The sequence below is a fragment of the Streptomyces sp. 4F14 genome, assembly GCF_048159485.1.
Classification (GTDB): Bacteria; Actinomycetota; Actinomycetes; order Streptomycetales; family Streptomycetaceae; genus Streptomyces.
Genome location: NZ_JBLRVY010000006.1, coordinates 112,202 through 169,872, shown reverse-complemented (window position 1 = coordinate 169,872; position 57,671 = coordinate 112,202). Strand labels below are relative to the sequence as shown.

Annotated in this window: 48 protein-coding genes (2 of these 48 running past the window's edge); 32 read left to right on the top strand and 16 right to left on the bottom strand. The window is 71.1% G+C overall.

The window, feature by feature from the left end:
- The 4 genes from ACLZOT_RS12155 to ACLZOT_RS12140 form a co-directional block, all read left to right on the top strand.
- Nucleotides 1–399, top strand: partial view of a maleylacetate reductase gene (locus ACLZOT_RS12155; protein WP_416969060.1) — the final stretch only. The gene continues 648 nt to the left of window position 1, outside the view; 399 of the gene's 1,047 nt are visible here — the last part of the coding sequence; its start codon lies off the left edge, out of view; it ends in the stop codon at nt 397–399.
- Nucleotides 400–533: 134 nt separating this feature from the next.
- Entirely contained in the window at nt 534–1,448 is a 915-nt protein-coding gene (locus ACLZOT_RS12150) for a YceI family protein (RefSeq protein ID WP_416968830.1), read from the top strand.
- Nucleotides 1,449–1,564: 116 nt separating this feature from the next.
- Nucleotides 1,565–3,202 carry a helix-turn-helix domain-containing protein gene (locus ACLZOT_RS12145; protein WP_416968829.1) on the top strand — a complete coding sequence of 546 codons (1,638 nt, stop codon included), beginning with the start codon at nt 1,565–1,567 and terminating at the stop codon, nt 3,200–3,202.
- A gap of 221 nt (nt 3,203–3,423) precedes the next feature.
- Nucleotides 3,424–5,457 carry a discoidin domain-containing protein gene (locus tag ACLZOT_RS12140; protein ID WP_416969059.1) on the top strand — a complete coding sequence of 678 codons (2,034 nt, stop codon included), beginning with the start codon at nt 3,424–3,426 and terminating at the stop codon, nt 5,455–5,457.
- Between the two features lie 78 nt (nt 5,458–5,535).
- On the opposite strand, the gene ACLZOT_RS12135 is transcribed toward ACLZOT_RS12140, so the two are convergent.
- Nucleotides 5,536–9,183, bottom strand: a complete 3,648-nt coding sequence (locus ACLZOT_RS12135) for an SdrD B-like domain-containing protein (RefSeq protein ID WP_416968828.1) — start codon at nt 9,181–9,183, stop codon at nt 5,536–5,538.
- Nucleotides 9,184–9,338: 155 nt separating this feature from the next.
- Between ACLZOT_RS12135 and ACLZOT_RS12130 the strand changes: the two genes are divergently transcribed.
- Nucleotides 9,339–9,599 carry a hypothetical protein gene (locus ACLZOT_RS12130; protein ID WP_416968827.1) on the top strand — a complete coding sequence of 87 codons (261 nt, stop codon included), beginning with the start codon at nt 9,339–9,341 and terminating at the stop codon, nt 9,597–9,599.
- A gap of 214 nt (nt 9,600–9,813) precedes the next feature.
- Nucleotides 9,814–12,084: a M4 family metallopeptidase gene (locus ACLZOT_RS12125; RefSeq protein ID WP_416968826.1), complete on the top strand. Its 2,271-nt coding sequence runs from the start codon at nt 9,814–9,816 to the stop codon at nt 12,082–12,084.
- Nucleotides 12,085–12,148: 64 nt separating this feature from the next.
- Here ACLZOT_RS12125 and ACLZOT_RS12120 read toward each other — a convergent pair whose 3' ends face one another.
- Nucleotides 12,149–13,075, bottom strand: coding sequence for a GNAT family N-acetyltransferase (locus tag ACLZOT_RS12120; RefSeq protein ID WP_416968825.1), 927 nt, complete (start codon nt 13,073–13,075; stop codon nt 12,149–12,151).
- Nucleotides 13,076–13,371: 296 nt separating this feature from the next.
- On the opposite strand from ACLZOT_RS12120, the gene ACLZOT_RS12115 reads away from it, so the two are divergent.
- On the top strand, nt 13,372–13,896 hold the full coding sequence (locus tag ACLZOT_RS12115; RefSeq protein WP_416968824.1) for a hypothetical protein: 525 nt from the start codon (nt 13,372–13,374) through the stop codon (nt 13,894–13,896).
- 29 nt (nt 13,897–13,925) lie between these two features.
- Here ACLZOT_RS12115 and ACLZOT_RS12110 read toward each other — a convergent pair whose 3' ends face one another.
- Nucleotides 13,926–15,026: a DUF6745 domain-containing protein gene (locus tag ACLZOT_RS12110; protein ID WP_416968823.1), complete on the bottom strand. Its 1,101-nt coding sequence runs from the start codon at nt 15,024–15,026 to the stop codon at nt 13,926–13,928.
- A gap of 12 nt (nt 15,027–15,038) precedes the next feature.
- Nucleotides 15,039–15,365 carry a hypothetical protein gene (locus ACLZOT_RS12105; protein ID WP_416968822.1) on the bottom strand — a complete coding sequence of 109 codons (327 nt, stop codon included), beginning with the start codon at nt 15,363–15,365 and terminating at the stop codon, nt 15,039–15,041.
- A 175-nt stretch (nt 15,366–15,540) separates the two neighbouring features.
- On the opposite strand from ACLZOT_RS12105, the gene ACLZOT_RS12100 reads away from it, so the two are divergent.
- Genes ACLZOT_RS12100 through ACLZOT_RS12080 form a run of 5 tightly spaced genes read left to right on the top strand, consistent with a single transcriptional unit; the run spans nt 15,541 to nt 20,680 of the window.
- Nucleotides 15,541–16,497: an STM4015 family protein gene (locus ACLZOT_RS12100; RefSeq protein WP_416968821.1), complete on the top strand. Its 957-nt coding sequence runs from the start codon at nt 15,541–15,543 to the stop codon at nt 16,495–16,497.
- A 5-nt stretch (nt 16,498–16,502) separates the two neighbouring features.
- Complete coding sequence (locus ACLZOT_RS12095; protein WP_416968820.1) at nt 16,503–17,690, top strand: STM4014 family protein; 1,188 nt, start codon at nt 16,503–16,505, stop codon at nt 17,688–17,690.
- A gap of 25 nt (nt 17,691–17,715) precedes the next feature.
- Nucleotides 17,716–18,528, top strand: a complete 813-nt coding sequence (locus ACLZOT_RS12090; RefSeq protein ID WP_416969058.1) for an STM4013/SEN3800 family hydrolase — start codon at nt 17,716–17,718, stop codon at nt 18,526–18,528.
- Nucleotides 18,525–19,820 (top strand): STM4012 family radical SAM protein, encoded by a 1,296-nt coding sequence (locus ACLZOT_RS12085; RefSeq protein ID WP_416968819.1) that lies wholly within the window; start codon nt 18,525–18,527, stop codon nt 19,818–19,820. Before ACLZOT_RS12090 ends, ACLZOT_RS12085 begins: the two co-directional genes overlap by 4 nt.
- Before the next feature lie 8 nt (nt 19,821–19,828).
- The gene (locus ACLZOT_RS12080) at nt 19,829–20,680 is read left to right on the top strand and encodes an STM4011 family radical SAM protein (RefSeq protein WP_416968818.1); all 852 of its coding nucleotides are present in this window, start codon (nt 19,829–19,831) and stop codon (nt 20,678–20,680) included.
- On the opposite strand, the gene ACLZOT_RS12075 is transcribed toward ACLZOT_RS12080, so the two are convergent.
- From ACLZOT_RS12075 to ACLZOT_RS12060, 4 genes are read right to left on the bottom strand one after another with little or no spacing between them, the layout of a single operon-like run.
- On the bottom strand, nt 20,663–23,716 hold the full coding sequence (locus ACLZOT_RS12075) for an alpha-mannosidase (protein WP_416968817.1): 3,054 nt from the start codon (nt 23,714–23,716) through the stop codon (nt 20,663–20,665). The genes ACLZOT_RS12080 and ACLZOT_RS12075 overlap by 18 nt on opposite strands.
- Before the next feature lie 50 nt (nt 23,717–23,766).
- Nucleotides 23,767–24,657, bottom strand: a complete 891-nt coding sequence (locus ACLZOT_RS12070) for a carbohydrate ABC transporter permease (RefSeq protein ID WP_416968816.1) — start codon at nt 24,655–24,657, stop codon at nt 23,767–23,769.
- Nucleotides 24,657–25,580 (bottom strand): carbohydrate ABC transporter permease, encoded by a 924-nt coding sequence (locus tag ACLZOT_RS12065; RefSeq protein ID WP_416968815.1) that lies wholly within the window; start codon nt 25,578–25,580, stop codon nt 24,657–24,659. The genes ACLZOT_RS12070 and ACLZOT_RS12065 overlap by 1 nt, the downstream gene beginning before the upstream one ends.
- Nucleotides 25,577–26,956, bottom strand: coding sequence for an extracellular solute-binding protein (locus ACLZOT_RS12060; RefSeq protein ID WP_416968814.1), 1,380 nt, complete (start codon nt 26,954–26,956; stop codon nt 25,577–25,579). Before ACLZOT_RS12060 ends, ACLZOT_RS12065 begins: the two co-directional genes overlap by 4 nt.
- Before the next feature lie 252 nt (nt 26,957–27,208).
- On the opposite strand from ACLZOT_RS12060, the gene ACLZOT_RS12055 reads away from it, so the two are divergent.
- On the top strand, nt 27,209–28,510 hold the full coding sequence (locus ACLZOT_RS12055; protein WP_416968813.1) for an ROK family transcriptional regulator: 1,302 nt from the start codon (nt 27,209–27,211) through the stop codon (nt 28,508–28,510).
- Nucleotides 28,511–28,622: 112 nt separating this feature from the next.
- Nucleotides 28,623–28,814 (top strand): hypothetical protein, encoded by a 192-nt coding sequence (locus tag ACLZOT_RS12050; RefSeq protein ID WP_010356198.1) that lies wholly within the window; start codon nt 28,623–28,625, stop codon nt 28,812–28,814.
- A 203-nt stretch (nt 28,815–29,017) separates the two neighbouring features.
- On the opposite strand, the gene ACLZOT_RS12045 is transcribed toward ACLZOT_RS12050, so the two are convergent.
- Nucleotides 29,018–31,777 carry a LuxR C-terminal-related transcriptional regulator gene (locus tag ACLZOT_RS12045; protein WP_416968812.1) on the bottom strand — a complete coding sequence of 920 codons (2,760 nt, stop codon included), beginning with the start codon at nt 31,775–31,777 and terminating at the stop codon, nt 29,018–29,020.
- 230 nt (nt 31,778–32,007) lie between these two features.
- Between ACLZOT_RS12045 and ACLZOT_RS12040 the strand changes: the two genes are divergently transcribed.
- Nucleotides 32,008–34,713: an AAA family ATPase gene (locus ACLZOT_RS12040; RefSeq protein WP_416968811.1), complete on the top strand. Its 2,706-nt coding sequence runs from the start codon at nt 32,008–32,010 to the stop codon at nt 34,711–34,713.
- Nucleotides 34,714–34,937: 224 nt separating this feature from the next.
- Here ACLZOT_RS12040 and ACLZOT_RS12035 read toward each other — a convergent pair whose 3' ends face one another.
- Nucleotides 34,938–35,855: a nucleotidyl transferase AbiEii/AbiGii toxin family protein gene (locus ACLZOT_RS12035; RefSeq protein ID WP_416968810.1), complete on the bottom strand. Its 918-nt coding sequence runs from the start codon at nt 35,853–35,855 to the stop codon at nt 34,938–34,940.
- A 178-nt stretch (nt 35,856–36,033) separates the two neighbouring features.
- On the opposite strand from ACLZOT_RS12035, the gene ACLZOT_RS12030 reads away from it, so the two are divergent.
- Complete coding sequence (locus ACLZOT_RS12030; RefSeq protein WP_416968809.1) at nt 36,034–37,080, top strand: glycoside hydrolase family 5 protein; 1,047 nt, start codon at nt 36,034–36,036, stop codon at nt 37,078–37,080.
- A 173-nt stretch (nt 37,081–37,253) separates the two neighbouring features.
- The gene (locus ACLZOT_RS12025; RefSeq protein WP_416968808.1) at nt 37,254–37,442 is read left to right on the top strand and encodes a hypothetical protein; all 189 of its coding nucleotides are present in this window, start codon (nt 37,254–37,256) and stop codon (nt 37,440–37,442) included.
- On the opposite strand, the gene ACLZOT_RS12020 is transcribed toward ACLZOT_RS12025, so the two are convergent.
- Nucleotides 37,439–37,804, bottom strand: a complete 366-nt coding sequence (locus tag ACLZOT_RS12020) for a hypothetical protein (protein WP_416968807.1) — start codon at nt 37,802–37,804, stop codon at nt 37,439–37,441. The genes ACLZOT_RS12025 and ACLZOT_RS12020 overlap by 4 nt on opposite strands.
- A gap of 148 nt (nt 37,805–37,952) precedes the next feature.
- Here ACLZOT_RS12020 and ACLZOT_RS12015 point away from each other — a divergent pair, with 148 nt between their 5' ends.
- The 4 genes from ACLZOT_RS12015 to ACLZOT_RS12000 are packed head-to-tail and all read left to right on the top strand — an operon-like array spanning nt 37,953 to nt 39,751.
- Nucleotides 37,953–38,306 carry a hypothetical protein gene (locus ACLZOT_RS12015; protein WP_416968806.1) on the top strand — a complete coding sequence of 118 codons (354 nt, stop codon included), beginning with the start codon at nt 37,953–37,955 and terminating at the stop codon, nt 38,304–38,306.
- Nucleotides 38,303–39,106, top strand: coding sequence for a hypothetical protein (locus ACLZOT_RS12010; protein WP_416968805.1), 804 nt, complete (start codon nt 38,303–38,305; stop codon nt 39,104–39,106). The genes ACLZOT_RS12015 and ACLZOT_RS12010 overlap by 4 nt, the downstream gene beginning before the upstream one ends.
- Nucleotides 39,103–39,318, top strand: a complete 216-nt coding sequence (locus ACLZOT_RS12005; RefSeq protein WP_416968804.1) for a hypothetical protein — start codon at nt 39,103–39,105, stop codon at nt 39,316–39,318. The genes ACLZOT_RS12010 and ACLZOT_RS12005 overlap by 4 nt, the downstream gene beginning before the upstream one ends.
- Before the next feature lie 43 nt (nt 39,319–39,361).
- The gene (locus ACLZOT_RS12000) at nt 39,362–39,751 is read left to right on the top strand and encodes a roadblock/LC7 domain-containing protein (RefSeq protein WP_416968803.1); all 390 of its coding nucleotides are present in this window, start codon (nt 39,362–39,364) and stop codon (nt 39,749–39,751) included.
- A gap of 55 nt (nt 39,752–39,806) precedes the next feature.
- On the opposite strand, the gene ACLZOT_RS11995 is transcribed toward ACLZOT_RS12000, so the two are convergent.
- Entirely contained in the window at nt 39,807–40,013 is a 207-nt protein-coding gene (locus tag ACLZOT_RS11995; RefSeq protein WP_416968802.1) for an antitoxin, read from the bottom strand.
- Between the two features lie 63 nt (nt 40,014–40,076).
- A complete protein-coding gene (locus ACLZOT_RS11990; protein ID WP_416968801.1) occupies nt 40,077–40,424 on the bottom strand; it encodes a hypothetical protein in 348 nt (115 codons plus the stop codon).
- A 124-nt stretch (nt 40,425–40,548) separates the two neighbouring features.
- On the opposite strand from ACLZOT_RS11990, the gene ACLZOT_RS11985 reads away from it, so the two are divergent.
- From ACLZOT_RS11985 to ACLZOT_RS11960, 6 genes are all read left to right on the top strand, one after another.
- Nucleotides 40,549–41,460 (top strand): LysR family transcriptional regulator, encoded by a 912-nt coding sequence (locus ACLZOT_RS11985; RefSeq protein WP_416968800.1) that lies wholly within the window; start codon nt 40,549–40,551, stop codon nt 41,458–41,460.
- A gap of 171 nt (nt 41,461–41,631) precedes the next feature.
- Nucleotides 41,632–42,807 carry an amidohydrolase family protein gene (locus tag ACLZOT_RS11980; RefSeq protein ID WP_416968799.1) on the top strand — a complete coding sequence of 392 codons (1,176 nt, stop codon included), beginning with the start codon at nt 41,632–41,634 and terminating at the stop codon, nt 42,805–42,807.
- A gap of 98 nt (nt 42,808–42,905) precedes the next feature.
- Nucleotides 42,906–43,991 carry an S-(hydroxymethyl)mycothiol dehydrogenase gene (locus ACLZOT_RS11975; protein WP_416968798.1) on the top strand — a complete coding sequence of 362 codons (1,086 nt, stop codon included), beginning with the start codon at nt 42,906–42,908 and terminating at the stop codon, nt 43,989–43,991.
- Between the two features lie 174 nt (nt 43,992–44,165).
- Nucleotides 44,166–44,528 carry a bifunctional 3-phenylpropionate/cinnamic acid dioxygenase ferredoxin subunit gene (locus tag ACLZOT_RS11970; RefSeq protein ID WP_416968797.1) on the top strand — a complete coding sequence of 121 codons (363 nt, stop codon included), beginning with the start codon at nt 44,166–44,168 and terminating at the stop codon, nt 44,526–44,528.
- The gene (locus tag ACLZOT_RS11965; protein WP_416968796.1) at nt 44,525–45,688 is read left to right on the top strand and encodes an NAD(P)/FAD-dependent oxidoreductase; all 1,164 of its coding nucleotides are present in this window, start codon (nt 44,525–44,527) and stop codon (nt 45,686–45,688) included. Before ACLZOT_RS11970 ends, ACLZOT_RS11965 begins: the two co-directional genes overlap by 4 nt.
- Before the next feature lie 35 nt (nt 45,689–45,723).
- Complete coding sequence (locus ACLZOT_RS11960) at nt 45,724–46,851, top strand: aromatic ring-hydroxylating oxygenase subunit alpha (protein ID WP_416968795.1); 1,128 nt, start codon at nt 45,724–45,726, stop codon at nt 46,849–46,851.
- A 17-nt stretch (nt 46,852–46,868) separates the two neighbouring features.
- Here the strand turns inward: ACLZOT_RS11960 and ACLZOT_RS11955 are convergent, their stop codons facing one another.
- Together ACLZOT_RS11955 and ACLZOT_RS11950 are read right to left on the bottom strand one after the other, a co-directional pair.
- Nucleotides 46,869–47,666 (bottom strand): IclR family transcriptional regulator, encoded by a 798-nt coding sequence (locus ACLZOT_RS11955; protein ID WP_416968794.1) that lies wholly within the window; start codon nt 47,664–47,666, stop codon nt 46,869–46,871.
- 236 nt (nt 47,667–47,902) lie between these two features.
- Complete coding sequence (locus tag ACLZOT_RS11950; protein ID WP_416968793.1) at nt 47,903–48,061, bottom strand: hypothetical protein; 159 nt, start codon at nt 48,059–48,061, stop codon at nt 47,903–47,905.
- Nucleotides 48,062–48,572: 511 nt separating this feature from the next.
- Here ACLZOT_RS11950 and ACLZOT_RS11945 point away from each other — a divergent pair.
- The 3 genes from ACLZOT_RS11945 to ACLZOT_RS11935 are packed head-to-tail and all read left to right on the top strand — an operon-like array spanning nt 48,573 to nt 55,047.
- Nucleotides 48,573–52,802, top strand: a complete 4,230-nt coding sequence (locus ACLZOT_RS11945; protein ID WP_416969057.1) for an amino acid adenylation domain-containing protein — start codon at nt 48,573–48,575, stop codon at nt 52,800–52,802.
- A 36-nt stretch (nt 52,803–52,838) separates the two neighbouring features.
- Nucleotides 52,839–53,834, top strand: coding sequence for an aldo/keto reductase family protein (locus tag ACLZOT_RS11940; RefSeq protein ID WP_416968792.1), 996 nt, complete (start codon nt 52,839–52,841; stop codon nt 53,832–53,834).
- 55 nt (nt 53,835–53,889) lie between these two features.
- Nucleotides 53,890–55,047, top strand: a complete 1,158-nt coding sequence (locus tag ACLZOT_RS11935; protein WP_416968791.1) for an aromatic ring-hydroxylating oxygenase subunit alpha — start codon at nt 53,890–53,892, stop codon at nt 55,045–55,047.
- Between the two features lie 63 nt (nt 55,048–55,110).
- Here the strand turns inward: ACLZOT_RS11935 and ACLZOT_RS11930 are convergent, their stop codons facing one another.
- On the bottom strand, nt 55,111–55,431 hold the full coding sequence (locus tag ACLZOT_RS11930) for a DMT family transporter (protein ID WP_416968790.1): 321 nt from the start codon (nt 55,429–55,431) through the stop codon (nt 55,111–55,113).
- Nucleotides 55,432–55,640: 209 nt separating this feature from the next.
- On the opposite strand from ACLZOT_RS11930, the gene ACLZOT_RS11925 reads away from it, so the two are divergent.
- Entirely contained in the window at nt 55,641–57,110 is a 1,470-nt protein-coding gene (locus ACLZOT_RS11925; protein ID WP_416968789.1) for an aldehyde dehydrogenase family protein, read from the top strand.
- Between the two features lie 31 nt (nt 57,111–57,141).
- A protein-coding gene (locus tag ACLZOT_RS11920; RefSeq protein WP_416968788.1) for a quaternary amine ABC transporter ATP-binding protein crosses the window boundary here: on the top strand, nt 57,142–57,671 show its 5' portion. The gene runs 541 nt beyond the window's last position; only the first 530 of its 1,071 coding nucleotides appear in the window; its start codon is at nt 57,142–57,144; its stop codon lies off the right edge, out of view.

Below are 57,671 nucleotides of genomic sequence, written 5' to 3'. Positions count from 1 at the left end.
GCCTGGCTGTGCGGGTCGGTGCTGGGGGCGACCGCCATGGGCCTGCATCACCGGCTGGCGCACGTGCTCGGCGGGAGCTTCGGCCTGCCGCACGCCGAGACGCACACGGTGCTGCTGCCGTACGTCCTCGCCTACAACTCCTCCGCCGCACCGGACGCGTTGAGACGGCTGGGACGGGCGCTGGGGTCGCAGGACCCGGTGGGGGCGCTGCGGGAGCTGTGCGGCCGGCTCGGGGCACCCGGATCGCTGGGTGAACTCGGGCTGACCGAGGGGGACTTGGGGCGCGCGGCGGAGCTGGCCGCGGGGACGGCCGTATCCCATCCGCGCGAGGTCACGGCGGACGGCGTACGGGGGGTGCTGCGCGACGCGTTCGAGGGGCGGGAGCCACAAGGGCGGTGAGGCGGGACCGAGGGGCCAGGGGACCCCTCGACAGCCGTACAGGCGACCGGCGTTCGCCGGTTCACGCCCGCCCGACCGCGAGTCCCCGACCGGACTCGCGGACCATATTCAGGAACTCAGGAAGGTGACACAACATGGCCCTCGGACTGCTCCGGCGCCGACGGGACAAGAGCGCGGCGGCCGACACCGCCGGGCTGCGGCTGGCCCTGCCCGCGGGCGCGGGCTCGGTCGGGTGGACGGTCGTCGACCCCGTGGACCAGCCCATGGGCGCGGTCGAGGTGACGATCACCGCGCTCGACACGCACCAGGTGGCGGCGCGCGGCATCACGGACCCGTACGGGTTCTTCGTCGCCGTCCTGCCTCCCGGCCGCTACAGCATGCTGGCCATCGCGGAAGGGCTGAACCCGCACCGGGAGACCGTCGACGTCGTCGGCGGCCACAGCCCCGCGCCCGGCCTGGTCCGGCTCCAGCCGGCCCGCCAGCTCCCGCTGCCGCCGCCCGGCGGCTGGGCGTTCGACCCGCCGCACACCGCGATCCGCTTCATCGCCAAACACGTCGGCATGGCCCACGTCCACGGCCGCTTCGAACGGTTCGAGGGCGCGATACGCGTCGCCCCGGACATGAGCGACTCCAGCGTCCACGTCCGCATCCACGCCGACAGCATCAACACGGGCAACAACACCCGTGACAACCACCTGCGTTCGGCGGACTTCCTGGACGTCGAGCGCTATCCGTACGTCGACTTCCAGAGCACCCGCTTCGGCTACCGGGGCGGCACCAAGTGGACCCTCCAGGGCACCCTCACGATGCACGGCGTGAGCCGCTCCGTCTCCCTCGACACGACCTACCTCGGCACGGTCAACGGCGGCTACGGCGAGGAACTGCGCTGCGCCGCCCTCGCCACGGCGGAACTCCACCGCGAGGACTACACCCTCAACTGGCGCTCCATGCTGGCCCGGGGCATCGCGGTGGTCGGCCCCACGGTCCAGCTGGAGCTGGACGTCCAGGCGATGTACCGCTCACCGGACATGCCGACTCCTCCGGAGTGACGGGCACGTGGTGGGCTCGCCCGGCACAGGGCGGGCCCACCACGCACGGGTCCGCCGGCCCTCTGCGGCAGTACTATTCGTTGCCTCTTCAACCGTCCCGATACGGTGAGGGAGCCATGACGACCGCAGAGCACCTCCCGCCCCTGATCCGACTCCGCCATGCCCGGGAACGCTTCCTGGCGGGCGGCCCCCTGCCCGAGGGGCTCCCGGAGGAGGTCGTCTCGGCCTGGCGCCGGGCCCGTTTTCACGGGGTGCGGCAGGACGAGGCGGGGGAGGAGCCGCAGGCCGTGGCCGCCGCGCCGGTGCTGGAGGCGGCCCGGCCCGTGCTGGAGCGGCTGGCCGGCGCGCTGGACGGACGTACGGCGCTGGTACTCACGGACGCGCGCCTGCGGGTGCTGTGGACCGGCGGCGTCCATCCGGCCGCGCGGGCGCGCGCGGATCTGTCGGAGGAGCGCGTGGGGCCCAACAGCGCCGCCCTCGCCCTGCGTACGGGCCGCCGCGCCGAGGTCCACGGCCCCGAACACTTCCTGGACGACTGGCAGGACACGTCCGCCGTCAGCGCGCCCGTCCGCGTACCGGGCGCCATCCGTCCGGCCGGCACGGTCACCGTCACCACGCCCCTGTGCGAGGGCTGCCGGGCCCGGCTCCCCGGCGTCGACCGGGCCTCGGCCCACTTCCGCGCGGGCCACCTCCCCGGCGCCCTGGCGGAAGCGGCGGCCGCCGCGATAGAGGCCGAACTCCTCGCCCGATCCGCCGCCCCCGAACGCCTCCTCCTCGACGCCTACCTCGCCGCCCGTACCGGCGACCGCCCGGTGGCGGCGTTCGGCGGGCACAGCCGGCTGGTCGACGACCTGGCCGCCCGCGCCCTCACCCCCGAGGACCTGCACCGCCTGGAGCGGGCCGCCCTCAAGGACCCCGAGGCCCGGCACCTCACCCTGGCCGGAAGGAGCGTCGACCTCACCCCCGTACGACAGGGCGAGGCGACCGTCGGCGTGGTCGCCGTCCTGCACCCGGCCCCCGTCCGGGGCGGCACCGAACCCTGCCGCACCCGCCCCCCGCTGCTCGTCACCGGCGAACGGGGCACCGGCAAGACCGCCCTCGCCCGCGAACTCGCCCCGCACGCACGGACGGTGGACGCGGCGGAAGGCGAACTCGGCGACATCATGAAAGACCTGACGCAAGGTCACCCCCTGATCCTCCGCCACGCCGAACGCCTGGCCCCACCGGACACCGCCACCCTCAACTCCCTCCTGGACGCCCACCCCACGGCCCCGCTGTACGTCACCTACACCCCCGGCACCCCGCCCGGCCCCTGTCTCCAGCGCCTCCTGGACGTCCTGGCGGCCCGCACGATCACCCTCCCCGCGCTGCGCGAACGCCCGGAGGACATAGCGGAGTTGCTGAAGACCCTCGCCCCGAAACCCCCAGCGGGACACCCCCCGCTGACCTGGTCCCTGGACGCCCTGCGCGCGCTGGAACGCCACCCCTGGCCGGGCAACCTCACCGAACTCGCGCACGTCGTCCACGCGTTGGCGCAGGGCCGCCGCCTCACGGGCCCGGTCCGCAAGGCCGAACTCCCCGACGCCGTCAGGGAAGGCCCCGCCCACCGCCCCCTCAGCCCGATGGAGGACGCCGAACGCACGGCGATCCTCCAGGCGTTGAAACGGCACGGCGGGAACAAGGCGCGCACCGCCTCGGCGCTCGGCATCGGGCGGGCAACTCTCTACAGGAAGCTGAGGAGTTACCGAGGGTAGCTGGCGAACTCCCGGTGCCCGGAAGCGATTCCGACCGGTCGGTCTTTCCCGAGTCTTGACTCGGCGGTAACTCCACCCCGATCCTCATCCATGAAGATCTTGCGACGGTCATGACAATCCCATGGACTCCCGTGGAACTCCCGTGGAACGGCGAGGGGAACGCCGCACACCCCGGCTCATCGACCGCGCGCCCCCGCCGACCCGAGGGACCGCCCATGACCATGGCCAGACGCAGACGCGTCACCCTGCTCACCCTCCTGCTCTTCCTCCTCACCACTGCCCTGGTCCCGACCCCGAGTTCGGCCGCCACGGACTGGTGGACCCCGACGGCCCGCCCCACCCTGGACGCGCAGGTCAACGTCACCGGTGAGCCGTTCACCGGTACCAACGCGGCCGGAGAGGTGCGCGGCTTCGTCGACGCCCACAACCACCTCTTCTCCAACGAGGCGTTCGGCGGCCGGCTGATCTGCGGCAAGGTCTTCTCCGAGGCGGGCGTCGCCGACGCCCTCAAGGACTGCCCCGAGCACTACCCGGACGGCACCCTCGCGATCTTCGACTACATCACCCACGGCGGCGACGGCAAGCACGACCCCACCGGCTGGCCCACCTTCAAGGACTGGCCCGCCTACGACTCGATGACCCACCAGGCCAACTACTACGCCTGGATCGAGCGCGCCTGGCGCGGCGGCCAGCGCGTCCTGGTCAACGACCTCGTCACCAACGGCGTGATCTGCTCGGTCTACTTCTTCAAGGACCGCTCCTGCGACGAGATGACGTCGATCCGCCTCCAGGCGAAGCTGACGTACGACCTCCAGGCGTACATCGACAAGCAGTACGGCGGCACCGGCAAGGGCTGGTTCCGCATCGTCACCGACAGCGAGCAGGCCCGCAAGGTCATCGAACAGGGCAAGCTGGCCGTCATCCTGGGCGTCGAGACGTCCGAACCGTTCGGCTGCAAGCAGGTCCTCGACATCGCCCAGTGCTCGAAGGCCGACATCGACAAGGGCCTCGACGAGCTGTACGCGCTCGGCGTGCGCTCCATGTTCCTGTGCCACAAGTTCGACAACGCCCTGTGCGGCGTCCGCTTCGACGAGGGCGGCCTCGGCACCGCCATCAACGTCGGCCAGTTCCTGTCCACCGGCACCTTCTGGCAGACCGAGAAGTGCACCACCGCGATGCACGACAACCCCATCGGCGGCGCCGCCTCCACCGCCGAGCAGGAGCTGCCGGACGGCGTCGAGGTGCCCGACTACGTGGCCGACGCCCAGTGCAACAAACGGGGGTTGACCGAACTCGGCGAGTACGCCGTACGCGGCATGATGCAGCGCAAGATGATGCTGGAGATCGACCACATGAGCGTCAAGGCCACCGGCCGGGTGCTCGACATGTTCGAGGCCGCGTCCTACCCCGGTGTCCTGTCCTCGCACAGCTGGATGGACCTCAACTGGACCGAGCGCGTCTACTCGCTGGGCGGTTTCGTCGCCCAGTACATGCACGGCTCCGAGGAGTTCGTGAAGGAGGCCGCCCGCACGGACGCGCTGCGCGAGAAGTACGGCGTCGGCTACGGCTACGGCACCGACTTCAACGGCGTCGGCTCGCACCCCGGTCCGCGCGGGGAGACGGCGACGAAGGTGACGTACCCCTTCACCAGCGTCGACGGCGGCTCCGTCATCGACCGGCAGACCAGCGGGCAGCGCACCTTCGACATCAACACCGACGGCGCCGCGCACGCCGGGATGATCCCCGACTGGATCGAGGACATCCGCAAGGCCGGCGGCCAGGACGCGGTCGGCGACCTGTTCCGGGGCGCCGAGTCCTACCTCGGCACCTGGGGCGCCACCGAGGACCACCGGGCGGGCGTCAACCTCGCCCGGACCGGCACCGCGAGCGCCAGCACCTCGGAGTCCAACCCGTTCACCAGCTACCAGCCCGGCCGGGCGAACGACGGCGACAACTCCACGCGCTGGGCCAGCGACTGGAGCGACGCGCAGTCCTGGCAGGTCGACCTCGGTGCCACGCAGTTGGTGGGCCGGGTGACGCTGGACTGGGAGCGGGCGTACGGCAAGGCGTACCGCATCGAGGTCTCCTCGGACGGCACCAACTGGCGTACGGCGTGGTCGACCTCGGCCGGTGACGGCGGCCTCGACACGGCCCGCTTCGCGGCGACCCCGGCGCGGTACGTACGCGTCCAGGGCGTGCAGCGGGGGACCGAGTGGGGGTACTCGCTCCACGAAGTCGGCGTGTACAGCGGTTAGTTGACGAAACGTCAGGGCCGTGCACCCCGCGATGGGGTGCACGGCCCTTGCCGTCGGCCGAAAAGGCCGGCTAGGGGATCAGCACTTCTTCCCCTTGCACGGCTCCCCGCGCGGAATCGGGATCTTGATGACCAACCCGTTGTTCTTCACGGTGAGTTGGTACGTCTTGGTCGTCGGGTTCGACGGCATGTCGTAGCCCTCGGGGACGTCCTTGACGACCGCGTAGTACGTGCCGGGCGGCAGCGGCCCGAAGAAGCACTTGCCGTTGCCCGGCGTCGAGCAGTCACCGACGAGCGTCTTCTTGCCGCCCACGTTCTTCCACAGCTGGACGACCGTACTGCCCAGCGGCGCCCCGGTCTTGGCGTCGACCGTCTGGACCGTCAACCCCAACTCCTTGACCAGACCGGCGTCGAGAGTGAGGTTCGCCCGGTTGCCGGGGCCCAGGGTGACCGGGCCGGAGCAGCCGGTCTTCTGGTTCACGACCGAGTCGTTGCCGACCCCGCCCGCGTTCGGCTTCGTCCACTGGTAGCCGTTCGGCTTGACGAAGCACACCTTGTACGAGCCGTCGGGCAGGTCGTCGAAGAGGTACTTGCCCTGCGCGTCGGTCTTGGTGGTCCTCAGCGTCTTGCCGGTCGTCGGGTCGACGAGCTTCACGGTCACCCCGGGGGCGGGCTTCTCGCCCTTGTCCTGGATCCCGTTGGCGTTGTCGTCGTACCAGACGTAGTCGCCCAGCTTGTTGAGCGGCGTGAGCCCCGCGTCCAGCGTGAGGTCCGTCCGGTTCAGGGGCCCGAGCGTGACCGGCGCCGAGCACCCGGTCTTCGGGTCCACGACCGAGTCGTTGCCGGAGACTCCGGCGTTCTGCTTCGTGAACTGGTAGCCGTCCGGGGCCGTGAAGCAGACCTTGTACGAGCCGTCGGGCAGGTCGTCGAAGAGGTACTTGCCGTCACTGCCGGTCGTCGTGGTCTTGACCGTCTTCCCGGTCGTCGCGTCGATCAGCTCGACCGGGACCCCGGGGGCCGGTTTCTCGCCCGGGTCCTGGATGCCGTTGCCGTTCTCGTCGTACCAGACGTAGTCGCCGACCTTGTTGAGCGGGGTGAGGCCCGCGTCCAGGGTGAGGTCGGAGCGGTTGGCCGGGCCGAGGGTGACCTCGGGGGAGCAGCCGGTCGACGGGTCGACGACCGAGTCGTCACCGGCGGCCCCGGCGTTCTGCTTGGTCCACTGGTAGCCGGCCGGCTTGTCGAAGCAGACCTTGTACTTGCCGTCGGGGAGTTCGTCGAAGAGGTACTTGCCGTCGGTGCCGGTCGTCGTGGTCTTGACGGTCCGACCGGTCGCGGGGTCGATCAGCTTGACGGTGATCCCGGGGGCCGGTTTCTCGCCCGGGTCCTGGATGCCGTTGCCGTTCTCGTCGTACCAGACGTAGTCGCCCAGCTTGTTGAGCGGGGTGAGGCCCGCGTCGACGTCGTGGTTCGTGTAGCCGGGGTCACCGACGGCGACCGTCGTCTTCCCGGCGCTGTCCGGCTTGGAGTTGATGTGGGTGTCGCTGCCCGCGTTCGCCTTGGTGAACTGGAGGTCCTTGGGGGCGGGGGTGCCGGGCAGGCCCGAGGTGTCGGCGTTCGCGTGGTCGAAGGTGACGTCGTACGCCGTGTTCGGCTCCAGGCCCTGCGGGGTGCCGATGTAGTACTCGCCGTTCGCGTCGGTCGTCGCGGTGAGCGTCTTGCCGTCGGGGGCCTTCAGGGTGACGACGACGCCCGGGATCGGCGGCTCGGACGGGTCCTGGATGCCGTCGCCGTTCGTGTCGTACCAGACCCGGTTGCCGATCTGGACCGGCGGCGGGGTGCCGATCAGCTCCAGGTCGGCGAGGCCGTTGCCCTTGCCGAACAGGTTCGAGCGGTCCGCCCAGGTCGACTTGATCATCAGGTTGCCGATGATCGTGCCGCTGTCGTCGGCCCGCTTCCTGGTCGTGGGGACCGAGCCGTCCGCGACCCACTCGCGCACACCCTGCTCGAACGCCTGGTTCGTCCACGGGTCGAACGCCGTCGTCCACAGCTTCTTGCGGTACGGCTGGAGCGCGATCCCGCCCTCGGTGATCTGGTCGTGGTTGGCGTCGGCCAGGACGGTCGTGTCGTCGTAGAACTCGCCGCCGCCCGGACCCTGCTGGTCGTTCGGCATGCTGCCGGTGAACGAGCCGCAGGAGCCGTTGTTCTCCAGGGTGTACGTCGTCCCCGACACGCACGACCGCAGCACGTCACCGGCGGCCACCGAGATGACCTGGGTGGCCGTCGAGCCGTAGGGGTGCGTGAAGTTGCCCTGCATGTCGGCGAAGCGGTCGCGGAAGCCCATCACCAGGTCGCCGTTGTCGGCGATCTCGATGTTGGACAGCATCGGCTGCGGCGCGGAGACGAAGTTGTGCTGCTCCGGGGCGGGAACCCGCTCGTTCCACGCCTCCCAGTCGGCGCTCATCTTGCCGCCGACCACCGTCGTGTCGTCGCAGCGGTACGCCGTGGTCGGCGTGCCCGTGAAGCGGTAGGCGCAGCCTCGGTCGAAGCCCAGTGCGTAGGAGGTCAGTTCGTTGAACGAGCCGCCCTTGAACTCGAAGACGTGCGCGCTCAGCTTCGACGGGTCGCCCCACTCCAGCGTCGGCGTGACGGTCGTCTCGGCGCCACAGACCCCGCCGACCAGCACGCGCTTCCCGCGCACGCCGATGCCGTACGGGTGCCAGTCGCCTTCGCACGAGGACGGCTTCGGGATGGCGTACGAAGCCTGCGCGCCGGGCGTCACACCGTCGCCGGTGCCGCTGATCGGCACGCTGTACAGCTTGGAGTCGTTGAGGTTGACGGCGTACAGCGTCTTGCCGTCCCCGGAGACGTCGACGTCGCCGAGGCCCTCGCGGCCGACCTTGCTGTAGATGGCGTCGTCGCTGAGGTAGCTGTTCGCGGAGTCGTGCGCGGTGAGGGCGCCGGGCAGGGTGGTGAACGTCGTCACCGCCTTGCTGGTGTCGTTGTACCGGTAGATCGCGTTGACGGCGCCCGCCGGGCCGTACTCGGTGTGCCGCTTGACCGACGTGCCCATGAAGACGTTGCCGGAGCGGTCGGTGCCGATACCGAAGACGGCCTGCTGCTGCGTGTTGTCGGTGAGCTGGGTGACCGTGCCGCCGGGTGAGGTGCTTCCGAGGTTGCCGTCGAACTGCATCAGGCCCTGGAAGCCGGTCGCGTCACCCTTGGCCAGCCCCGCCGTGACCAGCGTCGGGGTCTCCGGGTAGTACACGTCCGGCTCCCAGAAGCCGGTGGTGTACGTGACGTCCGTGCCGCCGGAGACGTCCACGAAGCCGGTGTTCGAGCGGATCACGGAGGCGCCCGTGCCGAGGCCCGCGACCGCCGGCTGGTAGGTCGTCGTGTCGGGGTTCTTCACCTCGATCCGGTACTTGCCGCCGGTCAGCGCCGAGGACGCCGGGGTGAAGGCCGCGACGCCGTCCGAGCCGGTCGTCGCGGTCAGCTTCTGCCCCGCGTCGTCCGTCAGCGTGACGGTCACGCCCGCCATCCCGGGCTCCAGGGCGCTGTCGTACGCGCCGTCGGCGTCCACCTCGGTGACGACCCGTACGGTCACCGTGCCGTCGCCGGAGCCCTGGGAAGCCGCTCGGGCGACGGGTGCGCCGGCCGTGCACACGGCCAGCACGAGGCCGACGGCGATCCGCCGCCGGACCCGTCTCCGCAGTGTTTCCTTGCGCATGCTGCTCCTAGTCTCATGGAGAACCACTCACCCCATATAGCCATATAAGGTTCACATATGATCAATTCGGACGGCTTGGGGTCGGGCATCGGAGTGACCGTCACCGGAAGGCCGCCGCAGGGGCGTTGTCAGTGCCGGGTGGCAGGCTGATGACCATGGACGAGACGGAGTTCATGCGGGGCAGGGTCTACGGCGCGGCCCACGAGGACGCGGGCCCCCGGCCGGGCAGGCGTTACGCCGAACTGGTGGGCGGCCCGCTGGACGGCCTGCTGCTGGACGTGACGGAACGGCGGGAGGGGCCGGGGGAAGTGGTGCTGGCCACGGAGATAGGGCGGTACGGCGCGGGCGGGCGGGCGGTGTACGTGGGTGACGGGCGGCGGCTGGAGTGGCGGGGGGATGTTCCCGGGGTGGGGTGAGTCCGAAAACTCGCTCTTGAAAGTCCGAACTCCCAGTAAGCAAGGGTCAGTTCAAGCCGTTGACTTGATGCACTCATGACAATCGATGGCACCCGGTGTCAGTCTTCTGTCTCGCGTTCACCGTTTCTTCACGTACGCATCAGGCGACACCCCCCACCTGCGTTCCGTCCGCCACGGCCTCTCGACCAGGGGCCGACCGCAGAAGGAGAACCCCTTGCCTCGGCGACCCCGCCTTCTCCCCCGGCGCAGACGCGCTGCTCTCCTCGCCCTCACCGCCGCCGGCGCCCTGCTGGCCGTCGGCACCCAGACCGGCGGCGCGACGGCCGCGCCCGACGCCGGGGCCCAGCGCATCAGCGCGACCCCCCGCGCAGGCGCCGCCCAGCTCACCCTGACGCCCGCTCAGCGCACGAGCCTCCTCAAGAGCGCCACCGCCTCGGCCGCGACCACCGCCCGCAGCCTCGCCCTCGGCGGCCAGGAGAAACTCGTCGTCCGCGACGTCATCAAGGACGCCGACGGCACCGTCCACACCCGCTACGAGCGCACCTACGCGGGCCTGCCCGTCCTCGGCGGCGACCTCGTCGTGCACACCGCGACCAGCGGCCGTACGACGACGACCAAGGCGAACGGCGCGACGATCGCCGTGCCCTCGACCACCCCGAAGCTCTCCGCCGCGGCCGCAGCCGGGAAGGCGCTCGGCGCCGCGAAGAACGCCGACGTCGCCAAGGGCGAGACCGAGAAGGCGCCCCGCCTCGTCGTCTGGGCGGGTGACGGCAAGCCCGTCCTCGCCTGGGAGACCACCGTCCACGGCACGCAGGCCGACGGCACCCCGAGCGAGCTGCGCGTCGTCACCGACGCCGCCTCCGGCAAGCAGCTCCTCGCCGAGGAAGAGGTCCACACCGGCACCGGCACCGGCCAGTACAACGGCTCGGTCCCGGTCGGCTCGACCCTGTCCGGCTCGACGTACCAGCTCGTCGACGGCGAGCGCGCCGGACACCGCACCTACGACCTCAACCAGGGCACCTCCGGCACCGGCACCCTCTTCACCGACGCCGACGACGTCTGGGGCAACGGCCTGCCCAGCAACCGGCAGACCGCCGGCGTCGACGTCGCGTTCGGCGCGGCGGCCACCTGGGACTACTACAAAGAGGTCTTCGGCCGCAACGGCATACGCAACGACGGCGTCGCCGCCTACAGCCGCGCCCACTACGGCAGCTCCTACGTCAACGCGTTCTGGCAGGACTCCTGCTTCTGCATGACGTACGGCGACGGCTCCGGCAACAACAACCCGCTCACCTCGCTCGACGTCGCCGCCCACGAGATGACCCACGGCGTCACCGCGGCCACCGCCAACCTCACCTACTCCGGTGAGTCCGGCGGCCTCAACGAGGCGACCTCCGACATCTTCGCCGCCGCCGTCGAGTTCTACGAGAACCTCCCGGCCGACCCCGGTGACTACCTCGTCGGCGAGAAGATCAACATCAACGGCGACGGCACCCCGCTGCGCTACATGGACAAGCCCTCCAAGGACGGCTCCTCCTACGACAACTGGAGCTCCTCCCTCGGCGGCGTCGACGTCCACTACTCCTCGGGCCCGGCCAACCACTTCTTCTACCTGCTGAGCGAGGGCAGCGGCGCCAAGACCATCAACGGCGTCTCCTACGACAGCCCGACCTCCGACGGCAAGCCGGTCACCGGCATCGGCATCCAGAACGCCGCGAAGATCTGGTACCGCGCGCTGACGACGTACATGACGTCCTCCACCAACTACGCGGGCGCGCGCGCCGCCACCCTGTCGGCCGCCACCGACCTCTTCGGCGCCTACAGCCCGACCTACCTGGCCGTCGCCGACGCCTGGGCCGGCATCAACGTCGGCAGCCGGATCGCCCTCGGCGTCAACGTCGCGCCGATCTCCGCGCAGGTATCCGGCGTCGGGCAGGCCGTCTCCCTCCAGGTCGACGCCTACACCACCAACACCGGCTCCGCGCTCACCTACGAGGCCACCGGGCTGCCCGACGGGCTCTCCATCAGCCCCTCCGGCCTGATCTCCGGCACCCCGACGACCCTCGGGACCAGCGACGTCACCGTCAAGGTCACCGACGCGACCGGCGCCTCCGTCTCCCAGACGTTCAGCTGGCGCATCGCCAACATCTACGCCAGCTCCACTCGCGTCGACATCCCCGACAACGGGGCCGCCGTCGAGTCGCCCGTCACCATCACCGGCCGCACCGGCAACGCCTCCGCGACCACCGAGGTGTACGTCAACATCGTCCACACCTACCGGGGTGACCTGACCGTCGACCTCGTCGCACCCGACGGCACGGTCTACTCCCTGCTCAACCGCGCGGGCGGCTCCGCGGACAACGTCGACCAGACGTTCACCGTCAACGCCTCCTCCGAGACGATCAACGGAACCTGGAAGCTGCGGGTCCAGGACCGGGCGTCGATCGACACCGGCTACATCCAGCGGTGGCAGATCACGCCGTGACGCTCTTGATGTGGCTGTCTTGATGTGACTGCGCCCGGCCCTTTCTCGGAGGGGCCGGGCGTTGTCACGTCAGGGTGACCTCCCACGTGTCCACCGCGAAGTGCACCGTCATCCCGTGCCGCGCGTACAGCGCGGGGGCGCCGGTCGTGTTGTCGGTGTCCACGCCGAGGCCCACCGTCTCCCGGCCCAGGCCCGCGAACGTCGCGAACGCGTGCCGCAGCAGCAGCCCCGCGAGCCCCTGCCCGCGCGCCGCGCGCAGGACCCCGATACTGCGGATCCAGCCCATCGCCGCGCGGTCGTTGCGGGCGAGCAGGAACCCGGCGTCGCCCAGCTCGTCGGTGCCGACGATCCACACCAGCGACCAGTCGACCCGCTCGCCGTCGACGTCGTGGAACCACTGCTCGTACGTCCGCGGATGATGGTCGAAGTGCTCGGCGAACGTGTCCTGGTACAGCGCGTGGACGACCCGCCGGTCCTCCTCCGAGCCGCACGCCCGCAGCCGTACGCCGCCGGGCAGCTCGACGGGCTGGTCGCGCCCGGCATCCAGGGGCCGGTGCAGGACGTGGTACCTGCGGACGACGTCCCAGTCGCGAGCCGTCAGCCGCTGCGGGGCGAGCGTGGCGCGGACGGTGAGATAGAGGTGGACGACGGCTCGCTCGGCGCCGTTCGCGCGGGCCCGCTCCAGGGACCGCGCCTCCATCGCGTCCAGGATGCTCACGCCCACGTCCTGGTGCTCGGGCAGGACGTAGTGGTCGAGGTCGATCCGCTCGCCCCCCGACTCGTCCCACAGCAGGCCGTAGGCGACGAGGCGGTCCGCGTCGAAGGCCAGCCAGGTGTCCCGGGCGAGGTCCGTGTCGGGGTGCTTGAGGTCCGCCTCGACCGTGTGCTGGTCCGTCTCGGGGCGGCCGACCTCGATCACGTCGATCGCGTTGAGGAGGGCGGTGATCTCGGGGGCGTCTTCGAGGGTGGCCGGGCGTATGAGGTACGGCATGCTGCCAGGGTCGGCGGGGCGGGGCGGGGGCCGCAAACGAATTTCGGGGCGGTGCGGGGCGCTTCCGCGCGAGGTGGGCCCCGAGATCCCGGCGGCGCCGCACATGAACGTCCGGCGTCCCGAACTCCAAGCCGTGGCAATGGAGTTGCCAGCGCGCTCCCGGGTGCGGGCAAGCCGTCGGGCAAGGCGGGCCGGGTTCGGCAAAGACGTCTATCCGCGTAGACGCCCCGGATGCTGTCATGTGCGCGACCGCCCGGACCGTTGCCGGGCCTTCGCCTTCGCCGGGAGACCCCCACATGTCCCGTACCACCCGCCCCATGCTCACCGCCCTCTCCGCCTTCGCTCTAGCCGCCGCCGGACTGACGGTCACGGCGGGCACCGCCCACGCCCAGTCGTGCAGCCAGTCCTACCTGCCCCTCCCCGACCCGTCCTGCCAGCCCGGGGCGCTCAACCCCGACGTCACGCAGGACACCATCGGCTCGACCATCTGCGTCTCCGGCTGGACGGCGACCGTCCGCCCCTCCAGCTCGTACACGACCGCCCTGAAGAAGAAGCAGATCGTCGAGTACGGCTACACCGACACCAGCACCTCCGACTACGAGGAGGACCACTTCGTCCCCCTCGAACTCGGCGGCGCCCCCAAGGACCCCCTGAACCTGTGGCCCGAGCCCGAGTACGGCGACCAGGACGCCGGTAACAAGGACACCGTCGAGAACAAGCTCAAGAAGGCCGTCTGCGCCGGGCAGGTCAGCCTCTCCGACGCCCAGAACGCGATCGTCACGGACTGGACGACGGCCCTGGCGGACCTCGGCGTGAGCTGACGCGCCCGGGGGTGGTCAGGGCCTCGCGGTCAGGTCTCCTCGGCCGGCGCGTACGCCTCGGCGGACAGTCCGAACGTCCAGGCCACCCCCTCCCGCGCGGTCCGCGTGCGCGGTGGCACCCGCAGCCAGTACACGTTGCGTGAACCGTCCGGCTCCGGCGTCGAGTTGACGACCTCGACCATCACCACCGGCTCGTCGATACCCATCTCGATACGCCACAGGACACCGGTCTCGTCCCGGTGCACCGGCTTCGCGCCCGAGTCGGCGAGATAGCGCTCGTACCCGTAGAACTCCAGCATCACGCGCCGCAGTTCCGCGTTCTCCTCGGCCTGGATGCGCTGCGGGACCAGCGTCCGCAGCTCGTCCAGGAAGTCCGGCGGCACCGGCATGCCCCGCCACGCGCACAACGCGAACCCGTCGGGGAACGCCAGCGCCGGCCCGTCCCCCCGGTCCAGGCGCCCCGCCTCGTCGCGGTGCAGCTCGACAGGCCGCTCGCACACCACGGCGACCCTCTCGAACGCCCACCACCAGCCGGCACTGCGGCACACCTCGGCGAGCCCGTCCAACGGGCCCTCGGCAGCGGGCCGTTCGGCCTCGCGCCCGCGCGCCGGAGGTGCCGTCGCGTCGGCAGCCGACAGCGCCTCGGAGCCGGCCGGCCCCTCGCCCCCGCGCGCCGACGGACTTTCGCCCGCGAACGCCGCCAGCCACGGCGCGTCGTGCTGCCCCAGCATCGCGTCCAGCAGGATCAGCCGGGCCCGGCCCGCCCGCTCTCGGCCGACCTCCTCCAGGACGCCGTCCCGGATACGGTCCACCAGCGACCGGGTCAGCTCCCAGAGCCGCCCGCCGGTCGCGGACCAGTGCGCGGACCAGCCCTCCGGGCCCAACTCGGCGTGCAGCCGCCGCCGTTCCACCGACCACGGCTCACTGCGCACCGCCTCGCGGACCGACGCGCCGGGCTCGGCCAGCGCCTCGACCACCGCCACGCCCTCCAGCGGAGAGCGCGCCCAGACAATCCGCTCCGGCTCGGCCAGCCCCGCCCGCCGGTAGGCGAGCCGTACCCCTGCCTCGGCCCGCGCCCGCTCGGCCGGGACCGCCGCTGCCGCACAGGACCGCCACTCGTTCACGTTCATCCTCGAAACCCCTCAGTCCGCCACGATCCGCACCGACCCGGGCACGTACTCCCGCTGCCGGATCACCCGGTACCACCCCGCCGGGAGCACGATCGTCGCGTGCTCCTCGTGCACCACCCGCCCGCCCTTGGGCACATGCAGCAGCATCGGCCCGAACGGCCCCGGCTCCCGCACGAGATCCCCCGGCCCCACCACCGCGTGGGCATGGCCGGTCACCTCGCCCAGCGCCAGCACCAGCCGCCCCCGCCCGTCCCGCGCCTCGCGCGGCGCCCGCTCCACATGCGCCGGAACGGCCTCCTCGGCGACGGGCACGATCAGCACATCTCCCTGCCGGTACATGGACAACACCCCCTACGACTCGACCGCGGCGCACCTCGCGCCGCCCTCATGACCACGACCGTACGACCCACCACTGACAACGCCCCCCGAACCCGCCCCCGGCACCGCGCTGTCAGAGGCGGTTGGTACAACTTGCGGCAACAGGCCACAACCGCCGCGAGCATGGAGCAGCCGCATGACCGTCCACGAGCACCTGAAGACCTTCCACCGGCTGCCGGTGCACGCGGCACCGCACCCCAAGGACAACAGGCCGCAGCCCGCCGCGGACTCCGTCGCCTGGCGCGTCGCGAGCGACGTCTACGACCACGACCACGAGTGGACGGAAGCCTTCGCCCGCTTCCTCGACACCGTCGACAGCGCACAGGTGAAGGCGATCGTCGTCGGCGCCTGGGAGGAGGCGTACGAGACGGACCCGGCGACCGTCATCGAGGCGATCGTGGCCGCCAAGGACCGCCTCCCGGCACTGCGCGCGCTGTTCCTCGGGGACATGACGTCGGAGGAGTGCGAGATCTCCTGGATCAACCAGACGGACGTCACCCCGCTCCTGACCGCGTTCCCGGAGCTGGCGGAGCTGGGCACGCGCGGCGGACAGGGCCTGAGCCTCGACGCCGTCACGCACCGCGCGCTGCGCCGCCTGACCATGGAGTCCGGCGGCCTGCCCGCCGTCGTGGTGCGCGCGGTCGCCGCCTGCGACCTGCCCGCGCTGGAACACCTCGACCTGTGGCTCGGCACCCCCGACTACGGCGGCGACGCCGAGATCGCCGACCTGGAGCCGATCCTGTCCGGCGCCCGCCTGCCGAGCCTGCGTCACCTCGCCCTGCGCAACAGCGAGATGCAGGACCAGGTCGCCGCCGCCGTCGCCGCAGCCCCCGTCGTCGCCCGCCTGGAGAGCCTCGACCTGTCCATGGGCATCCTCACCGACGACGGCGCCGCCGCCCTCCTCACCGGCCAGCCCCTCACCCACCTCAAGAAGCTCGACCTGCACTACAACTACCTCACCGACCCCCTGCGCGACCGCCTGCGCGCCACCCTGGAACCGGCGGGCGTCGCCCTCGACCTGGACCGCGACGACGCGGAGGACGACGAGGAGGACGACGGCACGGTCTGGCGTTACGTGGCCGTGGGGGAGTGACACCGATGCCGCCCGCCCCCGAGGAGACCCGCCGCGCCCCCGCCGTCACGGTCGTCGGCAACCCCGAGAACCGCCGCGTCACCCTCTTCACCGACGCGGCCCGCGCCGCCGGCCTCCCGGCCCCCCGCGTCCTGGCCTGGGCGGACGTCCTCGCGGCGGGCGGCGCCGAGTTCGCCCCCGAGGAACTCGTCCGCCTCGACTCACCCGGCGAGAACCCCGCCGTGGACCGCGCCCTGCGCGGCACCGACGACCCCACCCGGGTCGAAGGCTCCGCCCGCTGGTACGACACGTTCCTCGCGACCCTGGCCACCCTGCGCGGCGGCGCCCGCCTCGACGACCCGGACGACCTGGCGGTCCTGTTCGACAAACGCCGCTGCCACGCCCGCCTCACACGAGCCGGCGTCCCCGTCCCGTACTCGCCCGGCGCCGACGTCACCGGCTGGGACGACGTCCGCGCCCTGATGCGCGAGCACCGCATGCCGAGGCTCTTCGTGAAGCCCGCGCACGGCTCCTCCGCCTCCGGCGTACTGGCCGTCGAGACGGCGGGCGGCGGGCGGATCCGCGCCACGACGTCCGTCGAACGCGCCCCGGACGGGCGGCTGTTCAACTCCCTCAAGGTCCGCCGCTACGACAGCGAGCGCGAGATCGCCGCGATCGTCGACCGCCTCGCCCCGGACCGCCTCCACCTGGAGCGCTGGTTCCCCAAGGCGTCCCAGCGGGCCCGCGCGGCGGACCTGCGGGTCGTGGTCGTCGCCGGCCGCGCCACCCACGCGGTGGTCCGCACCAGCGGCTCCCCGCTCACCAACCTCCACCTCGGCGGCCGCAGAGGAGACCTCGACGAGGCGCGCACGGCCGTCGAGGAGGCGGGCGCGCGCTGGTCCGACGTCCTCGGCGTCGCCGAGCAGGCCGCCGCCTGCTTCCCGCGCACCCTGTGCGTCGGCGTCGACCTGCTGCCCGCCGTCGGCTGGCGCACGGCCGTCGTCGGCGAGGTCAACGCCTTCGGCGACCTCCTCCCCGGCCTCACGGGCCTGCCCGGCAGCGGCGCGGAGGGGCTCGACACGTACGCGGCGCAGGTGCGCGCAGCACCGGACCACGCCCGGCGCCACGCCGCGAACGCCGGCCCGCACTCCGCCGTGAACTCCGGCCCGGACCACGCCCCGCACCACCCCGCGACCCCCGCGCCGAACCACTGAAGAACCACCCATGCACACGCCTGACATGGCGAGGATCGTCGGCAGCCACGACCTCCTCCTCGTCACCCTCGACACCCTGCGGTACGACGTCGCCGTCGAACTCGCCGCCGAGGGCCGCCTCCCGAACCTCGCCCGCCACCTCCCCGACGGCCGCTGGGAGGAACGGCACGCCCCCGGCAGCTTCACCTACGCCTCCCACCAGGCGATCTTCGCGGGCTTCCTGCCCACCCCGGCCACCCCGGGCCCGCACCCGCGCCTGTTCGCGGCACGCTTCGCGGGCAGCGAGACCACGGCCGACGGCACGTTCGTGTACGACACCCCCGACCTGGTCTCCGGCCTCGCCGAGGAGGGCTACCGCACGGTCTGCATCGGCGGCGTCGGCTTCTTCAACCAGCGCGGCCCGCTCGGCACGGTCCTCCCCGGCCTCTTCCAGGAAGCCCACTGGGAACCGGAGTTCGGCGTCACCTCACCCCACTCCTTCGAGAACCAGGTCACCCGCGCCGAACAGGTCGTCGCCGAACTCCCGCAGGACCAGCGCCTGTTCCTCTTCGTGAACGTCTCCGCCCTGCACCAGCCCAACTGGTTCCACCTCCCCGGCGCGACCCGCGAGGCCGGAGACACCCGCGCCACCCACGCCGCCGCCCTGGAGTACGTCGACCGCCACATCGGCCGCCTCTTCGCCGCCGCGAGCAGCCGCCGCCCCTGCTTCACGATCGTCTGCTCCGACCACGGCACCGCCTACGGCGACGACGGCTACACCGGCCACCGCCTCGGCCATCCCACGGTCTGGACGGTCCCCTACGCCCACTTCACCCTGAACCACGGGGAGTCCGCGTGACCACGAGCCCCTACCAGTCGTACGTCTACGCCTACCCCCACAAGACCGCGTACCGTCCGCTGCCGGACCGCCCGCCCCTCACCGAACTCTGGGCCGGCGAACCCCGAAGCGCCCTCTCCCTCTACTTCCACATCCCGTTCTGCGAGGTCCGCTGCGGCTTCTGCAACCTCTTCACCCGCATCGGCGCCCCCGACGGCCTCACCACCGCCTACCTCGACGCCCTCGAACGCCAGGCGACAGCCGCCCGCGAAGCCCTGGGCCCGGGATCCGAACCCCGGTTCGCCACGGCGGCGTTCGGCGGCGGCACCCCCACCTTCCTCACCGCCGCCGAACTCGACCGCCTCTGCGACCTCGCCGAACTCCGCATGGGTGCCGACCTGAAGAGCATCCCCCTCTCCGTCGAGGCGTCCCCCGCGACCGCCACCGCCGACCGCCTCCAGGTCCTCGCCGACCGGGGCACCACCCGCCTCAGCCTCGGCGTCCAGAGCTTCGACGACACCGAGGCGCGAGCCGCCGTACGCCCGCAGAGACGCGCGGACGTCGAGGCGGCGCTGGGCAGGATCAGGGACGTACCGATCCCGGTCCTCAACGTCGACCTCATCTACGGCATCGACGGCCAGACGGACGCGAGCTGGCTGAACTCCCTCGACGCGGCGCTCGCCTGGGACCCCGAGGAACTGTACCTCTACCCCCTGTACGTCCGGCCGCTCACCGGACTCGACCGGCGCGCGCCCGACGCCCCCGACCCGGAGTGGGACCGACAGCGGCTGCGGCTCTACCGGTTGGGCCGCGATCACCTCGTCGCGCGAGGGTACGTCCAGCACTCGATGCGGATGTTCCGCCGCGCGGACGCCCCGGACCAGGGGGCGGACGACTACGCCTGCCAGACCGACGGGATGGTCGGGCTGGGGTGCGGGGCGCGGTCGTACACCAGGGAGGTGCACTACTCCTTCGACTACGCCGTCGGGATGAGCGAGATACGCGGGATCATCGACGACTACGTGGCCACCGAGGACTTCGCGCACGCGGAGATCGGCTTCCGGATGGGCGACGACGAGCGGCGGCGCCGGTACCTCCTGCAGTCCCTGCTCCAGGCCGAAGGGCTCCCCTCAGCGGGCCAACGCGAGTACTTCGGACCGGAGTTGACGCGCCTGTCCGAGCGCGGCTGGCTCGACGACACGGGCGGCCACCTGAAGCTCACCCCGGAGGGCCTCGCGCACTCCGACGCGATCGGGCCCGAACTCTTCTCCCCGGCGGTGCGCCGGCGCATGGCCGAGTACGAGAGGAAGTAGCCGCACCGATGGACCTCACCCTGCTCTACCGGGGCCCGCTCGCCTCCTGCGACTACGACTGCCCCTACTGCCCGTTCGCCAAGCGCCGCGACACCACAGCCCAACTCCGCGCGGACCGCGCCGCGTTGGCACGCTTCACGGACTGGGCCCAGAGCCAGACCGGCGACCGCCTGAGCATCCTCTTCACCCCCTGGGGCGAGGGCCTGACCCGCTCCTGGTACCGCCGCGCGCTCACCGACCTCTCCCACCTCCCGCACGTCCGCCGCGTCGCCATCCAGACCAACCTGAGCTGCCGCACCGACTGGCTGACAGAAGCCGACCCCGACACCCTCGCCCTGTGGTGCACCTACCACCCCGGCCAGACCCCGTACGACCGCTTCCTCGCGAAGTGCCACGACCTCGCGGCACAGGGGATCCGGTACAGCGTCGGCATCGTCGGCCTCCCCGAACACCTCGCCCACGCACGCCAGTTGCGCGCCGACCTCCCCGCCCGCGTCTACCTGTGGGTGAACGCCGCCGAGGGCCACACCTACGACGACGCCTCCGCCGCCGACTGGACCGCCCTCGACCCGCTCTTCCCGTACAGCCGCCACCCGCACCCCAGCGCCGGACTCCCGTGCCGCACCGGCGAGTCGGTGATCTCGGTCGACGGCGAGGGGACCGTCCGGCGCTGCCACTTCGTCCGCGCCGAACTCGGCAACCTCTACGACGGCTCCTACCGGGCCGCGTTGCGGCCGCGCGCGTGTCCCCTCGCCGTGTGCGACTGCCACATCGGGTACGTGCACCTGGAGACCCTCCCGCTGTACGACGTGTTCGCGGGAGGGGTCCTGGAGCGGATACCGCTAGCGGCCCAGCCGTAGCGTCAGGATCTGGAACGGCCGCAGGGAGAAACGGACTTCGTCGCCGTCACGCTCCACCGACTCGCCCTCCAGCGGGCGTTCGAGCAGGTCGGTCACGAGGGCCGAGGCGAGCGGGAAACCGGCCGTGAGGGTGGCGCGGGCGCGCGTGCCCCGCGACTCGAAGAGACGGACGATCACGTCGCCGCTGCGGTCGTCGGCGAGCTTGACCGCCTCGATGACGACCCCGTCGTCGTCGACCCCGACCAGCGGGGCGACTGTCGCGGAACCGGGGACGACCCGCTCGCGCAGGTTGACCCGGTAGCCCTCGCGCACCGCGTCCGCGACCTGGGCGCCGATCAGCAGGCCGTAGGACAGACGGTGCGTGCCCTGGTCCTGGTCGGGGTCCGGGAAGAGCGCCGCGCGCAGCAGGGTGACGCGGACCGTGGTCGTCGTACCGCCGTCGGCACGGACGTCACGGGTGACGTCGTGGCCGTACGAGGAGTCGTTGACCAGGGCCGCGCCCCAGTCGCGCTCGCCGACGTGCAGATAGCGGTGCGCGCAGATCTCGAACTTGGCCGCGTCCCACGTGGTGTTGGTGTGGGTCGGGCGCTCGACATGGCCGAAGGGGATCTCGGCGGTCGAGTGCGCGGCGCGCACGTCCAGCGGGAACGCGGCCTTGAGGACCTTCTCCCGCTCGTGCCAGTCGACGACCGTGTCGACCGACAGCCGGCGCGAACCGGCGGGCAGGGTCAGCGTCTGCTCGATCCGCGAGTCGCCGAACACCCGGACCACGCGTACGCCGTCCTCGGCCGCCGTGACCGACTCGGCCTCGGTGAGGTCGCGGACGGAGTTGCGGTAGAAGACGTCCAGGTCCCAGGCGTCCCACTGGTTCGGGAAGTCCTGGTGCAGCTGGAGGAGGTTGCCGACCGTGCCGGGGGCGAGGGCCTCGCGGCCGGCTTCGAGGTCGTAGGCGGAGGTGACGAGGCCGCGGGAGTCGACGGTGACGCGAACGATGCCGTTGTCGAGGGTGAAGGTCTGATTATCATCCTGCGCCTTCACCCTGACGGGCGCCTCCGGCCGCCCCTCCCGAGGCACCGCCCCGAACGCCGCCACCCCACCCCGCGCATGCGGAGCGGCATTGAACACCACCGCCCCCTCACCCTCCCCGGCCAGCGCGGCCTGAGAAACCCCGATCAGCCCGTTCAGCTCCTGCGCGACCCGCGCGTACGTCTCCTCGGCCTCCCGGTGCACCCACGCGATCGACGTCCCCGGCAGGATGTCGTGGAACTGGTGCAGCAGCACCGTCTTCCACAGCCGGTCCACCTCTTCGTACGGGTACGGCGTCCCGTGCCGCACCGCCGCCGTCGCCGCCCACAACTCGGCCTCGCGCAACAGGTGTTCGCTGCGCCGGTTGCCCTGCTTGGTGGCCAACTGGCTGGTGAGCGTGCCCCGGTGGAACTCCAGGTACAGCTCGCCGGACCAGACGGGGGCGCCGCCGTTCGCCTCGTACTCGGCGTGCGCCTTGCGGAAGAACTCCAGCGGGCCCGCCAGTTCGACGCGCGGGGCGCCCTCCAGGTCCCGCATGCGCTCGGCGCGGGACAGCATCTCGCGGGTGGGACCGCCGCCGCCGTCGCCGTAGCCGAACGGGATCAGGGAGTGGCTGGCGCGCGCCTTCTCCTGGAAGTTGCGGACGCTGTGGGCGACTTGGGCGCCGGACAGGTCGCCGTTGTAGGAGTCGACGGGCGGGAAGTGGCTGAAGATGCGGGTGCCGTCGATGCCCTCCCACCAGAACGTGTGGTGCGGGAACTTGTTCGTCGTGTTCCAGGAGATCTTCTGCGTGAGGAACCACTTCACCCCGGCCAGCTTCATGATCTGGGGGAGGGCCGCGTTGTAGCCGAAGGTGTCCGGGAGCCACATGTCCTCGGTCTCGACGCCGAACTCGTCGAGGTAGAACCGCTTTCCGTGCACGAACTGCCGCACCAGCGCCTCGCCGCCGCTGATGTTGGTGTCCGGCTCCACCCAGAGGCTGCCGGTCGGGATGAACTGCCCGGTCTTCGCCTTCTCCTGGGCGCGCGCGTACACCTCGGGCCGGTGCTCCTTGAGCCAGGCGAGCTGCTGGGCCTGGGACATGACGAACGTGAACTCGGGGTGGTCGTCCATGAGCTGGGTGACGTTCGAGACCGTGCGGGCCACCTTGCGGACCGTCTCGCGCAGCGGCCACAGCCACGCCGTGTCGATGTGGGCGTGCCCGACGGCGGTGATGTTGTGGGCGCCCGCGTGCGCGGGGGACTCCAGGGCGGGGGCCAGCGCGGCGCGCGCGGCGGGCGCCGTACCGCTGATGTCCTGCAGGTCGACGGCGTCCAGGGCGAGTTCGATCGCGCGCAGGATCTGCCAGCGGCGCGGGTCGTCCGGGGAGAGTTCGTGCATGAGCTGGCCGAGGACGTCCAGGTCCTGGGTGAGTTCGTGGACCTCGCGGTCGACGACGGCCAGGTCCATGCGGCGCAGCCGGTAGACCGGGGCGCCCGGGTCGGCCGCCGGGTCGCCGAGCCAGGGGGCCGGGCCGCCGACCGAGACCGGGACGAACTGCACCTGGTCCTGGCCGGTGTGCATGACGACCGGGTTGGCGGCGGCCTCGATGAAGACCGTGAACTCCTCGCCGCCGACGGCCTGTTCGGTGACCGGCAGCCAGGTGTTGCGCGGGTTGAGGGCCTTCACGGCGGTGCCGTCGGCGCGGTAGACGAGGCCCTCGGCGGAGAAGCCCGCCGAGTGCGTGCCGAACCCGAGGTCGAGGACCGCCTCCACCGGCAGGCCCGCCCACTCGGCCGGTACGGTCCCGGTGACCTTGAACCAGCTCGTCGTCCAGGCGGGCCCCCACGGGTCGCCGACCTTCACCGGCCTGAACGGCGCGGTCAACCCCTCGCCGACCGGCACCGGTTCACCCGGCACGTCCCACGCCTCGACCGACAGGGGGACCGCGCGGGCGTGGACGGCCGGCCGGATGCGTTCCTCCAGCACCCGGCGCAGCCGCTGTTCGGTGACGTCACGGTCGTTGTGCATCTGGATCTCCGTAACAGAAGTGGGGGAAGTCGGCGTTGCCCAGGGTGAGTTCAGCCCTTGAGCGCGCCGCCGAGCGCGAAGCCGCCGCCCAGCTTGCGGGCCAGCAGCAGGTAGAGCATGACGACGGGCAGCGAGTAGATCATCGAGAACGCCGACAACTGCCCGTACTGCGTCTGGTCATGGGCGCTGAGGAACGTGAACACGCTGACGGACGCCGGGAGTTTCTCCGGCGACAGCAGCAGGATGAAGGGGACGAAGAAGTTCCCCCACATGCCGATGAACGTGAAGATGGTGACCACGACGACCCCGGGGCGCATCAGCGGCAGCACCACCCGCCACAGCACCTGCATCGTGTTCGCGCCGTCGATCCGCGCGGCCTCCTCCAGGACGACCGGCACGCCGTCCATGAAGTTCTTCATCAGCCAGATCCCGAACGGCAGCGAGGACGCGGCCAGGAACAGGGTCGTGCCCGGCATCGAGTCGATCAGGTCGACCTGCACGAACATGCTGTAGACGGGGATCATCACGGCGGTGATGGGCAGCCCCGTCGAGAACAGGATCGTGTACAGGAACGGCCGCCGCACCCGCGAGCGGTACCGCGACAGCGGGTACGCGCACAGGATCGACGCCGCGACCGTGATCGCCGTACCGAAACCGCACAGCAGCAGGCTGTTGAGCATCGGGCGGAAGGTCGTGTCGACGTTGAGGACCGCGTCGAAGTTGTCCAGCGTGAAGGAGCCGGGAAGCTTCAGCTGGAAGGTGTTGAGGTCGCTGACGGAGGCGAGGGCCATCCACAGCAGCGGCAGGACGTACAGGACGGACACCGCGAGCAGGACGACGTTCACCGAGAGCTTGCCGAGCCTCAGGCGCCGTCGGGGCGAACTCCCCGCAGCGGGAACCTTGTCGACGGTCGTGGCGGGCGGAGTGGCGAGGGCTGCCATCAGTCGTCCTCCATCTTGAGCAGGCGGATGTACACGACGGAGAACAGGGCGCCGACCACGAGCAGCACCAGCGCGATCGCCGTGCCGTAGCCGATCAGGCTGTTCTGGAACGCCTGTTGGTACATGAAGATCGGCAGGGTCTCGCTCTTGTTGCCGGGACCGCCGCGCGTCATCGTGTAGATCAGCCCGAAGACCGACAGGGTCTGGAGGGTGATCAGCATCAGGTTCGTGAGGATCGTCGGCCTGATCACCGGGAGCGTCACCCGCCACAGCCGCTGCCAGGCGTTCGCGCCGTCCATCTCGGCGGCCTCGGTGAGTTCGGCCGGTACGTCGTTGATGGCGGCGGTGAACACCATCAGCGAGAACGCCGTACCGCGCCACACGTTGGCCAGGCACACCGCCAGGATCGGCATGGTGTACAGCCAGTTCTGCGTGGGCAGGCCGATCGCGTCGAGCAGCGAGTTCAGCGAGCCCTGGTCGAAGAAGAAGGCGTACATCAGATAGCCGGCGACCACCTCGGGCAGCACCCAGGCCGCGATCACGACGCCGCTGATGATCGAGCGGACCGGCTTGCTGGCCTTCTGCATCATCAGCGCCAGCGCGAGGCCCAGCGTGTTCTGCCCGATCACGGCCGAGCCGACGACGAACACCAGGGTCAGCTTCACGGCGTTGAGGAAGTCGTCGTCCTTGAACGCGCGGGTGAAGTTGTCGAAGCCGACGAAGTTCGTGCCGGACGTGCCGGTCAGCTGCATGTCCGTGAACGCGTAGTAGACGCAGTACGCGATCGGACCGGCGAGGAACACCGCGAGCAGGATCACCGCCGGGACGGTCGGCAGCCCGCGCAGCAGCGAGCGGACGACGGGCGAGGGGGCGGCCCCGCGAGAGCGCTTCTCGCGGGGCGCCAGGGGGGAGACGGCGGTCACTTGGTGCCCTCGACCGTGTGGTCACCGCCGACGGCCGACTTGACATCGTTGTCGTACGTGCTTGCGGCCTTGTCGACGGACGCCTGTCCCGTCGTCACAGACTCCATCGCCTTCTGGATCGCCGTCGAGACCTGGTTGTACTCGGGCAGACCGGGGCGGTAGTGGGTGTCGGCGACCAGTCCGGTGAAGAACTTGTTGGTCGGGACGGCCTTCAGGTACTCCGGGTCGGCCGCGACGTCGTTGCGTACCGCGATGGTCGCGTTGAGGACGTTCCACTTCGTGGAGTTGGCCTTCGTCTGGAGCGTCCCCGAGAGGAACTTCCAGGCCAGGTCCGGGTTCTTGGCCTTCGCCGGGACCGACCAGGCCCAGCCGCCGGACATGCTGGTCGCGCCGGGCGCCTGGCCGTTCTGGGTCGGCATCGCGGCCGTACCCATCACCGTGTTCCACTCCTTCCACGGCGTCGGGCTCGTGGAACCCCAGTTGTTCGGCATCCAGGAGCCGTCGATGTCGATCGCCAGCTTGCCCTGGGGGATGAGTTCCGTGCCGACCGTGGTGCCGAAGTTGGCGCCGAGCGCCTGCTCCTTGGCCGGGCCGAGGCCGTCGTTGTAGACGGTGTGCACGAAGTCCAGGGAGTCCTTGAAGCCCTGGCTGCCGACGACCCACTTCTTCTGCGACGCGTCGTACAGCGCGTTGTTCGCGGCCTGCGTGCCGTACAGCAGCATCTCGAAGCCCTGCATCGAGGACGCCTCGCCGCCCGCCTGGCCGGTGTAGAGGTTGAGCGGGGTGACGCCGGGGAGCTTCGCCTTGACCGTCCGCGCGGCCGTCAGGACGTCCGCCCAGGTCTTCGGCTGCCAGGGGACCGCGATGCCGGCCTTCTGGAAGAGCTGCTTGTTGTACCAGATGCCGCGCGTGTCGGTGTTGTCCGGGACGCCGTACACCTTGCCGTCGGCGGCGCCCGTGACCGCGCCCTTCGCCGCCGCCGCGTACTGGGACCAGTCGGCCCACTGCGCGGTGTAGGAGTCGAGGGGCTTGAGGTAGCCGCCCGCGATGTCGGAGTTGATCAGCGCGGTGTCCTCGTAGACCAGGTCGGGGGCGGTCGAGGGGGACCGCATCATGAGCTGGATCTTCGTGTAGTAGTCGTTCTCGGAGGCGGTGACCGGGACCAGCTGGACCTTGGTGCCGGGGTTGGCGGCCTGGAACTCCTTGACGGCCGTGGCGAGGAAGTTCGCCTGGAGCTTGACCGTGCTGTTCAGGTTCTGCCAGTAGACGACCTTGACGGTCTTGGACGAGCTGCCTGACGAACCCGAACCACAGGCGGTGACAGCCAGTGCGGTGGCGGCGGTGAACGCCGCGGCGGTGACGATTCTCGTGCGCACAGTGGTTCCTCCGGAGCGCGAAACCTGGGAGATGACGAGATGTTCTACGGCTCTTTCCGGCCACCTGGGCGAGTGTGCGTGCCGCTCTGACCTGGCCTCGGCGCCACATCACCCGGACCATGCGACCGGATTTGATGGGCGTCAGCTAAATCCAATTGATGGATTAAGTCAATGCTTCCGGCGTGTAAACTTTCGGCCTGCGGCCCGCTCTGGGGGAGCGGCCGGCCGAGGTGAGGGGTGCAGGTGGTACGGGTGACGCAGCAGACGCGGGACCAGGATGTGACAGGCGAGGCGCGCGCGCCGCAGGGGAGCCCGGTGACCACGCCGAGCGGGACGAACCTGCCGCGCGTCGGTGGCTACAACCAGGCGGTCGTCCTCGACGCGGTCCGCACCAGCGGCGAGGTCAGCCGCGTGGAGCTCGCCGCGCTGACCGGCCTCACCAACCAGACCGTCTCCAACGTCGTGCGCAAGCTCCTCGACGCCGGGCTCGTCGCCGAGTCCGGGCAGGCGCCGTCCAACGGGGGCAAGCGGCGCACGCTGCTCTCCCTGCGGGCCGACGGGGCGTACGCGCTCGGTGTCCACCTCGATCCCGACGCCGCCGTCATCGTCGTCGTCGACCTCGCGGGGCAGGTCGTGGGGAGCCGGCGGCTGCGGCTCACCGACCCCTGGGACCCGGACGACCTCGTGGACCGGGTCTCCCGCGGCGCCCTGCGGCTCGTCGAGCGCGCCGGCGTCGACCGGTCACGGCTCCTCGGGCTCGGGATCGCGGCGCCCGGGCCCCTCGACGGGACCACCGGGGCCGTCGTCTCGCCGCCCAACTTTCCCGGGTGGGGGCGGGTGCCGCTCACCGAGATGTTCGCGGCCGCCACCGGGCTGCCGGTCGCCCTCGACAACGACGCGACCGCCGCGGCCATAGGGGAGCGGTGGATCGGGGGCGCCGAGCGGGCCGGGAGCTTCCTCTTCGTCTACCTCGGGACCGGCGTCGGGGCCGGGATCGTCCTCGACAACACCGTCCTGCACGGGGACTCCGGGAACGCCGGGGAGTTCGGGCACATGCCGGTCGAGCCCGGGGACCGGGTCTGCCAGTGCGGCGCCAACGACTGCCTCGGGCCCTATTGCAGCCCCGCCGCGATCGTCGAGGACCTCTTCGAACGGCACGGCTCCGACACCGCCGCCGCCCTCGGCCTCGTCGGCGCGTCCGACTCCGTCCACCTCGACTGGAAGGCCCTGCGCAAGGCCGCCCGCGCCGGCGACGAGGCCGCCCTCGACGTCGTACGCCGCGCCGCCCGCCGCATCGGCCAGGCCGCCCGCGGCGCCACCAGCCTCCTCGACGTCGGCCGCATCGTCCTCGGCGGCGAGGCGCTGCGCGGCATCGAGGGGCTGATGTGCGAGGAGGTCGAGGCAGCGGTCAACCGTACGTCCGTGGCCCGCACGATCCGCTCGATCACCGTGGACCGCAGCCTGATCGGGGAGACGGTGGGAGCGGTGGGCGCGGCGTCGCTGGTGCTGCACGGGAACTACGCACCGGGGTGGAGGCTGTTGCGGGAGGCGTGAGGGGAAGGCGGGCGTTCGCCCACCGTGATCCACCCCGTAGGCTTCAGCACCGTATGCGTCACACCGCCCAGCCGTGTGCACTGGGCCGATCAGGCAGGAAAACAGACTCGACGTGTTCAGTTACACCCCCATCTTCGACCGCCTCGTCGCCGAGCGCGGGGACATACCGGCCCAGGTCCGTGCCGAGGCGGAGGGGATACAGCGCGACTTGGCCCGCATCATCCAGGCCCCGCCGATCGGCGCGGGACCGCTCGGGCGCCGGCCGTACTCTCCTGACGGGGGGTCCGGATCGGCGTTCCTGTGAAGGGAGTTGGGCTGCGGTCGGCCGGACGCGGGGGTGTCTGGCTGGGGGGTCGGCGGGGGCTGAGACTTTCACGGGGGGAACGGGCGGGGCGTACGGAGTGACGGGGCGAGGACGGTGTGCCGGAGACGTGACCTGCCCGTCTCCGGCGGACCGGGGCACGTACGCGGCCCGTCTCCGGTGACCAGTACATGCGCGCGGGCGGATCAGGGCCCCGCCCCGACGCTTCGCCGTCCCCTGGCGGTGGGGTCGGTTCCGGGGCCCTGGCGGTCGAGGTGCTCGTTCAGCCAGAAGGCGGCGAGTTCCGTCCGGGTGCGGCAGCCCGTGCGCCGGAACAGCCGCGCGAGACGCTGTTCCACCGTCTTGGGGCTACAGGCGAGTTCCGCGGCGATCCGCCGGTTGGTCGCCCCGTCACTGACCATGCGTACGAGCCTGATGTCGGCGTCGCTCAGCTGCGCGTCGGCCTTGCGCAGCCGGGGGAGGGGGATGCCGCGCAGGTCCGCGACGCGGTGGACGGCGGTGCGGAAGGGGCCCCCGAGGCCGAGGCGGCGGGCGTCGCGTACGGCCTCGGTGAGCCAGGGCCGGGGATCGTCGGCGAGGTGCGCCAGGCGCAGGCAGCACAGGGCGCCGAGGTGGGCGTCGCCCCGGCGCAGGACCAGCCGGTGGGCCGACAGCGCGCTGTCCGTGTCCTGGTCGGCGAGGGCGCGGGCCATCAGGAGGGCCTCGTGGGTCATCGGCGTGTCCGCCTCCTCGTGCAGCGTCTCCAGCTCCTCCACGACCTCGCGGACCGTGTCCGGCCGTCCATCGAGGGCGGCGAGCGACACGACGCGCAGCAACAGCCGCTCGACCCCCGCGAGTCGCCCGTCCTTCCGCGCCCGCCGCGCGTCCCGCCGGGCCCGCTCCAACGCGGCCTCCCGCTGCCCCGACCAGTACCCGACGGCCAGCCGCACCCGTCCCGCCAGCGGATGGGCGAAAGCGTCCGGGACCAGGTCGAGCCACGCACGGGCGCGTACGACGTCCCCCCGGGCGCAGTGCATCTCCGCGGCCAGCACCCGCGGCAGACACGGGTCGCCGGCCACCGCACGGGTCCGGACCCGCACCTCGATACGGCGGGCAGCCGCGAGCGCGGCGTCCCAGTCGCCCGCGAGATGCTCCCGCACCATCCCCCGGTACCCGGCGGCGACGCTGTCCACCTCCGTGACGTACCGGTCCCCGAGGACAGCGCCGAACGCGCCGGCCAGGTCCCCGTAGGCGGCGGCGTCCCGCAACCGGTCCAGCGTCCCGTCGTCGAGAGCATCCACGGGCAGCCCACGCCGGGCCTGGCCCAACTCGGCACGGCTACCGACGGCGGCTGCGACCAGGCGCAGTTCGACGGGGGAGGGCAACGGGGTGCGGTGCCCTCCGGGCCCGGTCTGCGGGAGGGGGTGAGCGTCCGCCGTCCGGCGGGGCGTGAGGGGGCCGACGCCGTACAGGCCACCGAGGGCGGCGAGTTCGGCGGCGACGGGAAAGAGGTCGATCGGGGTGGCGGGGACCCGGTCGATGTGGTGTTCGTGGAGTGCCGCCCATGCCCGGGTAGCGGCGACGCTCTGCAACTCGGCTGTTTCCCCGACGAGTTGGGCACCCCGCGCATCCAGGACCGCCTCCAGCACCCCGCCGAGCCCCAGCAGCCCCGCATGGTCGCCGTGCCGCAGGCTCAGGGCGCTCGCCTCGTGGAGCGCGTCAGGTGTGCGTGGATCCCCCGGTGGGAGCCGGTCGAGTGCGGCGGCGTAGGCGCGGGCCGCGCGGGGCCAGTCGGTCCTGGCCTCCTCGCGGGCCGCGGCCAGAAGGAGCGGGACGGCGAGGGAGTCGGGGACCAGTGGGCCGGAGGCGGCGACGCGGTCGGCCAGTCTGGGGTAGCCGCGCCCGGTGGCCTCGGCGCCGATGCGGTCGGCCAGAGCCGTGACGTACCGCGCGGAGTTGGCCTGGACGTCCCGCTCGTACGGCAGGTCCCGCAGGGCCGCCGCGAGGGCCGGGACGGCGAAGGAGAGGCGGCCCCGGTCGTCCGTGGTGAGGACCCCGTCCATGATGAGTCGGTCCAGCCGGCGTTCGAGGGCCTGCGCGCCTGCCGGGGACGTCATCCTGAACGCGTCGTCGAGGTGGACGTCGGCGTGGTCCAGCACGCGGGCGGTGACGATCGCGGCCTCGACGATCCCGGGGTACGGAGGCTCGTGGGGGCGCCCGAACCCGAGGAGGAAGGCGTCCTCGGCGGCGAGGCGCAGGTCCGCCCGGGTGAGGCACAGGAGCCCGTCGAGTTCGATCAGGTCCCGGCCGTCCAGGGTGCCGAGGACCGACAGCACGGCGCGCGGGTTGCCCGCGAGGCTGCCCAGGGACCGCGCCACGGCGTCGGCGAGCGCGGGGTCGGCGGGGCGCCCGAACCGCCGGGTGACGTGGAGACCGACGAGCCGGGCGACGTCGTCGGGGCGCAGCGGGGGAAGGCCGAGGACCTCGTCGGCCGCGGCGCGGGCGGACCGGTCCCGGCCGGCCAGCACCACGGGGACGCCGTACGGCCGGAACACCCGCAGCAGCAGCCCCAGCGCGTCGGCGGCCGGCTCGGGCAGGAGGTCGGCGTCGTCGACGACCAGGGCGAGCGGCATCCGGCGGGCCACCGAGGCCAGCGCCTCCGACAGCGCGGACAGACCCTCCATGCCGCCCGCCCGTAACCGGGATCTCGCGGCTCTGGGGATCCCGGCGTGCAGAGTGGCGGGGCCGGTGAGGACCAGGTGACCGCCGGCGGCGGTGAGGACCGCGTCGGCGGGGTCGCGGGGACCGTCGTCCTCGCCCTCCCCGGCGAGCCGTACGACGGTCACGCCGGCCCGGGCCGCCGTACGCCGCGCCTGTTCCAGGACGGTCGTCCGGCCCGCTCCGAAGCCGGCGGTGACGAGCAGGACCCGTGCCGCCTCACCGGTGGTGCCGAGGACGTCGGCCACGGCGCGGATCTCTCCTTCTCTGCCGACGACCGTTTCACGCTGTTCCCGCACAGTGCCACCCCACTCGTTCCGATCACCCCCCGAAGGAAGACGGAGTTGGGCTGCCTTTTGTTCCGTCTCCTCGGGTGAGGATGATCAACTGTTCTGTTCGCGGGGTCAGTCGGCCGACGCGGCTCGGAGACCGGAGGGTGACCGTGGGAACGCAGGACAGGTGGGGCAGACCCGCACGCATGGACCGCGGTGACGGCGGCTTACTCGGCCGCGAACACGAGTCGGCACGGATCGACGGCCTGCTGGACGACCCCGGCGGCCCGCGTCTCGTCCTCGTGCGCGGTGAACAAGGGGTGGGCCGCAGCGCGTTCCTGCGGGCCACCGGCGAGCGGCTGAGGGCGCGCGGGACCGCCGTACACGGTGTGGACTGCGTCCCCGGCGACGCCCGGTGGCCGCTGCTGCTGGCGCTGCGCGTGGTGCTGGCCCTGCGGGAGCACCAGCCCGACCCCGAGGGACGCCGGGCCGCCGAGGCGGCGTCGGCCGTGGACCGGCACGACGAGGCGGCGATGGAGGCCCTGCTGCGCGCCGCGCTGACCTGCCGTACGCCGGTGGCGGTCCTGGTCGACGACGTCCAGTACGCCGATCCCGGCTCCCTGGCCGTCCTGCGCCGCGTCGACGCGCCCGGCGTCCGGATGGTGGCGTCGTGCTCGGGCCTCGCCGGCCCCGCGCCGGACACCGTGGTCCTGCGCCCGCTGGCCCTGCCCGACACCACCGCCCTGGTGGCGCGGTGGCTCGGGGCGCGGCCGGACACCGACCTGGCGCGGCGGGTGGGCGAGTCGACGCGCGGCCTGCCGGGAGCGGTCGAGGCCATGCTCACCGGCTGGACGCGCGGGGACGTGATCCGGATCGCCGACGGCCACGCCTTCGTCCCGTCGAGGGCGACGGAGCCGGTGCTGCCCGACGACGACCGCTTCGTCACGGCGCTGGACCGGCTCGGCGAACCCGCGCGCACGGTCGCCGCCGCGCTGAGCGTCCTGAGCCCGCTCGGCGAGCCGGCCCTGAGGCTCACCGAGCGGTGCACCGGCCTGACCGCCGACGCCGTCCACGACGGTGTCCGCCGCCTGGCCGAGGCGGGCGTCGTCGACGAGGAGCCCGGCCGGCCCTTCCGCCTCCCGCTGACCGCGCACACCGTCCGGGAGCGGATGAGCCCCGTACGCCGCAGCCGGCTGTCCGCCGCCGCGGTCGAGGTCCTCTGGAACGGCACCGGCCCGGACGTCCCCGCCTACCGCGCCGACCGGATCGCGGACGCGGGCAGCCTCGTCGACCGGGAACGCGCGGTGGCCGAACTGACCGCCGCCGCCCGGCAGTCCCGGCGCGGCACCGACGACGGCCGGGTCCTGCGCTGGCTGCGGGCCGCCCGTGACCTCACCGAACACGCCGACGCCCGCGACCTCGTCCTCCAGCAGTACGCCACCACCGCCTACCTCGCCTGCGACTACCCCGCCGCCCGGGCCGCCGCCGAATCCCTCCTGCGCGACCCCGGACCGACACTGAGCGACCTCGACCTCCAGGAGGCGGCCTGCCTGATCGTCGCGGTCGCCGCCAACCAGCGCGACCGGCCCGCGATGGCCCGCCTCGGCACCGCCCACTGGTGGGACGTCCTACCGGTCCCCGACCTGGCCAAGGTGACCGGCCGGGCCCTCGCCCTGTGCCACCTCTCGCAGTGGCGGCGGACCGCGGACCTGCTCCGGACGACCGAGCCGGTCTGGAACACCGGCCCCCGCGCCCGCGCGGCACCCGCCGTCTTCCTCGCCATGGCCGACCTCGGCCTCGGCCGGCCGGAGCCCTACCGGCGCGCACTGGCCTTCGACGAGGCCGCCCAACTCCCGCCGGGGAAGGTGTACTCGCTGGCCGGCGGCATGGTCGACAACCTCCTCACCCGCTACGACCTCGACGCGGTCACCACCCTGCTGACGACCACCGGCCTGACCGTGCCCGTGCTGCCGCCGCTCAGCCGGTTCCTCCACCACCACGCCACGGGCCGCTGGGACGAGGCGCTGGAGTCGGCCCGCCGGCTCCTGGCCGGCCACGAGATCCGGTCCACCCCGGTGGCGGACAGCTCCGTGCTCCCCGCGCGGACGGCGGCGATCCTCCTCGCCCGGGGCCGCGTCACCAGCGCCCTCGACCTGGTGCGGGACGCCCACGGCCCCGACGACACCGCGCCGCACTGCGCCCTGCACGCGGCGGAGGCCGAACTCCTCATGGCCCTCGGCGACATGACCGGCGCGGAACGGACCCTGCGCACCGGCCTGGCCCGCGCCCGGGACCACGACCAGACCTACGGCACCGACGAACTCTGGTCCCTGCTGGCCCGGTTGACCGCGCAGGCCGGACGCGACCGCGAGGCGGCCGACTGCCTACGGCACCTGGCACACCTCGTCCACCGCACCGGCACCGACCGCACCCGCCTCCTGCACCTGCTCGCCACGGCCCGCGTCCTGCGCGCCGAATCCCCCGACACCGCCCACCACCACCTCCGCGAGGCCGTCGACCTCGCCCGCCACCGCGGCCTCCCCTTCGAGACGGCGACCACCCTGCTGACCGCCGCCACCGAGGGCGCGTCCCCGACGACAGCGCTGCACGAGGCGTACGACGTGTTCGGGCGCACCGGCGCCGCCCTGTGGCGCTTCCGCACCAGGACCGCGCTGCGGGACGCCGGTCTCACCGTCCCGGACCGCAGGCAGGCCACCACCGAGAACGACCACCTGCTCACCACGCTCCTCACCGAACAGCTCACCACCCGCCAGATCGCGGCCGTCCTGCACCTCACCGAGGACGCGGCGGCCCGGCGCGTCTCCCGCCTGATCGCCCGCACCGGCACCCGATCCCGCACAGAACTGGTCACCACGTCCCTCACCGTTCGCGCCGGGTCTCCCCGCGCTTAGGGCGCTTCTGACGGATCTCCGCGGCGTCGCGACGCCCGGCACGCACTCTCGCCGCACCGCGCGAAAGCCCCCGTAGCTCCGCTACGAGGACTCCCACGCGGCACACCGAGAGCACGCACCGAACGCCGCTCCTTCTCCCACGGAGATCCATCAGAAGCGCCCTAGGCTTCCGATGGATCCCCGCGGGTGAAGGAGCGGCTGCCGGGGGACGGTGGGAGCGCGGGTCAGTCCCGGGACTCCAACGCCCGCCGCAGCCGCCCCGACCACTCCCGCACCGTGCCCCGCCGAGCGAACTCCCCGGTCCACTCCACGTCCCATCCGGTGACCTCCGCCGGGTCGAACTCCCCGAGGACCCGGCGCAGCAGGCGGCCGGAGAGGTGCGTGCGCGGGGACTCCGCGAGGAGCACCGCGTCGTACAAGTCCTTGCCCTGGGCCCGGCCCTGGGCCGTCGCGTCGGTGTGCAGCCAGCGGAGTTTCCAGGCGAGACAGAGGGCGGGGCTCGCTGTGCGGACGGGGGTCGGCGGGCGGTCGGTGACGCGGGGGACCAGCGTCCAGACCGGCGGCTCGGGGAGGAACTCGTCGCGGGCGAAGTCGAGTTGGACGACTCCCGTACGGGTGCCGGGGTGTTCGAGCCGCCAGGGGACCGAGAGGCGGAGGCCGGGGGTGTCGTACTCGGCGTAGGTCCAGGTGCCGTCGTCCCGCGCCCCGGCGGCGTCCAGGACGACTCCCGCACCCGCGTACGGCCGCTCCCGCACCCGGTCCAGGAGGTCGTGGTACGGCGGGCTCGGGTCGATGTCCTCGGCGTCGAGCCACGACAGGCCCTCCGGCGGCAGGACGAGCCGCTGCCCGCCCGTGCCGAACTCCTCCTCGCGCCACAGGTCGTAGCGTGCCGCCCCCGCGAACGCCTCCGGCCACTGCTGGACGTCCTCGATGTGCCGGGCGTACGGATACGGGTCGAGGGGGTCGACCCCCACCTCGTCCTCCAGGACGATCCAGTCGAGGTCCCCCGGCGGTCGTGCCGCGTCCCCCACCCAGGCCGGCATCGTCATGCTCCCGCGCAGCACCAGCGAGCAGCTCCAGGGGGCCTCCGCGACGAGCGCCAGCACATGGTCGAGGGCGATCCGCCGCTCCCGTTCAGTCACGTACCGGAAGCTAGCAGCGACCACTGACACCGGCCCCGCGGCCGGAGGGTAAGCGCTTTCCGAAATCTCCTCGACTTCCTTGACAACCTCGCGCGCGCCGACCCAGACTCACACCGCGTTGATCACCCCAGGTCCAGCCCGACGCCGAGCCGCGTTCATCCCGTAAGAAGGTACTGCCGTGCCCCTGCGCTCCCGTAACTCCCGGCGCCCCCGCACGCGTTCGCTGATCGCCGCCGCCGTGGCCCTCGCCGGTGTCGCCGCGCTGGGGGCCGGTGTCCCGGCGTCCGCCGCCGACCGGTACGCCGCGCCCGCGCCGAACACCAGCCAGTTCAAGGGCGTCAACTGGGCCGACCCGCGCGACAACTACGCCAACGACGAGGTCCAGCTGTCGGGGCTCTCGCTGTCGGACTCGTACGCGCAGACGTACCACAAGGCGACCCGGATCATCTCCGCGTTCCGGGCCAACCTCGGTGCGAACACCGTCCGGCTGCCGATCAACCCGTACACGGTGAACGGGAGTTACTGGCACTCCTACCGCGCGGTGATCGACGCGGCCACCCGCCAGGGGTTCAAGGTGATCGTCTCCTACTGGGAGGGCTCGGGCACCCAGAAGGACGGGTTCATCGACGACACGGCGACGTACTGGCCGATGTGGAAGACCGTCACCAGCGCGTTCCAGAAGAACAGCCTCGTCTACTTCGAGCCGATGAACGAGCCGCACGGCTACACGCCCACCGAGTGGGCCGACCTCGCGGCGAAGTGGATCGGCACGTTCCCGAAGATCCCGAAGAACCGGATCTTCGTCAGCGGCTCCGGCTACAACGACAGCGTCGTCTCCGTCTGCGCGGACCCCCGCCTCAAGGGTACGTACCTGTCCCTGCACCACTACGGCTTCTGGGGCAACCGCACCTACGACGAGTGGGTGACCGACCTCAAGACCCGCCTCGGCGACTGCGCGTACCGCACGGTGGCCGACGAGTTCGGCGCGACCATGACGAGCGGCCTCGACTACAACGGCTCCAACGCCGGCAACAACGAGATCTCCTTCATCCAGGCCGACACGGACGTCTTCCGCCAGCTCCGCATGGGCTCGGTCTACTGGCCCGGCCTGCGCACGGGCGACACCTACTCCCTCCAGACCCTGACGGGCCCGGCCGCCAACCCCTGGCTCACCACGACGAACAAGTCGGGCGCCGACCGCCTGAAGTGGGCGTGGGGCCGCTAGCCCGGAACACGCACGACACCGAGGGCGGGGCCATGACGGCTCCGCCCTCGCGGCTTTCCGGACGGTGGCACGATCGAGGCCATGTACGTCTACGCGGGCCCGGCCGAACTCGCGGCCCTCGCCCGCCCACAGACCGGCGGGACCCTCATCAACACCCCGCCGGAACTGGAGAGTTGGGCTTCGGCCGGGACACCGGCCGGTGGACGGTGGTCGATGTCACCAACCTGTCCACCGGCTACTGCCCGGACGTCACGTGCTGGCCGGCGGTCGCGCGGGCACTGGAGCGGGCCGGCCTCGGGCATCCCGGAGGGTTCACGCACGCGGTGGTCTTGCGGCGGTGCACCGCCTGCCGGGAGTTCTAGATCTCCAGGACCCCTTCGATCCGCTTCAGCGCGTGGCGGGCCAGTGCCAGGTTGCCGCGGCCGCGGTCCAGGGCGAGGTAGAGGAAGAGGCTGCCGCTGCTGCTGCCGAGGGGGCGGATCAGGTGGTACTGGGCGCCGAGGGTGATGAGGATGTCCTCGACGGAGTCCTCCATGCCGAGGAGTTCGAGGGTGCGGGTCTTGGCGCGGACGACCTCCGTGTTGCCGGCGGCGGCGACCTCCAGGTCGAGACCGGGGCCACCGCCGAGGACGCCGAGCGACATTCCGCTCTCGTAGTCCACGAGAGCGACACCCAGGGCGCCGTCGATCGTCATCGCTTCCTTGAGCGCTGTCTCGATGTTCATATGCTGCCCTTCGCTCTGTTCACTCTGTGCGGTACGGCGATGTGACGACGGGTCAGAAAATGAGCGACGGACGCCCTGTCCTGAACCTTTCGGATTAAACTACTGTGCCTTCAGTTGCTATGTGAAGCAAAAGTGAAGGGGAGTCCCGTTGTCATCAGTCGAAGCCTCCCTGAGTCGCCTCCTGGAACTACCGGGCGTCACAGGTGTCTCGCTCATCGACGCGGTCACGGGACTGACGTACGGCGACGCGGGGGAGAGCGGCTCGGACCCCGTCGAGTGCAGCCGCCTCGCCTCGTCCATCGAGAGCGGCCTCAACTCGGCAGGTGTGCAAGGGGAGTTGGAGAGCATCGTCATCACCGGCAGCCGCCGCCAGCTCGTCGTGGCCACGGTCCCCCGCCAGGGCGACCCCCTGCTGCTGACGGCCGCACTGGAACGCGGTCAGGCCAACCTCGCCCTGGTCCTGCACCACTTGGGCCTGTACGCGGCCGAGGTGACCGCATGACGCCCGCCCTCACCCCGCGCAACCTCCCCGCCCTGCTGGCTGCGTTGCACGACGAGGGCCGCGACGCCGCGGTTGCCGTCTCGGGCACCCCTGGTGGCACGATTCACGTCCGCGCCGGACTCGTCGTCGCCGTGGACACCCCGGGCGCCCCGAGCGCGGAGTCGATCCTCCTCAAGTCGGGCCGCGTGGAGGACGGTTCATGGGCGGCGGCCCGAGCGGCGGGCGGCGACCTCGCCCAACACCTCCAGGAACGCGGCCTGTTGACCCGCCAGGAGTTCGAAGTCGCCTGTACGGCCGCCCTGTTCGACGGCGCCTTCGCGCTCGCCCTGGGCCCCGGCGCCGTCTGGGAGGTCCGCGAACCCGCCCCGGCGGTGGTCACCGCCCGCGCCTTCGCCCCGCACCTGGTCGCCGCCGAGACCACCCGCCGCCTCACCGTCCTCACCGAACTCTGGGGCTCACCCGTCGAGTTGGCCCGCACCAGGATCCGTACGACCGACACGCCCCGCCCCCCGGCGCTCGGCGCCCGCCACACCGCCGTCCTCGACGCGGCGAACGGCCGCCGCACCCCGCGCGACCTCGCCTTCACCCTCGGCCGGGGCACCTACGCCGTCATGCTCGACCTGGCCCGGCTGCGCACCCTTGGTCTGATCCACCACGACGTGACCCCAACGGCCCGCCCCAGCACGGCACTTCGCGTCCCGGGGGCCCACGCCACGGCTTCCCGCCCGCCGGCCGGAAGTGCCCCGCTCCCGACGCGCACGCCGGGGACACACCGCCCTCACCGATCGGATACCGTGTGAACCCGCGCCGGCGCAGGAAGTCCCGACAGCGCTACCTCGCACTCGCCCGGCGGCGCGGACAGGCTCGCCCCGTCGAGGACACCCCGCCGCCACTGCCCGTACGCCGCCCCGGCGCGTCGACCGGCCGCCCCGTCCCCACGGACCTTGAGGAGCACCAGCCTGAGACATCCCTCCTGCACCGCGTCCGGGACCGTCTCGCCGCGCTCCCCTGAACCCCCCGCACGCCCGCACATCCGCTCACAGCAGGGACCGCCGATGTCCGAAGTCCACCAGTCCGAACCGCTCGTCGAGGTGCTCACCGCGCTGCGCGAAGGGGTGATGGGGGTCAGCGAGACGGTGATCTCCACCGTCGACGGCCTTCTGGTCGCCGCCGACGTCGACGCCGTGCACGCGGAGTCGGTGGCGGCGCTCACCGCCGCGAGCTACAGTCTGGCCCGCCGGATGGCCCACGAGGCGGGCGGCACCGGGCTGCGGGACGTCACCACCCGCAGCGCCGACCGGCACGTGGTCGTCCTCGCCGTCAACGACCGCGCGCTGCTGACGGTCGTCGGGGACGACGGCCTCGACCACGCCCGCCTCCAGCGCGAGATCCACCCCACGCTGGAGAGCCTCGCGAAGATCCTGGACGCCGACACGCCCGCCTGAACGCGGCACGCCCCCACCGTCAACCGCTCGGTGGGGGCGCCGGGTTGACGGGCCGTCAGTCCTTCTTCTCGCCCAGCTTCCCGATGTAGTCCTGCGCCTTGTCGACCGCCGTGTCGATCTTGTCGCCGTGCTTGCCGCCGGTCCTGTCGTCGATGAAGTCGCCCGCCTTCTCCAGCCCGGCGGAGATCTTGTCCCCGTGCTCCCCGGCGAGGTCCTCGACCTTGTCCTTGAGACCCTTGAGGTTCTTCAGCCCCTCGAACACCCGTATCTCTCCTCTACAGTCATGTAGTACTGACCCGCTCATGATCGCACCCCGGCCACCCCGTCACCGCACGCTCCAGGCCGTCACCGACTCCAGCGGCACCCGGAAGTACTCACCCAGCGCCGCCGGCAGACTGCTCGACCCGGAGATCAACTGGCAGCCGTGCAGATGCAGGAAGACCGGCGGATAGGCGAGCGGCTCGTCGGCCTCGCGCCGGAACGCCTCGCCGAAGAGCTCGTCCGGCGCGCTGTCGTCGTCGAGGCGGTCGGCGACGGAGACCGCCCAGGAGCGGTGCGCGGTGAGCCGCCCGGTGAGGACCACACCATGGGCGACGACCGTCAGACGCGGACCCGTGCCCTCCATCTCGGTGCGGTTGATCAGATCGATGAGCAGTTCGTCTCGCGCGGCCATGCCCGAACTCTACTGATCCAGAAGCCCTTTGGACGACGCTTCCGATGACACCACCGCTGTGCCCCACCTGGGTGATTTATGCTCGACCGGGACCGGCACGACATCCCCGCGGAGGCACCACCTCGTGGCCCTGGACCTGAACCTTCTCGTGCCGCTGGACGCGCTCCTCAAGGAGCGCAGTGTGACGAAGGCGGCCCAGCGCCTGGGGCTGAGCCAGCCGACCGTCAGCGCAGCGCTCGCCCGGCTGCGCCGCCACTTCGGGGACCAACTGCTGACCCGGGTGGGCAACACGTACGAACTGACACCGCTGGCCGCGCGCCTCGTCGAGCAGACGGCCCAGGCGCTCGGCTCGGTGGACCGGGTCTTCCTCTCCCGCCCCGTCTTCGAACCCACCCACAGCCGCCGCGAGTTCACACTGTCGGCCAGCGACGTGCACGTGGCGACACTGGGCCGGGTCCTCGCCGACCTGCTGCGCGAACGGGCCCCCGGCGTCCGGCTGCGGTTTCGGACCAACACCATGGAGACCGTCGCCCACGCGAAGGACCGGCTGGCCGCCCTGGACGCCGTCGTGCTGCCCCAGGGCCTGCTGTCGGACTTCCCGGTGATGGACCTGTACGAGGACCGGTGGGTGTGCGTGGCCTCCGCCGCCGCGCTCCCGACGCACGGGGAACTCTCCGCCCGCCCCTGGGTGATGCCCTACCACTTCCCGTGGGCGATGGGTTTCTCGCCCGCGCACCGGCTGCAGGCCCAGGGCATCGAACCCCGGGTCGAGATCGCCGTGGAGAACTTCCTGTCCATCCCCGCGCTGCTCACCGGCACCGACCGGGTCGCGGTGGTCTCCGTCCGCGCCCTTTCGCTGTTCCCCGCCGGGCACGGCCTCGGCGTCGTCGAACTCCCGCTGGGGCCGGGCCCGGTGGTGGAGTCGCTGTGGTGGGACGCGCAGCACGACCGCGACCCCGCGCACATCTGGCTGCGCGGCGTCGTCGCCGAAGCCGGCGCCCTCGTCGCGGCGACACCGTGGCCGGAAACGGTATAGACCTGGTCTATACCCGGCATCGGTGATCAAGCGTTCCCACCGGGCCGTCCAAGAACGACAGTTGACCGAAGGGATTCGGCCACTGCCGACGGACAGCGCTTGCCGCCAGGGCCTGCCGGGACAGGGGGGTGGCCGAGTCCCGACCCCCCACCCCTCGGTTCTGGAGATGTTATGCGAGGCGAACTGCTCGCGCTGCGGGCCGGTCACGTCTTCGACGGCGTACGCGCGGCGCCGTCCGGCATGCTGCTCGTCGAGGACGGCGTGATCCTCGACCTGGACCTCCGGGGCTCCGAGCCCCCGCAGGAGGCCACGACGGTCGACTTCGGGCCGGACGCCTGGCTGCTGCCCGGGTTCGTCGACGCCCATGTCCACCTCTGCTGGGACGGCACGAACGACGCCGTCGCCCATGTCGCGGCGGACAGCCGCACCACCCTCTTCGAGATCGCCCGCGCGAACGCGGCCCGCGCCCTGGACGTCGGCGTCACCACCGTCCGTGACCTGGGCGACCGCGACTACGTCACCCTCGACCTGCGCGAGAAACTCGCGTCCGGCGAGATCCCCGAGATCGTCGCGGCGGGCCCGCCGATCACGACGTACGGCGGCCACTGCCACTTCCTGGGCGGCGAGGCCGAAGGCGCCGAAGAACTCCTGGCCGCCGTCCACGAGCGCGCCGAACGCGGCTGCGACGTGGTGAAGGTGATGGCGAGCGGCGGCAACTCCACCCCCGGCTCCAGCCCCCTGGTCCAGCAGTACCACCCCGTCGAACTGAGTCTGGTGATCGCCGAGGCGCGGCGCCTGTGCCTCGCCACGGCCGCGCACGCCCACGCCGCCGACACCCTCGCCGAGATCGCCGGCCTCGGCTTCGACACCCTGGAGCACTTCTCCTTCTTCACCCCGGACGGCGTCGGCGTGCGCCGGGACGTGCTCGACGAGGTCGTCTGGCGCGGTACGTACGTCAGCCCCTCGGTCGGCCTGCTCCCCGGTCACGAGCCGACCCTCCCGGAGGTGGCGAAGCGGTACGCGTCCATCGGGGCGGTCGTCGGCGAGATCATCGCCTCCGGCGCGCGGATCGTCCCGGGCACGGACTCGGGGGTGAGTGCCGCGAAGGCGCACGGCGTGTACCCGTACGCCCTCATGGACCTCGCCCGGTACGGGATGGGCAACCTGGACGTGCTGCGCGCGGCGACCCGGGTCGCCGCCGAGGCGGTGGGGCGGGGGGAGACGAAGGGGAGGCTGCGGCCGGGCGCCGACGCGGACATCATCGTGCTCGGGAGGTCGCCGCTGGCGGACATCTCGGCGGTGACCGAGGTGCGGGCGGTGTACCGGATGGGGGAGCGCGTTCGCTGAACGTCGTCCGTCTTGACCCCGTCAGGCCACTCCCCGATGCTGTGTTGCGTTACATGAGAAGCGTGCCGCAATGAGCAACGTCGATTTCGGGAGTGGCCATGGCTCACCAGGTCCGTGCTGTCGTCGCGAGAGGAAAGGGTGCCCCCGTCTCCCTGGAGACGATCCTCGTGCCCGACCCGGGCCCGGGGGAGGCTCTGGTGAAGGTCGAGGCGTGCGGGGTCTGCCACACGGACCTGCACTACCGCGAGGGCGGCATCAACGACGAGTTCCCCTTCCTCCTCGGGCACGAGGCGGCGGGCGTCGTGGAGTCGGTCGGCGAGGGCGTCACGGACGTCGCGCCGGGTGACTTCGTGATCCTCAACTGGCGTGCCGTGTGCGGCAATTGCCGGGCCTGTCTGCGCGGGCGACCGCAGTACTGCTTCAACACGCACAACGCCCGGCAGAGGATGACCCTCCTCGACGGCACCGAACTCGCCCCGGCCCTCGGCATCGGCGCCTTCGCCGAGAAGACCCTCGTCGCCGCCGGCCAGTGCACCAAGGTCGACCGGGCCGCCTCCCCGGCCGCCGCCGGGCTCCTGGGCTGCGGCGTGATGGCCGGGATCGGCGCCGCCATCAACACCGGGAACGTCGGACGCGGTGACACGGTCGCCGTCATCGGCTGCGGCGGCGTCGGCGCGGCAGCAGTCGTCGGGGCCTCGCTGGCGGGCGCCGCGAAGGTCATCGCCGTCGACATCGACGACGCCAAACTGGAGACGGCGGCGAAACTCGGCGCCACCCACACCGTCAACTCCCGTGGCACGGACGCCGTGACGGCGATCCAGGAGCTCACCGGCGGCTTCGGCGCGGACGTCGTCATCGAGGCCGTGGGGCGGCCGGAGACGTACAAACAGGCCTTCTACGGCCGGGACTTGGCCGGAACCGTCGTCCTCGTCGGCGTCCCCACCCCGGAGATGAAGCTCGAACTCCCGCTCCTGGACGTGTTCGGGCGGGGCGGCTCGCTCAAGTCGTCCTGGTACGGGGACTGTCTGCCCTCGCGGGACTTCCCGATGCTCATCGACCTCTACCTGCAAGGGCGGCTCCCGCTCGACGCGTTCGTCACCGAGACGATTCAGCTCGACGAGGTGGAGAAGGCGTTCGAGCGGATGCACCAGGGGGACGTGCTGCGCTCGGTCGTCATATTCTGACGAACTGTCACATCGCTTGCCGTACGCGCCCGTTCCGCCTGCTCACGCGGGTGGGGCGGGCGCTTCGCGCTGTCCTGGAATCCCCGGCTTTGGACTCCTTGACAACGGTTCTGGGCGCCTCCACACTGGCGTTGCGCTCACCGCAATCCGTTTCGCTATACGCACCGAGGTGTCATGATGATTCCCGCGTGCCGTCTCGCGGACCTGCCGCGAGGCGAGGCATACCGGCTCGACATCGACCCGCCGGTCTCGGTGTTCCACACCGAGGACGGCGAGCTCTACGCCATCGACGACACCTGCACCCACCAGGACGCCTCGCTCGCGGACGGCTGGCTGGAGGGTTGCGAGGTGGAATGTCCGCTGCACGCCTCGACGTTCGACCTGAGGACCGGCGCGGTGGACTCCCCGCCCGCCCGGCTCCCGGTCCGGACCCACGAGGTGGTCGTCGAGGACGGCGTGATCCACGTCAAGCTGTCCACGGCGCCCCCCAACCTGCCGCCCTGCGTGGGCTCCCGGCTCGCCCAGGGGACCGCGTGAGAACGGTCGCCGTGGTCGGGGCCTCCCTCGCCGGTCTCTCGGCGGTCCGTGCCCTGCGCGACCAGGGCTACGAGGGCCGTCTGATCGTCGTCGGCGACGAGGTCCACCGGCCCTACGACCGCCCGCCGCTGTCCAAGGAGTTCCTCGCCGGCACCTACGGCGAGGCCGACCTCGCCCTGGAGACCGACGGGGAGAGCCTCGACGCCGAGTGGCTGCTCGGCTCCCGCGCCACCGGACTCGACCCCGCCGCCCGGGAGTTGAGCCTCGCGGACGGCAGCCGGCTGTCCGCCGACGGCTTCGTGATCGCGACCGGCGCGGCGGCCCGGACGCTCCCCGGCTCCGCGAACCTCGCCGGGGTGCACACCCTGCGCACCCTCGACGACGCCCGCGCCCTCAAGGCCGAACTCGCGGCCGGCGGACGGCTCGTGGTGATCGGCGGCGGGTTCGTCGGCGCCGAGGTCGCCTCCACAGCCCGCTCCCTGGGCCTTACGGCGACAGTCGTCGAAGCCGCCCCCACCCCGCTCGCCGGCCCCCTCGGCGCCGCCATGGGCGCGGTCGTCTCCGGCCTCCACACCGACCACGGCGTACGGCTCCTGTGCGGGGCCGGCGTCAAGGGGCTCAGCGGCGAACGGCGCGTGGACGCCGTCCTGCTGGAGGACGGGCGCAGCCTCCCCGCCGACATCGTCGTCGTCGGCGTGGGCGCCCGGCCCTGCGTGGAGTGGCTCGAAGGCTCGGGCGTCCCCCTCGACAACGGCGTCAAATGCGGCGCCGACGGCCGGACCGGCGTACCCGGTGTGGTCGCGGTCGGCGACTGCGCCAACTGGTACGACCCGCGTACGGGCGGCCACCGCCGCGTCGAGCACTGGACGGGCGCGCTGGAGCGGCCGTCCGCCGCTGTCGGGGCGCTGCTCGCCGGAGACGGGGACGGCGCGACGCCGGGTGTCCCGCGGCCCCCGTACTTCTGGTCCGACCAGTACGGCGTGCGCATCCAGTTCGCCGGACACGCGGCGGGCGCCGACAGCGTCACCGTCGAGGCGGGCGCCGCCGACGACCGTGACGTCCTCGCCGTCTACCGGCGCGGGGACACACCCGTCGCCGTCCTCGGGATGAACCAGCCCCGCCTGTTCACCCGTTGGCGCAAGCAGCTCGCCGCCGCCTGACCCTTCCACGACGACGTAACCCGAGGAGTGCCCCCGTGACCTCGACCGGCCTGCCGGACAGCCTCATCGCCACCCTCCCCGGCTTCTCCTACACCGATCCAGGGGTCTTCGCCCAGGAGCAGGAGCGCATCTTCGAGACCATGTGGTTCTGCGTCGCGCGCGCCGCGGACCTGCCCAAACCGGGGGCGTTCCGCACGGTCGACGTGGGGCGCGAGTCCATCCTCGTCACCCGCGCCCGCGACAGCTCGATCCGCGCCTACTTCAACGTCTGCCGGCACCGCGGCGCCAAGCTGTGCACGGAGGAGGCGGGCGAGGTCAAACGCGCCTTCCAGTGCCCTTACCACGCCTGGACGTACGACCTCACCGGGAAGCTCGTCGCCGCGCCCAACCTCACCAAGATGCCCGACGTCGGCCGCACCGAGTTCGGCCTCGTCGGTGTGCACGTGCGCGAGTGGCTCGGCTACGTGTGGGTGTGCCTCGCCGAGAACCCGCCCTCCTTCGAGGACGACGTGATGGGCGCGGTCGTGGAGCGGCTCGGCGACACCGAGTCCATCGACCGCTACGACATGGCGAACCTGTCGCTCGGCAAGCGGATCGTGTACGACGTCAAGGCCAACTGGAAGCTCATCATCGAGAACTTCATGGAGTGCTACCACTGCGCGACGATCCACCCCGAACTCACGGAGGTCCTCCCGGAGTTCGCCGACGGCTACGCCGCCCAGTACTACGTCGGGCACGGCGCCGAGTTCGGTGACGACGTCCAGGGGTTCACCGTCGACGGCTCCGAGGGCCTCGACCGGATACCCGGGGTCGCCGACGACCAGGACCGCCGCTACTACGCGATCACCGTCAAACCGCAGGTGTTCGTCAACCTCGTGCCCGACCACGTGATCTTCCACCGGATGTACCCGATGGCCGCCGACCGCACGGTCGTCGAGTGCGACTGGCTGTACCTGCCGCACGTCGTCGAGTCCGGCAAGGACGTCAGCCGGTCCGTCGAGCTCTTCCACCGCGTCAACCAGCAGGACTTCGACGCCTGCGAGCGGACCCAGCCCGGCATGCACTCGCGGATGTACGCGAAGGGGGGAGTGCTGGTGCCGAGCGAGCACCACATCGCGGCGTTCCACGACTGGGTGCTGGAGCGGCTGGGGGAGCCGAGGTGAGCCAACAGCCCACGGGCTCAGCCCAGATGCCCCATCCTGCGGCTGATCTCCTCCGCCCCCTTCAGCAGCACCGGCGCGAACTGGTGGAGCCGGTCCTGCGTGAAGCGGTACGCCGGTCCGGAGGCGCTCAGCGCCGCGATCACCTCGCCGTCGCGGCCCCGGACCGGTGCCGCCATCGCGTGCAGCCCGACCTCCAGCTCCTCCAGCGTGTACGCGTATCCGCGCTCCAGCGACTCGGCGAGGTTCTTCTCCAGCTTCGTCCTCGCCGTGATCGTGCGCGAGGTCAGCTTCTTCAGCCCGGCCTCCGCGAGCAGCGCGGCCCGCTCCGTCGCCGGGAGCGCGGCGAGCAGCACCTTGCCGCTGGACGTCGCGTGCAACGGCGTGAGCTGGCCGACCCAGTTGTGCACGGCGACGGCTCCGGGACCCCGTACCTGATACAGGTTGATCGCGTAGTGCTCCTGGAGCACCGCGATGTTGACGGTCTCGCCGATCTCCTCCGCGAGCCGCTCGCAGATCGGCCGCGCCTGCTGGGTGATGTCTATGCGCCCGGTCACCGCGCCCGCGAGCCGGACGATCCCGAAGCCCAGCCGGTACTTGCCGCGTTCACCGGACTGTTCGACCAGCCCGCGCGACTCCAGTGCGCCGAGCAGGCGGAACGCCGTGGACTTGTGAACGTCGATCTCCGCCGCCACCTCGCTGACCCCCGCTTCGCCGCGCTGGGCGAGGATCTCCATGACGCTGATGGCGCGATCGACCGACTGGACCCCGCCGGCCTGGGAAGTGGACGTCTCGGTATCAGGGGTGTAGTTGCTCACAGTGAAACTATACGCGTGGTACGGTACAGAATTTTCGCCCTCGGTAACCTGACCAGGTTCTTTTCTCTGGTGGAGAAAGCGGTCCGGTTCAGTGCAGGGCCGCCGGCTCCGCACGCCGCCGGGGGAGGAAGAGGGTAGCGACGAGGGTGACCGCGAGGGCGGCGGCGGCCCGGCGGCCTTGGCTTTCCCCACGGCCCGCACGGCCTTGAGCGCCTCGGAGGCGTTCTGCCGGTCCGTCAGGACGACCCGCCGCCCATGCCGAGTCCCATGACGAACAGGAACATGACGACGGTCGCCACGGTCAGGGCGAGGCCGAGGAGACCGGGCACCTTCGTGGCGCCCACGGTGCCCTCGCCCGGGACGGAGGAGACGCCGTAGTCGACGTCCTGCGCCAACGGCGCACCGAAACCACCGTCACCCGTAAATCCCCCGCGACCGACCCAGCATTCTCACCCCGCGCGAACCGCTCGGCCGCCTCCGACCACACCTGCTCCCGCCGGTCCTGTTCAGCAGGCGAATACCCGCCCCCCTGCGCATACCTGAGTACACCCACACACCCCGCGTCACCCTGAAGCGAAAACCTCAATCGTGACAAATACCTGCCGAAGTGGGACTCCCGACCTTGATCGACAATATTTGTCCAATGTTGATCTAGGGGAGTCCCGTTGCTCTGTTCACTGTATTTGACGTGCAGTTATGCGTTTCATGTAACGGTGTCGACATCCCGGTCGGGCGGTTTTTCTGGTGCGGTTGGATTTCGCTACCTAGTGGTGCGTGATCGGCGAAGGTAAGATCCCGCCAGATGATCCCCGTGGGGGCCATCCTCCCCCGCGGCGAATCAAGGTTCCCTCTGTAGCCGAATCCTGGTCAACACGAACGGAGGCCCCATCTGTGGGCGTTTCGCGGATGACACTACCGGATCTATTCCAGTTATGCGCCGATGCCTGTCCTGACGCCGTGGCACTGGTCACGGGGAACCGTACATATACGTATGCCGAGTTAAATTCCGGCGCCAATCGACTGGCCCGATCGCTGGTCTCGCGAGGTATCGGCCCCGAGGACTTCGTGGCCATCGCACTGCCGAGGACCGAGGAGATGGTCGTCGCCCTCCTCGCGGTGCTCAAGGCGGGGGCCGCGTACTTCGCCATCGATCCCCAACAGCCTGCTGAGCGAGTCGCGTTCATGGCCGAGGAGGTGCGTCCGAAACTGGTGTTGACCACGACCGGATCGCGCCCACCCGGCCTGGAAGACGCGCATGTTCCGGCCATGACGCTCGACGGTCTGTCGCTGTTCGTGGCCAGCGACGAGTGGGCCGATGGTGACCTGACGGATGACGAGCGCATCGCGCCGCTCGACTCCTCCCACCCGATTTACGTGATCTACACTTCCGGCTCGACCGGCCGGCCCAAGGGGGTCGTGGTCACGCATGGCAACCTGGTCAATCTGCTGACCGACCTGGGTGAGCGCTTCGGCCTGACGTCCGACGACCGGATGCTGGCCACCTCGGTGCTGGGCTTCGACATGTCCGGCGTGGAGTTCTTCCTGCCGCTGGTGCGGGGGGCCGGCCTGGTGCTCGCGCCCTCGGGCGCCAACCGCGAGCCGGCGACCGTGGCCGAGTTGCTGGGGCAGGGCGTGACCATCGCGCAGGGCACGCCGACCTGGTGGGGCATGCTGGTCGAGCAGATCCCGGACAGCCTGCGTGGCCTGCGCATGCTGGTCGGCGGTGAGCCGCTGCCCTCGACCGTCGCCATGGCGATGCTCAAGCTCGGCAGCGAGGTGGTGAATCTGTACGGCCCGACCGAGACGACCGTGTGGTCGACCATCGCGCCGTTGAGCGAGATCACCGGCCCGCCACCGATCGGACGGCCGCTCGCCAACACCGAGGTCTATGTACTCGGTCCCGGCATGGAACCTGTGCCGCCGGGTGAGGTCGGTGAGCTGTACATCGCCGGAGCCGGGGTCGCGCGTGGCTATCTGAACCAGCCGGCCCTGACGGACGAGCGCTTTGTCGTCAACCCGTTCGACCCGGCCGGGGCGCGGATGTACCGCACGGGCGACCTGGTGCGCTGGTCCGCCGACGGCGATCTCGAATTCGTCGACCGGGCCGACCGGCAGGTCAAGGTCCGTGGCCACCGAGTCGAACTGGGCGAGATCGAGAAGGCCGCGGTTACGCACCCGTTGGTCAGCCAGGCGGCAGTCGAGCTGCGCGAGGACCAGCCTGGTGACAAGCGGCTGGTGGCCTACGTGGTGGCGGCCTCCCAGGCGGAGTCCGAAGAGGCGTCGCGGGAGAAGGTCGACGAGTGGCAGAAGGTGTACGACTCGGTCTACACCGAGACCGACACCGAACGGCCGCCGCTGGGCATGGACTTCGGGGTCTGGAAGAGCAGCTACGACGGGCATCTGCTGCCGATCGAGCACCTCCGGGAGATCCAGGACGACACCGCGACGCGGCTGCGGGCACTGGGGGCGCGCAGGGTCCTGGACATCGGGGTGGGCGCCGGTCTGACGCTGGCCCGGGTGGCACCGCACTGTGAGGCGTACTGGGGCACGGATCTCTCCGCTCCGGTCATCGACAACATCAGGGCCCAGTGCTTCAGGGATCCCGCGCTGGCCGACAAGGTCAAGCTGCGGTGCCAGCCGGCGGACGACCTCGACGGCCTGCCGGAGGACTTCTTCGACCTGGTCATCATCAACTCGGTGATCCAGCACTTCCCCACGGTCGACTACCTCGTGCGGGTCCTGACGAACGCGATGGACCTGATCCGCCCCGGCGGCTGTGTCGTCGTCGGGGACGTACGCCATCTCGGTCTGCTGCGCAGCCTGAAGACCGCGATCCACCTCCACCGTGCCGACGAGCAGTTGGCTGCCGCCGAGGTGCGGCGCGATGTCGATCACGCGCTGGCGCTGGAAAAAGACCTGATGATGCTCCCGGAGTTCTATCTCGCGCTCGCCGACAAGATGGACTCGGTGGCCGCTGTGGACATGCGTCTCAAGCCCGGCCGGTATCACAACGAGTTCACTCGGTACCGCTACGACGTCGTGCTGCACAAGAGGTCGGACGGGGCCGAGCCCGCGGCCGAGACCTTGGGTGAGCTGCCCGTCCTTCGGTGGGGGCAGGACATCGCCGAACTGGACCGGCTGGCCGGGCACCTGGACGATCCGGCGAAGGCGCCGGTCCGCCTCTCGGCCGTTCCGAACGCCCGTATCGCCAACGAGACCGCCGCCTCCGACCTGCTCGTCGACGGCGCGGACATCGGCGCGGTGCTGTCCGAGCTGCGTGGCCCGATCCACGGTGTCGACCCCGAGGAACTCCGCCTCCTGGCCGAGCGGTTGGGATATCAGGCCATCTTCACCTGGTCCGGGTCCGGGGACGGCAGCTTCGACTGCGTCCTGGTCGCCGCGGACGGGCCTGACTTCCCGGTGCTGACCGACCTCTACCGGCCCGTGGCAGAGGTGAAGGCACCGCTGGCCTCGTACGCCAACGAGCCGATGCGGGCCGTAGCGGCCGACCTGTCGGCCGCTACGTTGCGGGCGCACTTGGCCAAGACGCTGCCGGAATACATGATTCCCTCGGCCTTCGTGCGGCTGGAAGCACTGCCGTTCAACTCGAACGGGAAGCTCGACCGCGCGGCGCTGCCGGCACCGCGACGGGCGGGCGCCTCATCGGGTCGCGCGCCGGGCAACTCCATGGAAGAGACGCTGTGTGAACTCTTCAGCCAGGTGCTCGGGGTGCCGGAAGTCGGGGTCGACGACAGCTTCTTCGAGTTCGGCAACAGCATTCTCGCGGTCCGGCTGGCGAGCCGGATAAAGGAGCGGCTCGGCGTCGGTGTACCGGTGCACGAGATATTCGCCCGGCCGACCCCGGCCGCGCTCGCGGACCTGTTCATCAGTGCGGACTCCGGCGAGGAATTCGACGACGCGGTGGATCTCGTCGAGGAAGCCCTACTCGACCCGGCCATTTCGACCGCGGGAAGTGAGCCGCTGGACCGGGACCTGGTCCGTGCGCCGCGCAAGGTCCTGTTGACCGGTGCGACCGGCTTTGTCGGGTCCTTCGTCCTCAGGGAAATCCTCGACAGCACCGACGCCCATGTCTACTGCCTGGTGCGGGCCCGAGCGGACACCGAGGCGGCGGGCCGCGTCATGGACAGCCTGCGCGGCTACGGTCTGGCGGACGGCGTGGACTCCGGCCGGATCACGGCGATCGCCGCCGACCTGGAAAAGCCCCTGTGCGGGCTGTCGGAGCCGCAGTTCGACCTGCTGGCCGAGCAGATCGACCTCATTTTCCACAATGGGGCCCGGGTCAATCTGGTCGATGCCTACGACCGGCTCAAGGCGGCCAACGTCGGGGGCACTCGGGAAATGCTGCGGCTGGCCGCGAGCAGGCGGGTCAAGCCGCTGCACTACGTCTCCGCGACGAGCGCGCTGATCGCGACCAGGGACAATCCGGATCCGCTGGCCGAGGACCGGCGGGTCGACCCGGAGCTGATGCCCATCGAGGGCTATGCGCGCACCAAGTGGGTGGCCGAGGAAATGCTCCGCATCGCTCGTGTGCGCGGCATTCCCTCCTCGGTGTACCGGCCCGCGCAGATCGGTGGCCACACGCGCACCGGTGCCGTGGGAGTCAACGACGGCCTGTGGCACTACATCCGGGCATGTGTGGAGATCGGGGCCGTGCCGCACGCCGGTGAGGGCTGGACCGAGGTGAACGTGGTGCCGGTCGACTACGTCGCCAAGGCTTACGTGCGCCTCGCGCTGGACCCCGAGTCGATCGGCGGCGAGTTCAACCTGACCAATCCGCAGATGGTCGAGATCCACGCGATCATCGACCGGGTCCGCGCCGTCGGCCACCGCATCGAGGCCGTGACCTACGAGGACTGGATGCGTCGGCTCCAGCGACACGCGGACGCCGGCGCCGAGGACCCGAAGAGCTCGGTGCGGGCAACCCTTGTCCTGGTCAGCGCGGGGGTGGATTCGCTGGAGCTCGATGACCACCGCTACGACCGGACCAACACCACGCGCGCTCTCGCCGACTCGGTCATTGACTGCCCCGAATTCGACAGCCCCCTTCTCGACCGGTACATCCAGTACCTCGTCGATTCCGGTTTCCTGCCCGCGTTGAACGGGCGCCAAGGCTGAACTCCTGGTGGGCGACAACGACTTCGAGGAGAATTGATGAAACACCGTCATGTCGGCAAAAGCGGCCTGATGGTCAGCGAGATCGCGTACGGCAACTGGCTCACCCATGGCCAGCAGATCGACGAGGATGTCGCGTCCGCCTGCGTGCAGGCCGCACTCGACGCGGGAGTCACCACCTTCGACACCGCGGACATGTACGCGGACACCCGTGCCGAAGAGGTATTGGGGCGGGCGCTGGCCCAGCAGCGCCGGGCGGGGGTGGAAATCTCCACCAAGGTCTACTGGCCGACCGGCTCCGGGCCCAACGACCGCGGCCTGTCCCGCAAGCACATTCTGGACTCGATCGACGGATCTCTGCGCCGTCTGCAGACCGATTACGTGGACATTTACTGGGCCCACCAGTTCGATATCGAGACGCCGCTCGAAGAGACGATGGAGGCGTTCTACGACATCGTCCGGGCGGGCAAGGTCCGCTATGTCGGGGTATCCGAGTGGCGTGCCGAGGACATCCGCGCCGCGCACCGGCTCGCCCGGGAACTGCGCATTCCGCTGATCGCCAACCAGCCGCAGTATTCCATGCTGTGGCGGGTGATCGAATCCGAGGTGATTCCCACCTGCGCGGAGCTGGGTATGGGACAGATCGTCTGGTCGCCGATCGCCCAGGGCGCACTGACCGGAAAATATCTGCCCGGTCAGCAGCCGCCCCCCGGATCGCGCGGTGCTGATCCGGAGGGGCGCAAGTGGCTGGATCCGTTCATGCGCGACGAGGTCCTCGGCCGGGTCCAGAAGCTGCGGCCGCTGGCGGAGTCGGCCGGGTTGACTCTGGCGCAGCTCGCGGTGGCCTGGACGTTGCAGAACCCCAATGTCGCCTCCGCGATCGTCGGCGCGTCCAACCCGAAGCAACTGATCGAGAACTCTGCGGTAGCAGGCGTCGTCCTGGAGAAGGAACTGCTCACGCAGATCGACGAGATTCTGGATCCGGTCGTCGAGCGGGATCCGGCCAGGACCGTTCGGGAGGACCCGCGCCCGTGATGACCGCAGCACACACCGAGACATTCACTCGCCTGACTACCGGAGGGGACGCCTGATGACGACGACCACACCAGGTGATTGGCCGCAGGCACCGCTGCCTCTCGACCAACTGCACCGTGTGACCGGGCCGTTCGGGAAATCCAGCATGCTGCCGGCGGCGGCCTACACCGCGCCCGAGGTGTTCGCCTGGGAGCAGCGCCACCTGTTCGCCGGCACGTGGAGCTGCCTCGGTCGGGTGGAGGAGATCTTCCCCGAGGGAGCGACCCAGTACGCCAAGCAGGTGGGAACCGTACCGGTTCTGCTGACCAGGGAGGGTGACCGGATCGCCGCGTTCGCCAACACCTGTCGGCACCGCGGACACGAACTACTGGGCGACGGCTGCTCGTCGAGCAAGCGAGTGGTGCACTGTCCGTACCATTCCTGGACGTTCAAAATGGACGGCTCGCTGCGCACGGCACCCCGGTTCCCGGAGTTGCCCGAGGACCACGGGCTGATCGAGCTCCCGTCCGAGGTCTGGCACGGATGGGTCTTCGTCAACGCCAGTGGCGACGCCGCGACCTTCCCTGAATACCTGGGAGCGCTCGCCGGGCATGTCGCGCCGTACGCGCCCGAGCGGCTGAAGCTGGCCGCCACGCGCACCTACGAGGTGGCGGCGAACTGGAAGGTCATCGTCGAGAACTACCAGGAGTGCTACCACTGCCCGCACATCCACCCCGAGTTGACCGCCGTGGCGCCGCCCAACAGCGCCGCCTACATCGCGGATGAGCCGGGAGCCTGGGTCGGCGGCACGATGGACCTGGCAGAGGGCGCGCAGACCATGTCGATGGACGGTCGGGCCGGCGGCGCGATCCTGGCCGGCGTCGACCAGCACCGGGTGTTCTACGCCGCGCTGGTCCCCAACCTGTTCATCTCGCTCCACCCCGACTATGTGCTGATCCACCACCTGGTGGCGCACTCCCCGGACCACTCCACCGTCAACTGCTCCTGGTACGCCGTGGACGGAGTCCTCGACGACAGTCCCGTTGCCTTCTGGCACCGGATCAACCTGCAGGACTGGGATGCCTGCGAATCCGTCCAGCGGGGGCTGACTTCGGAGCACTACCGTCCCGGACCGTTCGCGCCGATCGAGGACTCCGTGCACCGATGGGTGTCCCTCGTCGGACGCGCGTACACGGGCATGCCGCCGTGGGAGCGGCCGTCCGCCGACGCGTGACGATATCGAGGCCGACAGGCGGGCAGGGTGACCCTGCCCGCCTATCGTGCGTGGAACGCTCGCTCAGTGCTTCCCGGTCAGGTTGAGCAGTACTACTCCGCCAATAATCAGAGCAATCCCCAGGATTTTGGCTGTGTTCGCCGATTCATTCATGAATACCATCCCGATGACCGCGATCGCGGCGGTGCCGAGGCCGGACCAGATCGCGTAGGCAATGCCCAGCTCCATTTTTTTGAGCGCCTGTGCCAGCAGTGTGAACGAGGAGATGTAACAAATCGCGACGACCAGACTCGGCAGCAGTTTGGTCAACCCGTCACTCAGCTTCAGGAACGAGGTGGCGATCACCTCGGCGGAAATGGCGCTAAGCAGCAGGAACCAGACCATGGCCGCCCCCCAATCTGTCGTTCGTTCAGGGAATTTATCCGTGTTGATCGACTGTGAGTCTACGTTCTCTTTGGCGTTGCTGTTCGAATTCGGGAGGTGAAGAAAGTTGGGGCACTGTGCAGGGCACCTGCACCAGGACGCTAAGACAGTTCCATAGCGGGCAATATGGTGCACAATACGCAACGAAATTCACTCGAAGGGCTCCACCCGTGGCAGACCTGTATGTGGACGGTGAATGGCGGGATTCGGCCGCCGGAGGCCGCCGTGAGATCCGATGTCCCGCCGACTGCTCCCTCGTGGCGACCGTCGCGGAGGCGACCCGCGCCGACACCGAAGCGGCGATCGCCGCCGCCCGCCGCGCCTTCGACACCGGCCCCTGGCCCCGCACCCCCGAACGCGACCGAGGCGCCGTCCTGTCGCGCACCGCCGGCCTCATCGAGCGGGACGCCAGGGAATTCGCCCGCGCCGAGTCCCTCGACACCGGCAAGCGGCTCGTGGAGAGTGAGTACGACATCGCCGACGTCGTCTCCTGTCTGCGCTACTACGCCGGCCTCGCGGGCACCAGCGCGGGCCGCGTCATCGACACCGGCCGCGACGACGCCATCAGCCGCGTCGAATACGCCCCCGTCGGTGTCTGCGGACTCATCACCCCGTGGAACTACCCGCTCTTGCAAGCGAGTTGGAAGGTTGCCCCGGCTCTCGTCGCGGGCAACACGTTCGTCCTGAAACCCAGCGAACTCACCCCCTCCACCGCGATCCTCCTCATGCGCGCCCTCGAAGAAGCCGGCCTCCCGGCGGGCGTCGCCAACCTCGTCCTCGGCGCCGGAGCCGAGGCGGGCGCCCCCCTCGCCGACCACCCCGACGTCGACCTCGTCTCCTTCACCGGCGGCCTGGAGACCGGCAAGCGCGTGATGGCGAGCGCCGCCGCGACCGTCAAGAAGACGGCCCTGGAACTCGGCGGCAAGAACCCCAACGTGGTGTTCGCGGACGCCGACTTCGAGACGGCCGTCGACTTCGCGCTCACCGCCGTGTTCCTCCACTCCGGCCAGGTCTGCTCGGCAGGCGCCCGCCTCGTCGTCGAGGACTCCCTGCACGACCGGTTCGTCGACGAGGTCGTCCGGCGGGCTCAACTCATCCGCCTGGGCGGCCCGTTCGACGCCGAGGCCGAGACCGGCGCGCTGATCTCCGCCCGGCATCTCGCGAAGGTCGAGGCCTACGTCGCGGCGGGCATCGCCGAGGGCGCCGTCCTGCGCTGCGGCGGACAGCGGCCCACGGACCCCGTGCTCGCGGGTGGCTTCTACTACCCGCCGACCGTCCTCGACGCCTGCACCCAGGACATGCGCGTCGTGCACGAGGAGTCCTTCGGCCCTGTCCTCACCGTCGAGTGCTTCACCGGCGAGGACGACGCCGTACGCATCGCGAACGACACGGAGTTCGGGCTCGCGGGAGCCGTGTGGACCGAGGACGCGGGGAAGGCGCAGCGGGTCGCCCGGCGGCTGCGCCACGGCACCGTGTGGATCAACGACTACCACCCTTATGTGCCGCAAGCGGAATGGGGCGGCTTCGGGCGCTCGGGAGTGGGCCGGGAGTTGGGACCGACCGGCCTGGACGAATACCGGGAGCCCCGGCATATCTGGCAGAACATCCGACCCCGGCCCCAGCGCTGGTTCAGCGGCTGAGGCGCCGGGACACCTGAAAAGAGGTCCGACTGTGCTCCCCACGCAGACCGAGGTGCCGCAGCGGCGCGGCACACCCGAGGACTCGACCCCGGTGATCTCCGTACGTGACCTGTGGAAGGTGTTCGGACCGAAGGCCGACAAGGTCCCCGGCTCCGAGGAGCTGAGCGGTCTCGGCCGCCGCGAACTCATGGACCGCACCGGCTGCACCGTCGCCGTCCGGGACATCGGCTTCGACGTCGCCCCCGGTGAGGTCTTCGTCGTCATGGGCCTGTCCGGCTCCGGCAAGTCCACCCTGGTGCGCTGTCTCACCCGGCTGATCGAACCCACCTCCGGCGAGATCGTCTTCGAGGGCGAGAACATCCGCGACGCCGACCCGGCCCGGCTGCGCGAACTGCGCCGCCGCAAGTTCTCCGTGGTCTTCCAGCACTTCGGGCTGCTGCCCCACCGCAAGGTCCTCGACAACGTCGCCTTCGGGCTGGAGATACGCGGCACGAGCCGGGCCGAGCGCATCCAACGGGCCTTGGAGGTCGTGGAGTTGGTCGGTCTCGCCGGGTACGAGAA

Coding starts and splice junctions, on each gene's coding strand:
- ACLZOT_RS12150 (WP_416968830.1), top strand. CDS start 534: ATGGCCCTCGGACTGCTCCGGCGCCGACGGGACAAGAGCGCGGCGGCC.
- ACLZOT_RS12145 (WP_416968829.1), top strand. CDS start 1,565: ATGACGACCGCAGAGCACCTCCCGCCCCTGATCCGACTCCGCCATGCC.
- ACLZOT_RS12140 (WP_416969059.1), top strand. CDS start 3,424: ATGGCCAGACGCAGACGCGTCACCCTGCTCACCCTCCTGCTCTTCCTC.
- ACLZOT_RS12135 (WP_416968828.1), bottom strand. CDS start 9,183: ATGCGCAAGGAAACACTGCGGAGACGGGTCCGGCGGCGGATCGCCGTC.
- ACLZOT_RS12130 (WP_416968827.1), top strand. CDS start 9,339: ATGGACGAGACGGAGTTCATGCGGGGCAGGGTCTACGGCGCGGCCCAC.
- ACLZOT_RS12120 (WP_416968825.1), bottom strand. CDS start 13,075: ATGCCGTACCTCATACGCCCGGCCACCCTCGAAGACGCCCCCGAGATC.
- ACLZOT_RS12115 (WP_416968824.1), top strand. CDS start 13,372: ATGTCCCGTACCACCCGCCCCATGCTCACCGCCCTCTCCGCCTTCGCT.
- ACLZOT_RS12110 (WP_416968823.1), bottom strand. CDS start 15,026: ATGAACGTGAACGAGTGGCGGTCCTGTGCGGCAGCGGCGGTCCCGGCC.
- ACLZOT_RS12105 (WP_416968822.1), bottom strand. CDS start 15,365: ATGTACCGGCAGGGAGATGTGCTGATCGTGCCCGTCGCCGAGGAGGCC.
- ACLZOT_RS12100 (WP_416968821.1), top strand. CDS start 15,541: ATGACCGTCCACGAGCACCTGAAGACCTTCCACCGGCTGCCGGTGCAC.
- ACLZOT_RS12095 (WP_416968820.1), top strand. CDS start 16,503: ATGCCGCCCGCCCCCGAGGAGACCCGCCGCGCCCCCGCCGTCACGGTC.
- ACLZOT_RS12090 (WP_416969058.1), top strand. CDS start 17,716: ATGGCGAGGATCGTCGGCAGCCACGACCTCCTCCTCGTCACCCTCGAC.
- ACLZOT_RS12080 (WP_416968818.1), top strand. CDS start 19,829: ATGGACCTCACCCTGCTCTACCGGGGCCCGCTCGCCTCCTGCGACTAC.
- ACLZOT_RS12075 (WP_416968817.1), bottom strand. CDS start 23,716: ATGCACAACGACCGTGACGTCACCGAACAGCGGCTGCGCCGGGTGCTG.
- ACLZOT_RS12070 (WP_416968816.1), bottom strand. CDS start 24,657: ATGGCAGCCCTCGCCACTCCGCCCGCCACGACCGTCGACAAGGTTCCC.
- ACLZOT_RS12040 (WP_416968811.1), top strand. CDS start 32,008: ATGGACCGCGGTGACGGCGGCTTACTCGGCCGCGAACACGAGTCGGCA.
- ACLZOT_RS12020 (WP_416968807.1), bottom strand. CDS start 37,804: ATGAACATCGAGACAGCGCTCAAGGAAGCGATGACGATCGACGGCGCC.
- ACLZOT_RS12010 (WP_416968805.1), top strand. CDS start 38,303: ATGACGCCCGCCCTCACCCCGCGCAACCTCCCCGCCCTGCTGGCTGCG.
- ACLZOT_RS12000 (WP_416968803.1), top strand. CDS start 39,362: ATGTCCGAAGTCCACCAGTCCGAACCGCTCGTCGAGGTGCTCACCGCG.
- ACLZOT_RS11990 (WP_416968801.1), bottom strand. CDS start 40,424: ATGGCCGCGCGAGACGAACTGCTCATCGATCTGATCAACCGCACCGAG.
- ACLZOT_RS11980 (WP_416968799.1), top strand. CDS start 41,632: ATGCGAGGCGAACTGCTCGCGCTGCGGGCCGGTCACGTCTTCGACGGC.
- ACLZOT_RS11975 (WP_416968798.1), top strand. CDS start 42,906: ATGGCTCACCAGGTCCGTGCTGTCGTCGCGAGAGGAAAGGGTGCCCCC.
- ACLZOT_RS11970 (WP_416968797.1), top strand. CDS start 44,166: ATGATGATTCCCGCGTGCCGTCTCGCGGACCTGCCGCGAGGCGAGGCA.
- ACLZOT_RS11945 (WP_416969057.1), top strand. CDS start 48,573: ATGACACTACCGGATCTATTCCAGTTATGCGCCGATGCCTGTCCTGAC.
- ACLZOT_RS11940 (WP_416968792.1), top strand. CDS start 52,839: ATGAAACACCGTCATGTCGGCAAAAGCGGCCTGATGGTCAGCGAGATC.
- ACLZOT_RS11935 (WP_416968791.1), top strand. CDS start 53,890: ATGACGACGACCACACCAGGTGATTGGCCGCAGGCACCGCTGCCTCTC.
- ACLZOT_RS11930 (WP_416968790.1), bottom strand. CDS start 55,431: ATGGTCTGGTTCCTGCTGCTTAGCGCCATTTCCGCCGAGGTGATCGCC.